General features: G+C 50.9%; 45 protein-coding genes (1 of these 45 running past the window's edge). 19 read left to right on the forward strand and 26 right to left on the reverse strand.

Annotation, left to right across the window (positions count from 1 at the left end; genetic code table 11):
• Positions 1–187: 187 nt before the first annotated feature.
• On the forward strand, positions 188–1243 hold the full coding sequence (locus JWG39_RS07505; RefSeq protein WP_338032190.1) for a radical SAM protein: 1056 nt from the start codon (positions 188–190) through the stop codon (positions 1241–1243).
• A 98-nt stretch (positions 1244–1341) separates the two neighbouring features.
• On the opposite strand, the gene JWG39_RS07510 is transcribed toward JWG39_RS07505, so the two are convergent.
• The 3 genes from JWG39_RS07510 to JWG39_RS07520 all read right to left on the reverse strand — a co-directional run bounded on the left by JWG39_RS07510 (position 1342) and on the right by JWG39_RS07520 (position 5392).
• Entirely contained in the window at positions 1342–2196 is an 855-nt protein-coding gene (locus JWG39_RS07510) for a DnaJ domain-containing protein (protein ID WP_205218772.1), read from the reverse strand.
• A 286-nt stretch (positions 2197–2482) separates the two neighbouring features.
• Complete coding sequence (locus JWG39_RS07515) at positions 2483–3856, reverse strand: sigma-54-dependent transcriptional regulator (RefSeq protein ID WP_205218773.1); 1374 nt, start codon at positions 3854–3856, stop codon at positions 2483–2485.
• 6 nt (positions 3857–3862) lie between these two features.
• Positions 3863–5392, reverse strand: coding sequence for an ATP-binding protein (locus tag JWG39_RS07520; protein ID WP_205218774.1), 1530 nt, complete (start codon positions 5390–5392; stop codon positions 3863–3865).
• 193 nt (positions 5393–5585) lie between these two features.
• Between JWG39_RS07520 and JWG39_RS07525 the strand changes: the two genes are divergently transcribed.
• From JWG39_RS07525 to JWG39_RS07535, 3 genes are all read left to right on the forward strand, one after another.
• A complete protein-coding gene (locus tag JWG39_RS07525) occupies positions 5586–7460 on the forward strand; it encodes a tetratricopeptide repeat protein (protein WP_205218775.1) in 1875 nt (624 codons plus the stop codon).
• Between the two features lie 83 nt (positions 7461–7543).
• Positions 7544–8302, forward strand: a complete 759-nt coding sequence (locus tag JWG39_RS07530) for a SanA/YdcF family protein (protein ID WP_205218776.1) — start codon at positions 7544–7546, stop codon at positions 8300–8302.
• 405 nt (positions 8303–8707) lie between these two features.
• The gene (locus JWG39_RS07535) at positions 8708–9187 is read left to right on the forward strand and encodes a universal stress protein (protein WP_205218777.1); all 480 of its coding nucleotides are present in this window, start codon (positions 8708–8710) and stop codon (positions 9185–9187) included.
• A gap of 333 nt (positions 9188–9520) precedes the next feature.
• Here the strand turns inward: JWG39_RS07535 and glyQ are convergent, their stop codons facing one another.
• Positions 9521–10399, reverse strand: coding sequence for a glycine--tRNA ligase subunit alpha (gene glyQ / locus JWG39_RS07540; protein WP_205218778.1), 879 nt, complete (start codon positions 10397–10399; stop codon positions 9521–9523).
• A gap of 125 nt (positions 10400–10524) precedes the next feature.
• Between glyQ and JWG39_RS07545 the strand changes: the two genes are divergently transcribed.
• The 3 genes from JWG39_RS07545 (at position 10525) to secB (ending at position 14439) form a co-directional block, all read left to right on the forward strand.
• Positions 10525–10965, forward strand: coding sequence for a CoA-binding protein (locus JWG39_RS07545; protein ID WP_205218779.1), 441 nt, complete (start codon positions 10525–10527; stop codon positions 10963–10965).
• Positions 10966–10974: 9 nt separating this feature from the next.
• Positions 10975–13803, forward strand: coding sequence for an excinuclease ABC subunit UvrA (gene uvrA, locus JWG39_RS07550; protein WP_205218780.1), 2829 nt, complete (start codon positions 10975–10977; stop codon positions 13801–13803).
• A gap of 165 nt (positions 13804–13968) precedes the next feature.
• Positions 13969–14439: a protein-export chaperone SecB gene (gene secB, locus JWG39_RS07555; RefSeq protein ID WP_205218781.1), complete on the forward strand. Its 471-nt coding sequence runs from the start codon at positions 13969–13971 to the stop codon at positions 14437–14439.
• 105 nt (positions 14440–14544) lie between these two features.
• Here secB and JWG39_RS07560 read toward each other — a convergent pair whose 3' ends face one another.
• From JWG39_RS07560 to pilM, 7 genes are all read right to left on the reverse strand, one after another.
• Positions 14545–15561, reverse strand: coding sequence for a hypothetical protein (locus JWG39_RS07560; RefSeq protein ID WP_205218782.1), 1017 nt, complete (start codon positions 15559–15561; stop codon positions 14545–14547).
• Positions 15562–15623: 62 nt separating this feature from the next.
• On the reverse strand, positions 15624–17405 hold the full coding sequence (gene mshL, locus JWG39_RS07565) for a pilus (MSHA type) biogenesis protein MshL (RefSeq protein ID WP_205218783.1): 1782 nt from the start codon (positions 17403–17405) through the stop codon (positions 15624–15626).
• A gap of 49 nt (positions 17406–17454) precedes the next feature.
• Complete coding sequence (locus JWG39_RS07570; RefSeq protein WP_205218784.1) at positions 17455–18966, reverse strand: tetratricopeptide repeat protein; 1512 nt, start codon at positions 18964–18966, stop codon at positions 17455–17457.
• Between the two features lie 2 nt (positions 18967–18968).
• Positions 18969–19481: a pilus assembly protein PilP gene (locus tag JWG39_RS07575; RefSeq protein ID WP_205218785.1), complete on the reverse strand. Its 513-nt coding sequence runs from the start codon at positions 19479–19481 to the stop codon at positions 18969–18971.
• 5 nt (positions 19482–19486) lie between these two features.
• Positions 19487–20113 carry a type IV pilus inner membrane component PilO gene (locus JWG39_RS07580; protein WP_205218786.1) on the reverse strand — a complete coding sequence of 209 codons (627 nt, stop codon included), beginning with the start codon at positions 20111–20113 and terminating at the stop codon, positions 19487–19489.
• A gap of 65 nt (positions 20114–20178) precedes the next feature.
• On the reverse strand, positions 20179–20775 hold the full coding sequence (locus tag JWG39_RS07585) for a PilN domain-containing protein (RefSeq protein WP_205218787.1): 597 nt from the start codon (positions 20773–20775) through the stop codon (positions 20179–20181).
• A 40-nt stretch (positions 20776–20815) separates the two neighbouring features.
• Positions 20816–21862 carry a type IV pilus assembly protein PilM gene (gene pilM / locus JWG39_RS07590; RefSeq protein ID WP_205218788.1) on the reverse strand — a complete coding sequence of 349 codons (1047 nt, stop codon included), beginning with the start codon at positions 21860–21862 and terminating at the stop codon, positions 20816–20818.
• A gap of 360 nt (positions 21863–22222) precedes the next feature.
• Here pilM and lepB point away from each other — a divergent pair, with 360 nt between their 5' ends.
• From lepB to JWG39_RS07605, 3 genes are read left to right on the forward strand one after another with little or no spacing between them, the layout of a single operon-like run.
• Positions 22223–22888, forward strand: coding sequence for a signal peptidase I (gene lepB, locus JWG39_RS07595; protein WP_338032191.1), 666 nt, complete (start codon positions 22223–22225; stop codon positions 22886–22888).
• A gap of 11 nt (positions 22889–22899) precedes the next feature.
• Complete coding sequence (locus tag JWG39_RS07600; RefSeq protein ID WP_205218790.1) at positions 22900–23889, forward strand: aspartate carbamoyltransferase catalytic subunit; 990 nt, start codon at positions 22900–22902, stop codon at positions 23887–23889.
• On the forward strand, positions 23886–25160 hold the full coding sequence (locus JWG39_RS07605; RefSeq protein ID WP_205218791.1) for a dihydroorotase: 1275 nt from the start codon (positions 23886–23888) through the stop codon (positions 25158–25160). The genes JWG39_RS07600 and JWG39_RS07605 overlap by 4 nt, the downstream gene beginning before the upstream one ends.
• 407 nt (positions 25161–25567) lie before the next feature.
• Here the strand turns inward: JWG39_RS07605 and JWG39_RS07610 are convergent, their stop codons facing one another.
• The 13 genes from JWG39_RS07610 to ilvD all read right to left on the reverse strand — a co-directional run bounded on the left by JWG39_RS07610 (position 25568) and on the right by ilvD (position 44306).
• Entirely contained in the window at positions 25568–28048 is a 2481-nt protein-coding gene (locus JWG39_RS07610) for a bifunctional aconitate hydratase 2/2-methylisocitrate dehydratase (protein WP_205218792.1), read from the reverse strand.
• A 976-nt stretch (positions 28049–29024) separates the two neighbouring features.
• Positions 29025–29873 (reverse strand): histidinol-phosphatase, encoded by an 849-nt coding sequence (locus JWG39_RS07615; protein WP_205218793.1) that lies wholly within the window; start codon positions 29871–29873, stop codon positions 29025–29027.
• Positions 29870–31291 (reverse strand): MFS transporter, encoded by a 1422-nt coding sequence (locus JWG39_RS07620; protein ID WP_205218794.1) that lies wholly within the window; start codon positions 31289–31291, stop codon positions 29870–29872. Before JWG39_RS07620 ends, JWG39_RS07615 begins: the two co-directional genes overlap by 4 nt.
• An 18-nt stretch (positions 31292–31309) precedes the next feature.
• Positions 31310–32197 (reverse strand): amino acid ABC transporter permease, encoded by an 888-nt coding sequence (locus tag JWG39_RS07625; RefSeq protein ID WP_205218795.1) that lies wholly within the window; start codon positions 32195–32197, stop codon positions 31310–31312.
• A 399-nt stretch (positions 32198–32596) separates the two neighbouring features.
• Positions 32597–33406 carry a transporter substrate-binding domain-containing protein gene (locus JWG39_RS07630; RefSeq protein WP_205218796.1) on the reverse strand — a complete coding sequence of 270 codons (810 nt, stop codon included), beginning with the start codon at positions 33404–33406 and terminating at the stop codon, positions 32597–32599.
• 53 nt (positions 33407–33459) lie between these two features.
• Complete coding sequence (locus JWG39_RS07635; protein WP_205218797.1) at positions 33460–34287, reverse strand: amino acid ABC transporter permease; 828 nt, start codon at positions 34285–34287, stop codon at positions 33460–33462.
• Positions 34288–34293: 6 nt separating this feature from the next.
• Entirely contained in the window at positions 34294–35805 is a 1512-nt protein-coding gene (locus tag JWG39_RS07640; protein WP_205218798.1) for an AMP-binding protein, read from the reverse strand.
• 75 nt (positions 35806–35880) lie between these two features.
• Positions 35881–37194, reverse strand: coding sequence for a DNA recombination protein RmuC (locus tag JWG39_RS07645; RefSeq protein WP_205218799.1), 1314 nt, complete (start codon positions 37192–37194; stop codon positions 35881–35883).
• Between the two features lie 64 nt (positions 37195–37258).
• Complete coding sequence (locus JWG39_RS07650) at positions 37259–37597, reverse strand: histidine triad nucleotide-binding protein (RefSeq protein WP_205218800.1); 339 nt, start codon at positions 37595–37597, stop codon at positions 37259–37261.
• Entirely contained in the window at positions 37594–39924 is a 2331-nt protein-coding gene (gene clpA / locus JWG39_RS07655) for an ATP-dependent Clp protease ATP-binding subunit ClpA (RefSeq protein ID WP_205218801.1), read from the reverse strand. The genes JWG39_RS07650 and clpA overlap by 4 nt, the downstream gene beginning before the upstream one ends.
• 19 nt (positions 39925–39943) lie before the next feature.
• Positions 39944–40258, reverse strand: a complete 315-nt coding sequence (locus JWG39_RS07660; RefSeq protein ID WP_205218802.1) for an ATP-dependent Clp protease adaptor ClpS — start codon at positions 40256–40258, stop codon at positions 39944–39946.
• Positions 40259–40393: 135 nt separating this feature from the next.
• Positions 40394–41782, reverse strand: coding sequence for a DNA polymerase III subunit delta (holA, locus tag JWG39_RS07665; protein WP_205218803.1), 1389 nt, complete (start codon positions 41780–41782; stop codon positions 40394–40396).
• A gap of 682 nt (positions 41783–42464) precedes the next feature.
• Complete coding sequence (gene ilvD, locus JWG39_RS07670) at positions 42465–44306, reverse strand: dihydroxy-acid dehydratase (protein WP_240192041.1); 1842 nt, start codon at positions 44304–44306, stop codon at positions 42465–42467.
• 155 nt (positions 44307–44461) lie between these two features.
• Between ilvD and JWG39_RS07675 the strand changes: the two genes are divergently transcribed.
• The 5 genes from JWG39_RS07675 (at position 44462) to JWG39_RS07695 (ending at position 50457) form a co-directional block, all read left to right on the forward strand.
• Positions 44462–45655 carry a type IV pilus twitching motility protein PilT gene (locus JWG39_RS07675; protein ID WP_205218804.1) on the forward strand — a complete coding sequence of 398 codons (1194 nt, stop codon included), beginning with the start codon at positions 44462–44464 and terminating at the stop codon, positions 45653–45655.
• Positions 45655–46362: a zinc ribbon domain-containing protein gene (locus JWG39_RS07680; protein ID WP_205218805.1), complete on the forward strand. Its 708-nt coding sequence runs from the start codon at positions 45655–45657 to the stop codon at positions 46360–46362. The genes JWG39_RS07675 and JWG39_RS07680 overlap by 1 nt, the downstream gene beginning before the upstream one ends.
• 235 nt (positions 46363–46597) lie before the next feature.
• A complete protein-coding gene (locus tag JWG39_RS07685) occupies positions 46598–48148 on the forward strand; it encodes a DEAD/DEAH box helicase (RefSeq protein WP_205218806.1) in 1551 nt (516 codons plus the stop codon).
• 179 nt (positions 48149–48327) lie between these two features.
• Complete coding sequence (locus JWG39_RS07690; RefSeq protein WP_205218807.1) at positions 48328–50058, forward strand: 30S ribosomal protein S1; 1731 nt, start codon at positions 48328–48330, stop codon at positions 50056–50058.
• A 114-nt stretch (positions 50059–50172) separates the two neighbouring features.
• Positions 50173–50457: an HU family DNA-binding protein gene (locus JWG39_RS07695; protein ID WP_205218808.1), complete on the forward strand. Its 285-nt coding sequence runs from the start codon at positions 50173–50175 to the stop codon at positions 50455–50457.
• Here JWG39_RS07695 and JWG39_RS07700 read toward each other — a convergent pair.
• On the reverse strand, positions 50441–51052 hold the full coding sequence (locus tag JWG39_RS07700; protein ID WP_205218809.1) for an L-threonylcarbamoyladenylate synthase: 612 nt from the start codon (positions 51050–51052) through the stop codon (positions 50441–50443). The two genes, JWG39_RS07695 and JWG39_RS07700, sit on opposite strands and share 17 nt — an antisense overlap.
• Before the next feature lie 240 nt (positions 51053–51292).
• On the opposite strand from JWG39_RS07700, the gene guaB reads away from it, so the two are divergent.
• From guaB to JWG39_RS07720, 4 genes are all read left to right on the forward strand, one after another.
• Positions 51293–52762 (forward strand): IMP dehydrogenase, encoded by a 1470-nt coding sequence (gene guaB, locus JWG39_RS07705; protein ID WP_205218810.1) that lies wholly within the window; start codon positions 51293–51295, stop codon positions 52760–52762.
• 10 nt (positions 52763–52772) lie between these two features.
• Positions 52773–54317, forward strand: a complete 1545-nt coding sequence (guaA, locus tag JWG39_RS07710) for a glutamine-hydrolyzing GMP synthase (RefSeq protein ID WP_205218811.1) — start codon at positions 52773–52775, stop codon at positions 54315–54317.
• Between the two features lie 116 nt (positions 54318–54433).
• Positions 54434–55234: a LabA-like NYN domain-containing protein gene (locus tag JWG39_RS07715; RefSeq protein ID WP_240192042.1), complete on the forward strand. Its 801-nt coding sequence runs from the start codon at positions 54434–54436 to the stop codon at positions 55232–55234.
• 73 nt (positions 55235–55307) lie between these two features.
• Complete coding sequence (locus JWG39_RS07720) at positions 55308–56120, forward strand: mechanosensitive ion channel family protein (RefSeq protein WP_205218812.1); 813 nt, start codon at positions 55308–55310, stop codon at positions 56118–56120.
• Between the two features lie 532 nt (positions 56121–56652).
• Here JWG39_RS07720 and JWG39_RS07725 read toward each other — a convergent pair.
• A protein-coding gene (locus tag JWG39_RS07725) for a flagellar brake domain-containing protein (RefSeq protein WP_205218813.1) crosses the window boundary here: on the reverse strand, positions 56653–57671 show its 3' portion. The gene runs 523 nt beyond the window's last position; the window shows 1019 of its 1542 coding nt (coding positions 524–1542); its start codon lies beyond the right edge, outside the window; it ends in the stop codon at positions 56653–56655.

Raw genomic sequence — 57671 nt, forward strand, 5'->3', positions numbered from 1 at the left:
GCGTAACATTGGACATCATCCATCAGGGTCTGTATGTTTACCTTCATAGTGCTGGCCTCTTTTCAGTAGTTGGTAAAAGGAAAGCGTTATTTTACCAAATCACGACCCCGAAACGCAACATGAGCCTTGTGGTTTTGAAACCGGTCCCATTCGGCCTCCGAGTGAGGCGGAGAGTCTGCTGGTTCGGGTGACCCGCAACTGCCCGTGGAACCAGTGTACCTTCTGCTCTCTGTATAAGGGAGAGACGTTCAGTCGTCGACCGATAGAGGATGTGCTGCGCGACGTGGATACGGTGAAGTATTATATTGATGAGCTGCAGCATGCGAAAAATGAGGGACGCCCGCCCTCCTCCATTGTCCTGCGTACCCCGGAAGAGGAACAGGCGTGGTGTGCCGCAGCAAATTTTTATAGTGGTGGCATGCGTTCCATCTTCCTTCAGGATGCCAACAGTCTGATAATCAAGCCAGAGGATATGATCCGCCTGCTGCGCCACCTGCGGGCACTCTTTCCCAATGTGGAGAGGGTAACCACGTACGGTCGCTCGAATACCATTGCCCGAATTTCCGATGAGGATATGGTGGCCATGGCTGAGGCCGGGTTGAATCGCGTGCATATTGGTATGGAGTCTGCCTGTGATGCTGTACTGGCACGGGTGAAAAAGGGGGCTGACAAGGCGGCCCATATCGCTGCCGGTCTGAAGGTGAAAGGTGCCGGTATTCAGCTCTCGGAGTATTATATTCCCGGTCTTGGCGGCCGACGTCTCTCGCGGGAGCATGCCCTTGATACGGCAGAGGCGATGAGTCGGATCAACCCTGATTATATTCGCCTGCGGACTCTTGGTCTTCCTGCCGGTGCACCACTTTCGGAGGAATATCGCAGGGGAGAGTTCGATAAAATGGGTGAGGTCGAGACTGCGGCCGAGCTGTTGCTCTTTCTTGAGAACCTGGAGGGTGTTACCAGCCATATTCCCTATGATCATGTGCTCAATCTTTTTCAAGAAGTGGATGGGCAACTGCCAGAGGACCGTAAAAAAATTCTTACACCAATACGCTCCTTTCTACATCTTCCTGCCCATGAACAGATGCTCTTTGCCCTTGGCCGCCGTACTCATCGAATGGCCCGGCTGGCAGACCTCGACAACCCTGCTCTACGCGAACCTGTGGAGCGCTGGTGTCGTGAGACGGGGGCAACTCCGGAAAACATGGACGGATTGATCGACGGAATCATGCAGCAGTTTATCTGATACTGTGGTGGTATACTTTGCCCTGCCTCTTTCTTGCGGGGACTGTACGCCTCCCAAATGGCTGAGGGGCGCAGTGAAGCGGAAACCTTGTGCAGGTTTTACTCTTTTTCAAGGTAAAGATAGATGTGACCACGCTGCTGACCATTTTTACCACCCACATGCCCCTTGCCGCGAAGCCGGAGTCTCTTGCCTGCGGAGCTGCCAGGGGGGATGTGCACCCGCAGAGTCTCCGCTTTTCTTCCTCCTTCTTCACTGGCAACCTGTACCTGAATGGTTTTTCCCTCACGCAACTCCTCTGCTGAAAGGGGTGTGTAATACACAACATCAAGTTCACTGGGGCCCGGCTGGTTGTCACCGCCATGAGAATCGTCAGCCAGTCCCTTGAGCTGAGGGAATTTTTTTCCAAGGCTGCGTCGAAGGCGTTTTCCGAAGGATTTAAGTTTTTCAGTATTTGATTTCAGACTGCTGCGGGCTGCACTTTTGATCGCCGGGACGGCGAGAGCTGCCACGAGGGTGGCGCCGTTGCGCAGCAATCCGCCTTTATTGGAAAAGAAGCTCTTTTTGACAAAAGTCTGGCTGGAGCGGTATCCGGCACGCTGAAAATCGTTCAGGATGCTGGAAAACATGTTTACAAACTGCGGATCACGAAAGAGATCGCGGAGAATATCTTCCTCGCTGTAACGAAATCCATTGGCACTTTCGCCCTGGCTCCCTTTCTCTGCATTTCTGAATTCCCCAAAACCTCCCTGTCGTGAAGTATCGTACTGCGCGCGTTTTTTTGGGTCAGTCAGTACACCGTAGGCCTCGGCGATCTCCTTGAACTTCTCTTCTGCCCGCGGATCATCGGGATTTCGATCGGGGTGCCAGCGCATGGCCAGCCTGCGGTATTGATGGCGAATTTCATCTTCAGTGCAACTGGTAGAGAGTTCAAGAATGGTATAGTAATCTTTCATGCGGAGTCCGGGTAAAAGAGAGGCCGCGCCGAGCCTGAGAATGTATCAATGGTTGAAGGGAATATCGAATAATCGCCCCTCTTCTTCGTTACAGTAAAAAATTTATCCTCGGAGGTAAGCGCCAGACTCCGATGTCAAAGTTATGGGCGGGTAAATTTCCTTCTGGACCTTGAATATGAACGAAATACTTGATTCTTCAAGGTCCCCTGAAGATAAGGCTTTTTAGAACATTGACCAGAGAAGAAAAGGTCAGACCAGACCTTTTTCAACACATTTTCCTCAGACCTTACTTCTCATCCATCTTATCAAGGCGATAACGCAGGGTGGCGCGGGACAGGTTGAGCAGACGGGCGGCCCGGGAGACATTATGGCCGGACTCTTCCATGGCAAACTGGATGTAGCGCTTCTCGAGTTCTTCAAGTCCGACACGGTGACGGCGCACCAGCTGCTCCACCATCTGCTGTGCCCCCATATTATCGACCGGTTTTGCCACCGGGCCGCCGCTGAGAATGACATGGGCGGTGGTGATACGGTCGCCTTTGCTGAGGATCATTGCCCGTTCCAGTACGTTGCGCAGTTCCCGGATGTTGCCGTTCCACGGGTGACTCTGGAAGAGCTCCAGCACCTTGTCTGAGAAAACGGGTGGCCGACGGCCGAAGGCCTCGCTGAACTCTTTGATAAAATAGTTGCAGAGCGGTTCAATGTCGTCACGGCGTTCGCGCAGCGGCGGAATGTGGATGGGGAAGACGCTGAGACGGTAGTAGAGGTCTTCACGAAAGCTGCCCTCGGTAACCATTGCTTCGAGGTCTTTGTTGGTGGCGGCGATAATGCGAACATCAGTGGGGATGATGCGTGTGCCGCCGAGACGTTCGATATTCTTCGACTCCAGCACCCGCAGAAACTTGGACTGTACGTCCAGCTCCATGTCACCGATCTCATCAAGAAACAACGTTCCGCCAGAGGCGATCTCAAACTTGCCTTTCTTTTGCTGGGCAGCCCCGGTGAAGGCTCCTTTTTCATAGCCGAAGAGTTCCGCTTCAAGCAGGGTGGCGGGGATGGCGGCGCAGTTGACCGGGAGAAAGGGCAGGGCTGCCCGCGGGCTGTTGAGATGGGTTGCCCGGCTGAGGAGTTCTTTGCCGGTGCCGGATTCGCCGCGCAGTAGAACCGTGGTGTCGGTTTTGCTTACCTCACCGGCAAGGCGGAGAATTTCGCAAATCTCCCCGGAGTTGCCGATAATATTGTCAAAAGTGTATTTGCCGGCGATTTCCTTGCGCAGATACCGTACCTCGGAGGTAAGGCGCGAGACCTGAAGCGCTTTCTCGACACAGGAGCGCAGCTTGTCTTCAGTGAAAGGTTTGGTAACATAGTCGTAGGCACCTTCGTGGATAGCCTCGACAGCGTTGTCGATGGAACCGAAGGCGGTCACGACCACTACCGGTACGTCCGGCCGCTGCTCTTTGATTGTTTTCAGTACCTGCATGCCGCCAATCTTCGGCAATTTGAGGTCGGTAATCACCATTTGCACTGTCTCCGAGGAAAAAATCTCCAGTGCCTCCTGGCCGTCACCGGCCTCGAAAATGGTGAGAGGAAGATCTGAGAGGAGCATTTTGATCACCTCTCGCATGCGGGGTTCGTCTTCCACAAGGAGTAATTTAGACATGGTTCCTCAAGTGTTGATTATCTGTTCCGTTTCTTTGAGGATGCACGGAAAATAGAGGGTGAAGGTGGTTCCACTGCCGGGCTCACTGTCAATTTTCATCTGGCCGCGATGCAACTTGACGAGCTGAGACACGATAGAGAGTCCGAGTCCGATGCCGTCGTCGGAAAAGGAGACGAAGGGATCGAGTATTTTTCCCATCATCTCCGGTTTCATACCGCAGCCGACGTCACTAATATTGATGATCAGCCAGTCGCGTGCTACAGTGAAGGGATTGCGGGTGGAGATAAAGCGCTTGTCGCCGTGGCGACCGCTGTCGCCGAGGCCCATCTCCGGTTCCTTCTCCGATCGAATGGTGATGGTTACTGCGCCACCGTCCGGCATGGCGTTGAAGGCGTTGAGGAGAATATTCATCAGAATCTGCCGCATCTGGCCGGGATCGGCCTCCATCAGGGGAAGATCGCGCTGAAAGTTGCGGTGGATGGTATACCTTTCCTCTTGATAACGCTCCTCAATGGCGGTCAGTGTCTCCTCAAAGACCTCGCCGAGATTGATCACGGTGAGGATCGGGGTGGCGGGGCGTGCGAAATCCAGGAATGCCTTGAGGGTGTTGTCGAGCCGTACGACCTCATCCATAATGAAACTGGCAGCTTTTTCCCGCATCGGCCACGGGCGCTTTGTGTCAAGCACGACCTGAGTGGAACCGAGGATGATGCCGAGGGGATTCTTGATCTCGTGGGCAATTCCGGCGGTCATCTTGCCGACGGCGGCGAGCTTTTCTTTCTCCTGCAGCTCGGCATGGGTATTTTTCACCTCAATGAGACTTTTCTCGAGAGAGTCCGCCATCTTGTTGAAGGAGAGGGCAAGGTCACGGGCGATATCCGGTTGATGGATATTAACCCTGTAGGAGAGATCGCCGATGCCGATGCGGTCAATTCCCTTGCGCAGGGTGAGCAGTGGTTTCATGATACTGCGGGCGAGCAGCATGCTGAGCAGAGCGGTGAGGAGAAGGACGGCGAGAATGAAACTGATGGTTATCTTCTGAATTACCAGGAGCTGATCGAACCACTTTTCGGCAGGAAAGACGGCGATGAGGAGTCGGCCATCGGAGAGGGGCCGCCGGAAGGCGAACCATTTACGGTGGGCAAAGGTTATGACGTTCTGGTTACGTCCAGAGGTCTCAAGTCGGGTGAAAGCGATAAGCAGCAGGTCTTCTGCGGGTTGTTTGGGGGAATTCTGCATGTTGATGAGGGTTGTGGCTTTCCTCTCCCTGCTGAGGACAGCAGCAACAATCTTTTCTTCCTCGGGGAAAAGATGATCCGGTCCTGTGGAGGGCGGAGCTTCAACAGTTGCAGTGAGTCTTGTACCGACATCTGCGGCATGCATTCCAAGTTGTGCCATGACCACCCGGTGCGCCTGGTGGTACCCCACCCAGCCGGCAGCAGTAACGAAAATCGTTGAAATGAGGGTTATGGCGATGAAGATGCGAAATTGAAATGAAAAGAGATGACTGATGAATTTGTTCATGGCAGAGAGCATACACTATCCCGAATTGCTTGAACAGAAAACATACTGCAAAAAACGTGTTAAAATGGTTGATATCTGTACTATTTTCTGTTGAAGTATTGACAAATTTTGGCCGTTATTTTAATCAGAAGGGTGATGGAAATGAAGGGCCGTTCATTTGTTCCGGACGGCGGCGAGCAGTTTAATTCGATAACGAGGTAGCAAGATGGCCACGAAAGAAGAACTTGAAGAACTGTATGATGACTGTCAGGAAACTCCGGATTACGTAAAGGTCGCTCTTGGAGCCTTTGAGATCGGTGAAAAAGAGTGGGCGGAAGAAGTGTATGAAGAGGGTGCTGACTGGGCTGGTTCTGCGCAGGATTTTCTTGCAATGTCAATTGGAGCAAAGAAGATTCTTGGCGACGATGCCAGAGCCTCAGAATATTTCGAACAGGCCAAAGGGGCCTGCAGCTCTGCTGATGACATGGTTGCCCTGGCTGATGCCTGCGCTGCGGATGGTGACAAAGAGACTGCCCGCGAGCTTTTTACAGGTGCAGCCGACAAGGTGCAGAAGGCTGCTCAGTTTCTCGCTCTTGCCCAGAAAATTAATGATTCTCTTGGCGACAAGGAGCTTGCCGCACAAATTTCTGCCAGAGGCAAAGAACAGTGCAAGACTCCGGCCGACTTCGCTGAACTGGCGAAAGGGCTTGCCAAAGATTTTGGAGATGAAGCCGGGGCTCAGGATGTCCTTTCCTCTGCAGTAGATGCATGTAAGACAGGAGATGATTTCGCTGCCATCGCGGCAGCTGCTGCGGAGCTCTTTCCGAAAAGTGATCTTGGTATTCAACTTTTCAAAGAGGCTGAAGAGAAGATCCCCTCCGGTCTTGATATGGGTGGCCTGGCCAAAGCTGCTGCCACTACTCTTGGGGATAAAGAGTACGCAAAAGTTCTCTTCAACAAGGCTCAGGAGATGCTCACTTCTGGTGATGATCTCACCAAACTTGCTGGTTTGGTGCAGGAGAGCCTCGACGACAAAGCGATGGTGGCTTCTATTTATCAAAAAGCAGTCAGCTATGAAAGTGATGCTGGCAAGATTGTCACCGTCGCCACTAAAATGGCCGATGAACTTGGTGATATCGATGGGGCTGTAGCAGTGCTCAGGCAGGCTGAAAATGCGGTGAAGAGCAACGCTGAATTTGAGAAGGTTGCGGATGCAATTCTCAAATACGCCTCCGACCCGCAGTGGAAAGAAGATATCGCTGTGCAGAAAGAGAAACGGGCTGCCAACGGTCCGCTTTATGAAGAGCTTATCAAGAAAGAGGGTGAAGCGGAAAGTGCCGCTGCCCTGCGTAAACTGGCAAAAGAGGTGATGACTGCCACCGGCGACAAACCCTATACCCGTAAATTGCTGGCCAATTCAGCGAAAACCACTCACTTCTTTGGTGAAGGGATGGAACTGGCTGGAATCATTGTCGATGACCTTGGTGATCGTGAGTGGGGTGAGAAGGTCTATGAAGATCTGTTGCAGAAGGCTGATGATTTTGTCAGCAAAAAAAATATTGCTGCCGCGCTTAAAGAAAAAGTTGGAGATGAGGTGAAAACCAGGGAAATTTTCACCAGCCTTGAAGAAGAGGCGACTGATGCTGCAGGGTATCTCAAAGTCGGAGCTGCGGTATGCAGCGTGCTTGATGATAAAGATTGGGTTCGCTCTCTGTATAAAGAGGCGCAGGCCTGCTGTAAGGATGATCTCACAAAACTGACAGTGGCAGGCAATGTCCTGCGGGATCTTCACGATACCTCATGGGCTGCAGAGATCTACAGCGAGATTGCTGCCAACTGCAGCGATCAGTTCTGTGCGGAAAACCTCTTCACCGTGGTCTTACGGCAACTGGGAGATTCTCCGGTCCTCAAACAGCTTTACCAGACGGTGGAAAAACAGATGACGAGTGCTTCCGACCTGTTTTATCTCGGGGAGAGCGTTATCGAACGTTTTCAGGATACAGCCTGGAGCGGTAAGATTTTTTCCCGCGCAGAGCAGGGAAAAGGATATGATGCGGTGCGCTTCAAAATGGCCTCAGCCCGTCGGGAACAGGTTGCCTGAACCCTTATTTACAACATGATGTAACACCAGAGGGGAGCGGCTGCGGTCGTTCCCCTTTTGTGTCTTCTGGCGGGAAAGTGATCATGCGAAAAGTACTCTACATACTCCTTTTTCTGCTTGTGCTGACCGGTGTTGGAATATTTGTACTCAACTGTTATGTGGCCGGTTTCAGCAGGTACAGTACCGGCGAACTTGAGGAACTGCAGCCGGAGCATGCCGCGCTGCTGCTCGGGACTGCCAAATGGAGGGTGGGAGGAGGGGAGAACCTTTACTACCGCTACCGTATTGATGCTGCGGAGCAACTCTACCGGGCAGGAAAGGTGGAGAAGATTATTGTCTCCGGTGCCAATCGCACCATTCACTACAATGAACCACGGGAGATGAAGGCGGACCTCATCGCCAGGGGGGTTCCGGCGGAGGATATCATTTCTGATTACGCGGGGTTGCGCACCCTTGATTCGGTAGTGCGTTTTCAACAGATTTTTGGTCAGACCCGGGGAATCATCATTTCTCAACCTTTTCACAACGCTCGTGCTCTCTATATTGGTCGTATGAAGGGGATTAACCTGCAGGGTTATAATGCTCAGTGCGTGCCGGGGAACTACAGTGTGAAGACCCGTCTGCGGGAAATATTCGCCAAGGTGGTCAGTGTGTTCGATGTTGAACTGCTCGCCACTGCGCCGCACCATCTCGGGCCGTCGATTGATATAGATGCTGTCCGGAAACCCCTTGTGCCGAATGACGGTGAAGGGGTGGAAATTGCCCCGGAAGAGAAGATTGAGAGCCCTGGAGTGAATGAAGAGACACAACGGGATAAAAAAAGGGCAGGGAACATCGAATAATCGCCCCTCTTCTTCGTTGCAGTCAAAAAATTATCCCCGGGTAAGCGCCAGACTCCGATATCAACGTGATACCGGTGATGAACGGTAAGCCGGTATAAGTACCTTCACGAAATTCTTTTCAAAAAAACACGGAAATAATTTCTAAGGTACTAATAGACCTGCGGTACATTTCCTTCTGAACCTCGAACAGGAACGAGTGGTTTCCTCTATGCGGAAGGAACTTTTTTTATGGAAAGTGCAAAAATACCGTAAAAATATTATGCTGGTATTTGACAGGAGGAGTGTCCGTTCACATTTTATCAGCGGCAGCCCGCGTTGACAGTTCTGTGTCAGAGAGTAAAGAGAGAGGATCTCTCAGCTGGTTATATTCCACGTAATTTAAACAAAAAAAGAGAGGGTGGTAAAATGGCTCAAATTAAGAATGTTATGGCAAGTTTGGATATGTCTGGTTATGCAGATCTGGTTATGGATTATATCGCTGAACTGCTGAAAGACAGGACGGATGCTGAAGTGGTTATCTATTCTGTTATCAATCAGCGGGATATTGACCATATTGAAGATGTGCGCAATTATTTCGTCGGGCTGGGTAATCAGGGGGTGACCACTCAAAAATATATTGATAAAGAGACGGCAGCACGCACTGAGCATATGAATATGCTTGGGGAAAAATATCTTGGCAGCAAGGGAATAAAGTACAGTGTGAAAATTGCTACAGGCCATCCTGCAGAGATGATCATCAAAAAAGCCAAAGAGGGGCCGTTTGACCTTATCGTCATGGCCAATAAAGGGAAAAGCAATATTGCCAAGGCCCTCTTTGGTTCCATTGCCCTGCGGGTGTTGCGTCATTCTCCTGTGCCGGTGCTCAGCGTGCGAAAATTCGACTGAGGGGCCTCTTGACGCAGCCTGCATTCGTTCCTGTTCGAGGTTCAGAAGGGAATGTACCGCAGGTCTATTAGTACCTTAGAAATTATTTCCGTGTTTTTTTGAAAAGAATTTCGTGAAGGTACTTATACCGGCTTACCGTTCATCACCGGTATCACGTTGATATCGGAGTCTGGCGTTTACCTCCGAGGATATTTTTTTGACTGCAACGAAGAAGAGGGGCGATTATTCGATGTTCCCTGATTTCTGTTCTGGAGATGTTTATGTGCGCCGTACTCCTCATTTGAGGAGCACGGCTTTTTTTGCCTTTGCAGGGCAGCCATGCCGGTGGAAGAATCAGGCGAGTTCTTTTTTCAGCAGGGGGAACCCCATCTCTTCGCGTTGTTTGACATAGCCCTCGGCTACCCGGCGGGCAATGTTGCGGATACGTCCGATGTAGCGGGTGCGCTCGTTCACCGAGATCGCCTTGCGTGCATCAAGCAGGTTGAAGGTGTGGGAGCACTTCAGACAGTAATCGTAGGCGGGGAGGATAAGGCCGAGTTCGGCCAGTTTCAGCCCTTCTGCTTCAAAGGTATTGAAGAAGTCGAGGAGTTTCTCGACGTTGGCATGTTCAAAGTTGAAGGTGGAAAATTCCACCTCTGCCTGATGGAAGATCTCACCGTAGGTGATGTTGTCGTTCCACTTGATATCATACACGCTTTCCACTCCCTGCAGATACATGGCGATGCGTTCAAGTCCGTAGGTGATCTCTACAGTCGTGGGGTAGAGTTCGATGGAACCGGCGTGTTGAAAATAGGTAAACTGAGTGATCTCCATGCCGTCGAGCCATACCTCCCAGCCCAGTCCGGAGGCCCCGAGGGTAGGGGATTCCCAGTCATCCTCAACGAAGCGGATATCATGGTCGAGAAGGTCAAGCCCGAAGCGTTTAAGGCTGCCAAGATAGAGCTCCTGCACATTGGCTGGCGAGGGTTTCATCACTACCTGATATTGATAATAATGCTGCAGACGGTTGGGGTTATTGCCGTAACGACCGTCGGTGGGGCGCCGGGAAGGCTGGGGATAGGCGGCACGCCACGGCTCGGGGCCGAGGGCGCGAAGCAGGGTGGAGGGGTGGAAGGTGCCTGCACCGACCTCCATGTCGTAAGGCTGCTGTATGGCGCAGCCCTGTTCTGCCCAGTATCTGCCGAGTTCAAAAATGATATCCTGGAAGTTCATGGGGATCCTTTTATTTGATTTTCGTGGGAAATTTACTGTTTTTCAAAAGGCCCTCAATATAGCGGAGAACTTGACTTTTGTCTATGGGGAGCTACCTGTATGAGGGTTAAAACAAGGAGAAAATAATGAATGATCAACAGATGAAAACACTCCTGAAAGAGACAAAGAGCATCGCCATTGTCGGTCTGTCGCCGAAGGAAAATCGGCCCAGTAACGAGGTGGCCCGTTATCTGATGGCGGCCGGGTATCGCGTTATTCCGGTCAACCCTGGACAGAGCGAGATCCTCGGACAGCCCTGCTTCCCGGATATGGCCTCCATTGGTGAGCCGGTGGATATTGTCGATATCTTTCGCAGGAGCGGGGATACCCCGCCGATTGTGGCAGAGGCTTTGAAGCTGTCGCCGAAACCGAAGGCGGTGTGGCTGCAGCTCGGTATTGAGAACAGTGAGGCTGCGGCCATGGCGGAAAAGGCCGGAGTGCCGATAGTGATGAACCTTTGCACCAAAATTGAACATGAACGCCTGCTGGGGGAAAGTCACGGGGGGAGTTTCTTTGCGAAGTTGTAACAGGTAACTATGGAACCACAGAAATTGAGTATTCGCGGTGCGCGAATGCACAACTTGAAAAATATCAATGTTGATTTGCCCCGGAATGAACTTGTCCTTTTCACCGGGCTTTCGGGATCGGGGAAGTCAACACTGGCTTTTGATATCCTCTATGCCGAGGGACAGCGGCGCTATGTGGAGTCTCTTTCTACCTATGCCCGGCAGTTTCTCGGGCAGATGGAGAAGCCTGATGTGGATGCTGTCGAGGGGCTGAGTCCGGCGGTTTCCATTGAACAGAAGACAACCAGTAAAAATCCCCGCTCCACTGTTGGTACGGTAACGGAGATTTACGATCACCTGCGGCTGCTCTTTGCCCGCTGCGGTCACCCTCACTGCTATATCTGCGGTGAGGAGATCCACGCTCAGACGATACAGGACATGGTGGAGAGCCTGCTGCAGCTGCCGGAGGGGACGAAGATCATCTTGCTGGCACCGATGGTGGACGGTCGCAAGGGACGACATGAACAGCTGCTGGCGCGTATTTGCCGGGAGGGATTTGTTCGGGTGCGGATTGACGGCGAGATAGTGGATGCAGACGATGTAGAGGCATTGGAAAAGAACAAAAAGCACACCATTGAGATCGTTGTGGATCGACTGGTGGTAAAACCCTCAATTCGCCCCCGGCTGTGGGATTCGGTGGAGACCATTGTAAACCTGACAGATGGTTTTATGCGTGTTTATTTTCCGGATGAGGATCGGGTGCGGCTCTTTTCTGAGCATGCAGCCTGCCCAAAATGCGGAATTTCTCTTCCCCCCGTTACCACTCAGCTCTTTTCTTTCAATAATCCACAGGGAGCCTGTGAGGAGTGCGGCGGGCTGGGCGTGAAACAGTTCTTCGATTCGTCGCTTGTCATTCCTGATGAGAGCAAAGCCCTTTGTGAGGGGGCCATTGCCCCGTGGCGCGGCTGGCGGTCTGGCTCCTATTACAGTCAGATGCTGGAGTCGCTGGCGAAGTATTACAGATTCTCTCTGGAGACCCCTTTCAGCAGGCTGCCGAAGGGAGTGCGTGACGTGGTCCTCTATGGCTCTGGTGACAGGGAAATAGAATTTATCCATCAGCACGGGGGACGGATGGTTTCGCAGGTAAAACCGTTTGCAGGGGTTATTCCCCAGCTTGACCGCCGTTTTCATGAGACCAGTTCGGCTCCGGTGCGTGAGGAGTTGATGAAGTTCATGAACGAGCAGATTTGTCCCAAATGTCACGGCGCACGACTTAAACCCGAGGCACTGGCGGTCAAGATGGGGCAGTGGTCGATCTATGAAATTACGCAGATGTCAATTACCAGCCTGCTGGAACGGGTGCCGCTGCTGCCCATGTCGGACAGGGAACGACAAATCGGCGAACCAATCCTCAAAGAGGTGGTGGACCGCATCTCTTTTCTTGAGGATGTAGGGCTCGGTTATCTCAGTCTCGATCGGCGTTCCGGAACCCTTTCCGGAGGAGAGGCACAGCGTATCAGGCTGGCTTCACAGATCGGCTCGCGTCTGGCGGGGGTGCTCTATGTACTTGATGAACCGAGCATCGGTCTGCATCAGAGGGACAATATGAAGCTGATTGGTACCCTGAAGGAGTTGCGTGACCTGGGCAACACCGTCATCGTCGTAGAGCATGACACCGATACTATCCTTGCTGCGGATTATATTGTGGATATTGGTCCGGGGGCGGGTATTCATGGAGGCAGCATTGTCTACAGCGGTGATGTGGAGGGGTTGATTGGCTGCGAGGGTTCGGCTACCGGCGATTTCCTTTCCGGCAGACGTAGTATTGAGGTGCCGCAGAAGAGACGCCGGGTCTATAAAACGAAAAATCGGCTGCAGCTTGAACATTGTTCAGTGAATAACCTGAAAGATATCAGTGTCAGGTTTCCCCTCGGCGTGTTCACCTGTGTGACCGGGGTTTCAGGTTCTGGCAAGAGCTCGCTGGTGATTGAAACGCTTTTTCCTGCGATGAAATCGGCAGTTGCAAAACGACTTGGACGTGTTACCCTGCGTGGGGCTGAGTTACGCGGGGCGGCTGCTGTCGACAAAGTTATCGACATCAACCAGAGTCCCATCGGCCGCACACCGCGCTCCAATCCGGCGACTTACAGCGGGGTCTTTTCGCCGATTCGGGAGCTCTTTGCGCAGCTGAGCGATTCCCGTGTGCGGGGCTATAAGCCGGGCCGTTTCAGTTTCAACGTGAAAGGGGGGCGCTGTGAGGCCTGTGAAGGCGACGGGGTGAAGAAGATCGCCATGCACTTCCTGCCCGATATTTATGTCGAGTGTGAAAAATGTAAAGGGACACGGTATAATCCCGAAACCCTGGAGATTCGCTGCAAGGGAAAGAATATTTACGAAGTATTGAAGATGACGGTAGAAGAGGCGCTGGCGTTTTTTGAGAACGTCCCGCCGATCAAAAATCGTCTGCAGACTCTGTTTGATGTAGGACTTGGGTATATCAGTCTCGGGCAGTCGTCGATCACCCTTTCCGGCGGAGAGGCCCAGCGGGTTAAACTTGCCAAAGAGCTGAGTGGTCGTGCCAGCGGTCAGACTCTGTATATTCTTGATGAACCGACTACCGGGCTTCATCCTGCCGATATTGTTCATCTGCTGAAGGTATTGAACCGTCTGGTGGATGCTGGTAATACCGTGGTTGTGATTGAGCATAACCTTGATGTTATCAAGACTGCGGACTGGCTTATTGATGTTGGCCCGGAAGGTGGTGATAACGGCGGGAGTGTTATCGGTGAGGGTACACCGGAAGAGATTGCGGCGATGAAGGATTCCTCTACCGGTCAGTTTTTACAGCAGTTATTCTGAGAAAACTGATTCCTTCTGGTGGCTGTCAGAGATCGTGTTGAACCATCAGGTACCTTGAATAACCAGTCTTTCGTCCATCTTCTTCGTTACAGTAAAAAATTTATCCTCGGAATATCCAGAGATCGTGTTGAACCATAAAATAAAAAAAACTATTGGAGAAAAAACATGGCAGATGAAGCGCAACAACCCCGCCCCGAATTTCGCATGCAGAAGATGTACATCAAAGATCTCTCCTTTGAGAATCCCCACGCTCCCGAAGTCTTTTCCGCTCAGGGGCAGGAACCTTCTGTAGAGGTCAACCTTCAGCTGAACAACAAGAAGATTGATGATGAGAACTGGGAAGTTGCTCTGCAGATCAACGCTAAAGTAGTCAACAAGAGTGATAAGAAAGTGCTCTTCATCCTGGAGATTGAGCATGCCGCCGTTTTCCTGATGAAGAACATCCCCGAGGAACATATTGCCCCTCTCCTCGGTGTTGACTGCCCGACCCTCCTCTTTCCTTTTACCCGGCAGATCGTCAGCCAGGCCTCCATTGACGGCGGTTACGTGCCCTTCATGATGGAACCGGTAAACTTCGTGGCATTGTATCAGAATGCACAGAAGAAAAAGCAGGAAGAGGCCGAAAAAAAAGACTGATTTTTTCAGGTCGTCAGGAGTTGGAAAAAGACAATCCCCGTGGAACACATTCCACGGGGATTTTTGCTGTTCATCAGGTGTGTATTGATATCAGGGTACCCCTGATTACATACCGTAGGAGACAAAGTTATACATCAGGCTGTTGACACCTTTCTGGATTGCCTTGTTGAACAGGTTGTCATACTGCTTGTCAGCCATAACTGTTTCAGGAGCGACTTGAACACGGATACGGTTGGTCCATACAACATTGCCTGTGTCGGCATCCTGCACCCATACACGGAATTGTACTACGGCCTGATCAACACCGGTGTTATGGGCAACTTCACTGCCGACACCGTAACCAATTCCCATCCAGGTGATGGTGTCGGCGGAGCCGTCAACCATGCCAAGAAAAGAGTCTCCATCATCGAAAGGCCAGGTTGCATTCTGGTGGGCGATGATCCCTCCGAAAAGGGCACCGGTCAGACCTTCATTGCGGGCATCATAGGCATCAGAAGAGGCAAAACCATTGAGGATACGATTACTGCCCTGGTAGATGAAGGGCAGAATCCCTTTTTTCCATGGTTCCCAGCTGGCTTCGTCGCGGGTTTTAAATTCGAGAATACGACCACGGACGATGTAGTCGGCTTTGAAGTGACGACCGATCTGAGCCACTTTTTGCTGTGTTAATGCGTGAACTCCTGGAGAAGCTGCCTTTGCAGAAGCCACATCCGTCTGGACTTTGGTCCTGTAGATTGTCAACTGTTTCCGCATGGTATCGGTCCAGTCGGGATTAGCAATCTCATCATCAAGACTGGTGGTGTTGGCGGCATTGTAATCAGCAAGCTGGATAACGTTTTCTTTCACCAGCCAGGCGTACACATCTTCTTCAACTGGCATGCTGAAACCATAACCGTTCAGACTGTCAGTGAAGGCTTCACTGACCATCATGGAGCGGCGTTGAGCTGATTCCATGTTTCCCTTTGAGTAGTCGGCAAAAGGCATGACCACAATGCTGCGGCCATAACCGGGGCCGTTTGTATTTGCTCCGAGAGGGTTGTTGAGTGTCTCAATGACCGTTTGTCCACATCCAGATACTGCGAGTGACATAATCCCGAGTGCGAGGATTTTCAATTTGTTCATTTTCTTCTCCCGTTGTTTGTAAGAGTCATTTGTTTATCAGGTTATGGTGCCTGTCGCCTGGATCAGATGATTTTCGGGCGAAGCAGAATGATAAGCTCACGTTTTGTCCGTTTCTTCGTTTCATAACCAAAGAGATACCTGATTACCGGAATGTCACCGAGAATGGGCAGAAACTCACCTTCGGTACTTTTTGAGTCGGAGATCAGGCCACCGATGACCAGCATTTCACCATCGCCGACTCTTACAGTGGTACTCATCTCCCGAATATTTATCACGGGGAGACCGACGACCTGTCCTTCGGTCCCGATATACTCTTCGGTAATCTCACCTCCAACCAGTTCGGAGGTGATGGGAGTGAGGTTCATGATAATATCGTGATCATCAAGGATTGTTGCCGTAAGTGACAGGGCGACTCCGGCAAGCAGACGGTCTGTGTCAACGCTGTATTCATTCGTGTCGGTATCACTGTCTACTGTAACGGTAACTTCTTTTATGTAGGTATAGTTGGTCCCAACTGTAATCATGGCGGGTTGACCGTTCATGACACTGATCTTCGGGTTGGAGAGAATCTTCGTTTGTCCTTCTTCTTTCAACGCATTGAGAAAGACGTCAAAGCTGGCTGCTCCGAGAGCAATTTTGGAGATGAATTGTCCGGGGTCGATTGCGTCGTAGTATCCTGTACCTGTAGAAACCGTGTACGCGACGCCATCTGAATCTGTAGTACTTCCGCTCCGGTCGGTATACACTCTGCCATCCGAAGTGGATGTAGAATTATCTCGTATGTAAGGATAAACCTGCCCATCAGCTCCAAACGTCAATGTTCCGGAAACACTGAAATTTTTCAGAACACTGCTCCAGTTGATACCATAGTTGGATTCGTTATCAATTTGAACTTCAATGATTTTGGCCTCAATGGAGATCTGCTTGTAGAGCGTTCTTTTGAGATTGCTAATATAGGCATCGACCTTTTCAAGGACTGGGCGTGGAGCCGTTACAGTTATTAAACCAACAGGTTTATCAATAACATAATATCCCTGTGACTCATTGTTCTTTACTTTGTCTTTCGTTACCTTTGCTGTTACTTCCTTTTCTTTTTGTTCACCTTGCTTTTGGCTTTGGGCTTGTGTTGTTGTTGTGTTTTTCGCTTCCTGCTGTACGTTTTTAAGCTCCCAGACATCTAAGATGGTATCCAGATTTTTTTCAATATTTGCCCATACATCAAATTGGTTATCAGAACTGTTTAAAGAAACTGTCCCGTTGATTTGATTACTTGACTTGCCGTCAGAACCACTGGATCCGAGGAGATTGCCACCTACCTGTGTGGCATATTGCTGCTTCACGAATGGCATCGCTATCTGAAATCGCTTGGTATCACGAAACTTAATAACAATGGTATTTCCCTGCACTTCGCCGAAGTAGTCAACCTGACGCAGCATATCGTCAAGAGCCTTGTAGAAATCGTCCTCAGGATTGATGTCAACATCGACGAGGACGTTTTTATCAACATCGGAGGCCCAGGAGACACTCATCCCCTTGAGAGCAACAAGACGTTTGACAATATCCCAGAGAGGGAGAGGACCACTGGTCGTCGTAATGCGGGCACCAACCTTGAGTACGGTTTCGTCGTCAAGATTCTCGCTCCGATCCATGGCCTGGTCTACGACGTAGGATGCGGTCTGATATCGAACGGGAAGAGAAGCCGGGGCGGCCTTTGACGCTGGCGGAGGTGTCATTGCCTTTTTCTCGTCTGTTTTTTTCGTCCCGGTGCTGCTTACGCAGGAGCTGAGCAGCAGTGCTGCGACGAGTACTCCCCCGACAGTAAATGTTTTTTTCATCGACTTCATCTGCATCCTCTTGCTTTGGTTATAAGGACTGTTTTTCCTGTATAAGTTATTACTTTTCACTCAACCTTGCCTGAATGTAATGTCGTAGATCAGGTGGAAAATGATAACCTGATGCGAGAATGGAGCGATACTCTGCACTGGCTTCTGTCGTTTTTCCCTGTTTGTCGAGAATCCGTGCACTGGCGATCATTGTGCTGAGATTTTCACCGTAGTACTTTTTGTACTTTTTCAGCAGTTTCAAAGCGGCCTCATTCATGCCGTTATTTTCACTGAAGGCGGCGTAGCTGAGAAGTGCTTCTTTCATCGGCGGATTACCGCTGATGCTGCGAATGAAGTATTCATTTGCCAGCGAGAGTCGTTTCATATTTGCATTGGCAATGGCAGCGTAAAGTGCAGCGCTGTAGTTCCTGGGGTTCTGCTTCAGACTGATATCTGCATAATGGGCGGCCTGTGCATTCTGGTGGAGAGAGACAAGACAGATTGCTGCAAGGCGATCAGTGATCTTCGTGTTTGTCGGCCACAGTCTGGCTGCTTCGTCAAGAAGAACGATCGCATCTTCAATATTGTCCTGTGTCTCAAGAAGCTGAACCTGTTGAAGGAGCTGTTTGGCCTTAAGAATTCCAGCGGACTGCTGGTTGTTGTCCTCAATGATCAGTTTATTTTCCTGTTCCATTATTATATCAAGATCAGGTTTAATGCTGAGTGTATTCGCCGTTGATGAGCTCGTTCCCGGCCAGGTGAAGGTGTTGGCTGCCGGGTAGATAACGATGGTGTTGAAGCGTTCCTCTTTTTTCAAGTCCATCAGATTGAGGATGATATCAAGAGCAAAGTCCCAGGGGACATCGTTAAGAGCCAGTGTCAATGAGCCCTGTACGTGTTCGTCAACAATAATATTAAAATCAGTGATTGTGCGAAGGAGTCGGAAAACGTTATGAATATCCACTTTGTAAAAATCTACGGTTATTCTTTGTGCTTCATATCCGGCGTTTCCAAAACCGTCTCCGCCAAGAGCAGCAACGCGGGCACTGGTGCGCTCAGCAAGAACAGCGCTCGGGGAACCTGACACTTTTTTCTCCGAAGAGCTGATGAGTTTGTCGAGCTTGCTGTCCTTTTTGTTTTGTGGTGCTGCAGAAACTGCGTCATTTTTTACTGGCTTGAAGACAATCTTCACATCGTTTCTCTGGGAGATTACCTCGTAATTGTGACTGGCTTTAAGGGTGAAAATAAAGCGTTTACCGGGGGCGTTGTCTCCCTTGAGCTCTTCTACCGCCATTTTTACAAAGTCGTTTGCAGGCAGTGGTGCCGGGACAAAGGTAAAATCTGCTTTGTTGATATCCATGACAACTCTGAAGGGAGAAAATCTCTCCGCAACAAATTCAGATATTGGCGCCGAAGCACTGAGCACGTAGGTCAAAATACCATTGGTCAGAGTTGCGTCCTCACCGTTGACCTGATACGTTGCACCTGTATCTGCAGCCTTCGCGGAAACAGTGTGAAATGTGAACAGGACACAAAGTGCGAGGAAAACAGCAATGTGTAATTTTTCAATACCGTTACGCATCTTTAGTCCTCTCCCTCTTCTTTCTTGAGTGTCATCACCTTTTCAGTGACAATTTTTTTGCCGGCTCGTGTCCGGGCTGTTTCTTCTATGACGACGCTGTTGGTTTTAATCTGGCTGACCACTCCCCGTCTTCCTATCAACATACCTTCGGTAAGAACATAACCCTTGCCGCTGAAATCTTGAACCATGGCTATATTTCCCTCGCCTGACTGCATAAGTGCTACAAGGGTGAGCTGGCCAGGTTCGAAGAGCTGCATGCCGGTGAGGGGGCCCTCCTCGTCAACAATTTCATTCATGTTGGTAACTGAAGTTGCCTTTTCTGTGATGAAGGGCTCAAACGGGTCCGCACGGTTTTCGATCTGGTAGTGAAATTCAGGAGGGGCAATTCCCTCAGGAACGACGGAAGCTTCACGGGGAGGAGCTGTTGCCAGCAGCATTGCCAGGACAATTCCTGGAACTGCCAGCCTGATCATCCTGCCGGTTGCTGTTCCCGTTTGTCTGTCAGTATTTTTCATAACGGTCACTTTTTCTTCTTCTTTTTATCATCTTCGAGGGCCTTGTTGGTGAACTGATACGTCACCAGCTGGCAGTTGGATTTCAGCAGCATTTCCCCGTCCTCTTTCTGCGGAGAAACCATCTTGATATTGTTTACAGAGACAATTCGCTCCAGCTTACTTACCTGATCGAAGAAATATCCCATGTTATGATAGGGACCGCGCACATTGATCGTGATCGGAATCTCCTGGTAAAAATCTTTGGGACTTTCTTTTTCGGGTTTGAAGGTATTGAAATCAAGTCCTGCATTACGTCCAAGCGAGGAGATATCTTTGAGCAGCTGAGGAATCTCTTTTTCCCTCGGTAAAAGAGCCGAAATTTTTTCAAAGGCCTGCCTGATCTCCGCGACCTTTTTTTTCCTGTCAGGGAGCATCGCGACCTGTTTTCTGTAGTCGTTAATCTCCGTCTGAATCTTGCTGTTGCCCTCTTTGAGTTTGTGAATCATTTCTCTTCTGGAGCCATAAAAAGTAAAGTAAAATACAAGAACAGGCAGGATAACAATGACGAGGCACAATCCTGCTTTAGCCCTGTTCGAGAGAGGGATGAATTTTTCATCCAGGAACGTTGTAAATGCTGAGTTACCCGTGTTCATGCTCTTGTATGTTTGTAAAGGTTCTGTTTCTTGGCCGTGGATTTCAATTCTGATATTATACAGAATTACTGAAGGACCTCACTGCCGCCGGTCTGCATTGATTTCTTTTTGTACTTTTCGGGATATGTGACAATGCAGTTGATGACAAAACTCTTCAGATTACGGCCCGAAATAACCTTCATGGATGAATTTGCAAGAGATACATCCACGACAAAATCTGAATCCAACAGTGCATCCATGAACTGGGCAACAGTCTGGTTGTCGAGTGCAATGCCTGTGATCGTCAGATTGGTGTTACTCTGCTGCAGAGATGTAAGCCACATCCGCTGAGAATCCACCCGGTTGGCAACCTCATTCATGACACGGACAGTCAGTGAGGCTTCACTGCGAAGTTTCTTGATGATGTTGGTCTTGCGCTCGAGTTCTTTCATCTCAGCTTTGAGGGCCTTGAGTCTGGCGATCTGGGGTTCAAGGGCGGTTCGCTCGACAGTCAGCGATTTCTTGTCGGATTCAAGATTGGAAATGGAGTGAAGCAGCCACATGGCGACAAAAAAAAGCAGGACAAGAGTGGTAAGAAAGAGGAACCCCAATCCTAACAATTCTTTTTGAGCCCTTGCTCGTTTCTTCAGCTGGCGGACAGGGAGAAGGTTGATTCGTAACATTTTTAACCTTTGGTCTCTTTTTTGCAAAAATGAACCTGGCTTAAATTATGGAGGTCCTCAAGGCAATGCCTGTTGCGATTGCCATTTCAGGTCCGATACTTTTCAAATAGGCAGGATCAATTTTTTTCCTGCTGTAGAGCATATTGATAAAAGGATTGAAGAGATTGACGGGTACTCCTGTTTCACTGGCAAGAAAGTCGGTGAGTCCAACCACTTTAGAGCCGCCGCCACTGAGAACAATGTGATTAAGGGGAAATTTGGGATTGTTTGCCTGATAGAGGTCGATGGCTTTTGTGATCTCCAGTACCCAGCGGGTGCAGATTTTGTTGAAGACCTGGACGATGGTCTGCTGCATGTCTGGAGCCTGACGGATGCCAAGCTTGATCGCCTCGGCTTCGTCAATATCAACACCGAGGGCGTCCGCCAGTTCGTCGGTGAGCTGGTTACTGCCGAGAAGAATATCGCGGGCGACCGCTGAAACCCCGTGGGCAAGAATGTTGATGTTCATCTTTGATGCCCCGATATCAATCAGGGCAACGTTTTCATTCTCTGAATAATTGTATTCATAGCTGTTTTCAAAGGCAAAACCGTCGATGTCAACAAGCACAGGGTTAAGCTTGAGGCTGGTGAACATATTGAGGTAACCGTCAACAACATCCTTTTTCGCCGCAACCAGCATGACATCGGTGCGGTCATCAGATTGCGTGTTGGTGTGCAGATCCTGAAAATCAATATAGACATCGTCGATATCGAAGGGGATATACTGCTCAGCTTCTGCCATGATATGCTCTTCCAGCTCGGCTGGCTTCATGATTGTGAGGCTGATTTTTTTAACAATGACGGAGTAGCCGGAGATGGAAAATCCTATTTTCTTATTCTTAATTTTTAAATTTTTAAGGAGTTTTTCCAGAATTTCACTGACCTCTCCCGAACTCTCAAGATTCCCATCATTAATTGATCCTTCCGGAAGCATTGCACTGCCGAGAGCGATGATAGTATTTTTCCCACCACTCGAGGGTTTGAGTTGACAGACCTTTACGGAATGAGAACCTATATCGATACCAAGGACCAGGTTGTTCTTCGCCATGTTCTTGCGCTGTATAATTGGTGTTTCACCGGGTTCTTCCGGCGGTCACGGAGACCTTCTAATTTTTTCCTTAAGTTTTACTTATTAAGGCACATCTCCTTTGGGCTGTCAAGCAAAAGAATACCAATTTTCGGTGAAGACTTATATTTATTGATGTCTCACTTTTGCACGTATGATAATGTTTTGTGCAAGGTTGTCTTCCCTTCAAGAATATTATCAATTCTAATTGCATCTTTACTCTTCATAAGAAAAAAAACTCGCCAAACGAATCATTCTTGTAAATTCCCCGCTATTCCTGTAGGATACGGCCAATTTTCCGGCTGATTGTCCGTAACATATTTTGAAAAAATGAGGTTTCCTGTGGCAAAAAGTGAAAAAAAGAGAAAATCCGTAATTCGAGAGTACGTTGAGGCCATCACCATCGCGGTTTTACTGGCACTCTTTATCCGCTATTTCGTAGTGCAGGCCTTCAAAATTCCTTCCGGCTCCATGAAACCCACATTGCTGGTTGGTGACTACCTTATGGCAAATAAATTTATCTATGGGATAAAAAACCCTTTTACCGGGAAGGTTGTTATTCCAATTTCTTCACCCAAAAGGGGCGATATCGTTGTTTTTCCCAACCCGCGTGAGCCGCAAATTGACTTCATCAAACGAATCATTGGCGTAGCAGGAGATATTATCGAAATTCGGGATAAAAAGCTGTATAGAAATAATCAGCTGGCAAAAGATTCCCATGCCTGTTTTACTGCCCCCGACGAAATTATACCCAATTGGGGTGTGGGTGCGAGCCCGCGTGATAATCTTGCACCGATCGTTGTCCCCGAGGGGAAAGTCTTTGTAATGGGGGATAATCGTGATAACAGTTACGATAGTCGATTCTGGGGGTTTGTTGATGTTGATACCATTCAGGGCAAAGCCTTTATCCTCTACTGGTCGTGGGAGATGAATCCCGATCAGTTCTGGCTCGCGCCAGCCAGGTTTGAGACCATCCGCTGGGGCCGCATCGGTGAAATTATTCATTGACAGGAGGAATCATGAATGCAGGGAAGGAAGAGACTTTGAAACAGAAGTCTTACTCATTTTCCCATCACAGTATCTTTGGTATTGAACAACTCAGTGCTGAAGATATCCGGCACATACTTGCCACTGCAGCGTCCTTTCGCGAGATTGCAGCGCGACCGGTAAAAAAAGTCCCGACGTTGCGTGGTAAAACTGTTATCAATCTTTTTTTTGAACCCTCAACGCGAACCCGGACTTCTTTCGAGATTGCCGCCAAGCGGATGAGTGCGGATACTTTTAATATCAATGCGTCCACCAGCTCCACCAGCAAGGGGGAGACGCTGATTGATACAACCCGCAATCTGCAGGCAATGGCTCCGGATATCATCATTGTACGTCACTCCGCTGCTGGTGTTCCTGAACTGCTTGGGCGTCATGTAAGGGCCAGTATTATCAATGCCGGTGACGGTGCCCATGAGCATCCCAGCCAGGCTCTGCTTGATATGATGACCGTCATGGAGAACAAAGGGCATATTGACGGGCTGAAAATTGCCATCATCGGCGATATCTCCCACAGTCGTGTCGCTATCTCCGACTTTATTGGTTTTACCCGCATGGGTGCAAAAATCTCTGTTGCAGCTCCGCAGACCTATCTTCCCACAGGAGTTGAACAGTTTGGCGTAGACGTTTGCAGCTCAGTGGCCGATGCGGTGAAAGATGCCGATGTCGTTATCACCCTGCGGATTCAGCTGGAGCGTCAGAACGATTCCCTCATCCCTTCCCTGCGCGAATACTCACGTTTCTACGGTATCAACAGTGAAATCCTCAAGGGTGCAAAAGATGATGTAATTGTCATGCATCCGGGACCGGTGAACCGCGGCGTCGAGTTGAATCCCGATGTTGCTGACGGAAGGCGCTCCGTCATTCTGGATCAGGTTGCCAATGGAGTGGCGGTGCGCATGGCGCTGCTTTATCTGGTGCATGGCGGGAAACGGAAGAAAAAAGTGCAGGGGGAACAGCCATGAAGAGACAAAACAGGGTCTTGATAAACGGGCGGGTGATTGATCCCCTCTCCGGTGTTGATGAAATTCGTGAGATTTATATCAGAGACGGTCGTATCGCTGCCGGTCACTCCAGTGGAGAGGAGATTATTGATCTTGCCGGAAAATGGGTTGTACCCGGTTTGATTGATATGCACGTTCATCTTCGCGAGCCCGGGGAGGAGTATAAGGAAACCATCGCCAGTGGTTGCCGTGCTGCCGCTGCGGGGGGCTTTACCGCCGTGGCCTGTATGCCCAACACCCATCCGGTGAACGATAATGCCATCACCACCCGCTTTATCGTTTCGCGGGCGGCAGGATGTGCCGCCCGTGTATGGCCGATAGGTGCGATTTCTACAGGTCTTGCGGGGGAAAAACTCGCTGAGATGGGCGAGATGAAGCGCGAAGGGGCCGTTGCCGTCAGCGATGACGGCAGGCCGGTGGTCAACTCACAGTTGATGCGGCGGGCGATGGAATATGCCGCCAGCCATACCCTGCCCGTAATCTCCCACTCTGAAGATCTTGCTCTGAGTCGGGGCGGCTGCATGAACGAGGGTGCGCTCTCCACGCGTATGGGCCTGCAGGGAATTCCTGCCGCAGCCGAAGCGGTGATGGTTGAGCGGGAGATCCTGCTTGCCGAACTGACCGGTGCCCGTGTGCATATTGCCCACGTCAGTACCTGCCAGTCTGTGGCACTTCTCCGTCTGGCAAAAGAACAGGGGCTGGCAGTGACGGGGGAGAGTGCACCGCACTATTTTACTCTCACTGAAGATGCCGTGCGGGGATACAATACAAACGCCAAAATGAGTCCACCTCTGCGCAGCGAGGCCGACCGGGAGGCAATTATTGCCGCTCTCGCCGATGGTGTCCTCGATGTTATCGCCACCGACCACGCTCCACACTCCATTCTTGAAAAAGAGAATGAATTTGCTTCCGCCGCCAACGGTATTACCGGCCTCGAGACCTCACTTCCGCTCACTCTCCGACTGGTACGCAGCGGGGCTCTTTCCGTGAAAAGAATGGTGGAGCTGATGTCGTGCAATCCTGCACAGATTCTCGGTGTTCCCGGCGGATCTCTCGCTGTCGGTGAGGTGGCTGATATCACGGTGATTGATCCAGATGTACGGTGGACTTTTCGTGCTGCAGAGAGTTTCTCCAAAGGAAAAAACTCTCCCTTTGACGGTGTGGAAATGGAAGGCAGGGCGGTAATGACTTTTCTTGAAGGAGAGCGAGTTTCTTCAGGGGATATCGAATAATACGTTTCCTTGTCTCGGATTGGAGGAAATTGATACGGTCTGAGATTGCCGGAGAGTTTATAACTGCCGGGAAAAAGTGGACACATGACAGCGACCGGCGGGGGAAAACCCCGCCGGTCGCTTTTTTTTATAATACGCAGGGCTAAAAGATAAAAAGGGAGAAAGGAGGCAGGAGAAAGGGAAAAGCAAACAGCGGGAAAGCAGTTTTTACCGCGAAGGACACGAAGAACGCGAAGAGTAAAGATATAACAACAGCAAAGCCCTGTTTAGTTTTAAAATCTTTTCGCTGTTCCGTCTTTTGCTTTTCCCTTTCTCCCTTTCTCCCGTCTCCTGTCTCCCTGCCTTTACATTCGCCAATAGAAAGTGAAAATGGCATTTAGTACGGTCATAACTTAATAGGAATGGTATTACTCCATGAATCCGTGTTGGCGAAGGAAATCGAAATACTCCTCTGGCTGTGGTAATCGGCCGAGAACTGCTGCGATGGTCGTAAGTTCCGTGGAACCCAGGTAGACCTGAGAATTATCGCCGAGACGGTTGTCGAAGTTGCGGGTGGAAGTAGAAATTACCGTTGCTCCCGGGTGTACCCGCGCCTGGTTCCCCATGCAGAGGCTGCAGCCGGGAGTCTCCACGCGTCCTCCTGCTCCAGCGAAGACCGCCAGCCCTCCTTCAGCTCTGATGGCGTCGCGGTCCATCCGGGTAGAAGGGGCAATCCACAGCCTTGCTTCGGCATAGGGGCCGCCCTCAAGCAGTTTTCTGGCCCGCTGCAGATGGCTCAGATGAGTCATGCAGGAACCGACAAAGGCCTCATCAATCTTCACTCCGGCGACAGCGCTGAGAGGTTTGACGTCATCGGGATCATTTGGGCAGGCGAGGAGGGGTTCGCGAATTTCTTCGAGATTAATGTCAATCTCGGCGAGGTATTGTGCATTCCCGTCGGCTCGCAAAAGTTCCGGTTTTTCCAGCCATGTCTCCATGGCTGCGATGCGTCGTTGAAGCGCCTCCTTATCTTCATAGCCGTCCGCAACAAGTGTTTTGAGAAACTCTGCATTTTCTTTGACCTTTTTCGCCACAGTGGCAACCGGCAGTTTCAGAGTGCAGGCTGCGGCCGAGCGCTCGGCGGAGGAATCACTGAGTTCAAAGGCCTCCTCGACGCTGAGGTCATCAACTCCCTCAATCTCAATAATAGTACCGGCAAAAGAGTTCTTTTTTCCTTTCTTGGAGACCGTAAGCAGCCCCTCTTTAACGGCTGCAAGTGGAATGGCGTTGACCATGTCGCGCACGGTGATTCCCGGCAGCCTCTGACCATGGAAGCGTACCAGTATCGACTGTGGCATCTCCAGGGGCATGAAGCCGAGAGCGGCGGCAAAGGCGACCAGTCCGGAACCTGCGGGAAAGGATATGCCGAGCGGGAAGCGGGTATGGGAATCTCCGCCGGTGCCCACCGTATCGGGAAGTATCATCTTATTGATCCACGAATGTACAACGCCGTCTCCTGGATAGAGGACAACTCCGCCACAGGCCACAGTCGTCTCCCGCATGATTTTCCAGCGGTCGAAGTCACCCGCTTTGGGATAGGCTGCAGTGTGGCAGAAGGACTGCATGAAGAGGTCGGTCTTGAAGCGCAGGCATGCCAGTTCGGTGATTTCCTGCATGGTCATCGGCCCCGTGGTGTCCTGGGAGGCAACGGTGGTCATTTTCGGCTGGCAGGCTGTTCCTGGAAGAACGCCCGGTGTTCCGCAGGCGCGGCCAATTATTTTCTGTGCGAGGGTGTAGGGCTGGTTTTCCGCAGGCTGCGGCTGTGCCACTTCCTTGAAAATATCTGGAAAGGGTTCGCCAAGGAAATCGCAGGCAGTACGGGTAAGCTGCCTGCCGATAATCAGGTTGAGACGGCCGCCGGCGCGGAATTCATCGAGTAGAGTAACGGGGGCCGGTGAGAGGGGGACAGAGGTGTTATCCGAGACCTTTGTCATTGTCCATTTTTTCAGATTAAAAATGACCAGATCTCCGGTCTGCAGATCCTCCATGGGGCACTCAACCGGCAACACTCCCGCATCGCGGGCTGTGGCATAGAAAATGGGGGCGATAATTTCGCCGAATACTACGCCTCCACTGCGCTTATTGGGTACACCGGGAATGTTATCCCCGATGTGCCAGAGCAGGGAGTTGATCGCCGACTTGCGCGAAGAGCCGGTTCCTACTACGTCCCCGGCGAAGGCGACCTGTTTCCCGGCAAGGCGAAGGTTGGTAATGGTGTTCATGCCGTCTGGAAAGCGTGTTTTACCAAAAAAAGAAGCGTGGAGAGGGATATCGGCCCGGCTCTGAGCCTCGTTTCCGGGGGAGAAATCGTCAGTATTGATTTCTCCATCCACTTTGTAGAGGGCAAGAGGCAGCTCTACGGGCAGTGGTTTGCTTTTCGTAAACCACTCCGCCTTCGCCCAGGATTCAATGGTTTCCCGGGCGGCTGGAATCTTCTTCGAAAGTTCTGCAATTTTCTCGAAGGCCTCATAAATTTTTGTGAGTCCCTTGAGAGCCTCACCACTGAAAGGAGCCAGTTCCGGAACCTCCAGCAGTTCAGTGAGAACCTCCACATTGCAGCCGCCACCCATTTCACCGAGCATGGTAATAGAGAGTTCACGGGGGATAACAGTGCAGATTGTTTCACCGAGTGCCACTTTACGGAGCCATTCTGCCTTGATCTTCGCTGATCTGCTTACTCCTGGTTCTACTCTCTCTCGCAGCAACATGAGTAAAAAGGCGGAATCTTCTCCGTCCGTTTCGAGCCGTTTGATTACCTCTTCGGTCAACTCTTCAGAGAGGGGTTGCGGAGGGATGGGAGGATTTATGAGAGCGCGCTTTTCAGTTTCTTTACGGTAGAGGTTGAGCATGGTGATCTCCTCGATGAATGATGAACATGGCAGCCATATCGACTTTTTTTTATCTTCAAAAGGGTCCCTTGAATAATCTTGTATTTCGTTCATATTCAAGGCACAGGAGAAAATTTACCGGAGCTATATGTTTGATATTGCGAGGATAAATTTTCGACTGTAACGAAGAAGATGGGCGAAAGACTGATTATTCAAGGTTCCCAAAAAATATTTTGATGTTTCACAATTGCCTGCCGCAGATATCTTTTCCGGCAGTATTTTACTGCCGGGTACTTTGAAACAGCCTGCATTCGTTTATATTCGAAGTACAGCAGGAAATGTACCGCAGGCATATCAGCACTATCTCGACGTCTCGTTCCTCGCTTTGTCGGAGAATACTTTTTTGACTGCAGCAAAGCAGATGGGCGATTATTTGATATTCCCTGATCTTGGAACAATTCTGTAAAGCCACCCTTAATGTACCTGAAGCGGGGGGAAAAAGGGAGAAAGAAAAAGGGAGACGGGAGACAGGAGACGGGAGACAGGAAAAAGCAAAAAATCTCCGTAGAGACGACCAATGTTGGCGTTTCCTGTACAACGGGCGTTTCTACAATGAGATCAATTTTATACCATTCCTGTTAGGTTATACCCCGTTTTGTATTCTGTTTATCCATTCGTGGTTGCTTTTGTAGTGTGTAACCACGAATGGACACGAATTTTCACTAATGGCAATTACATTTTGTATTGACCAGAGAGCGCGACTGCGTGGACATCTTTTTTTGTGATTGCGAATGAATAAACAGGATGTAAAAAGAGCATAACTTCATAGAAATGGTCTAATCATGCGAAAAAGGGCATTTTTTATAAAAGCGTAACTTCTTAAAGTTTTTTGCCTTTATTCGCATAATTAGAGCTTTTATTCGTTGGTAAAAAGTTTTTCGCTGTTCCGCCTTTTGCTTTTCCCTGTCTCCCGTCTCCTTTCTCCCTTCTCCCGCTTTTACGTTCCTCCTCCTGTCTCCCTTTTTCCATGCCAGTCTGGAGAAAATCCCATCTTTCTGAGGGTTTCTTGTGCTTCTACGATGAAATTTCCCACCGAATTGACGCCATGGCTGTCGTCGCCGGGAAGAACGGTAATTCCCATATCTCGTGCACGCTGAAGAATTGGTTGGGAGATATAGGGTTCTTCTGCACCTTTCAACAGGGCCCGCTGGTTGAAGTCGAGGGTGAGACCCAGCCGGGCAATACATTGGAGATTACGTTCAATGCGCTGCCAGACAACCGGCTCTTTAAGGCGCGCCGGGTAGTGTGTATCAAAGAGGCGAATGAGGTCAAAATGGCCAACGACAGCAGGCTTGAGTGTCTCCAGCATCTCGAATTGCTCATCGAAGTAATGGAGATAAAGCCCGGTGATTCCACCCGCCTTTTCTGCGGCCAGAGCGTAGTGCTGCGGGGAGTAGTCAAAATTGATATCCCCGACGTGGTGGACGGAGCCGACAATATAATCGGGAGAGAAGGCAGCGAGCAGTTTCGGTACAAACTCTCTGTAGCCGCTGCAGGTCTCAGTTTCCATCGCGGTAAAAAGGGTAATCTCTTCGGCGAAGAATTGCTGCAGTCGTCTGCACTCCTTTATGTAGCGGGAAAAGCGCTGCCACTGCTTCTCTGCAGTCAGTCCCGCTTCACGGTCATCATCGTAGCTGAGGGCATCGCTGATCGCCGGCTGGTGCTCAGTGATACCGACGTGGGTAAAACCTTTGGCAATATAGGCACGCACGACCTCCTCAAGGGTGTTTGAGGCGTGGTTGCAGAATTCGCCGCTGTGGCCGCCGTGAACGGATATGAGATTCATTTTTTCGCCTCAGAATGGGGAATGGGAATGTTAAGATGATCGGTGCTGTCCCGCAACATGCGGTTACTGATAAAGAGCAGCACAATCAGCGCAAGAAGAGTGAACCAGGGGAGCCAGGTGATACCTTCCACGAAGGCTGCATCCGCGATCTGCTCAGTTGCCCACAGGGGATGTTCATCGGTGAGGTTACTGCGCAGCCGGGTGAGCAGGATTGCAAAGAAGAAACTGATTGAACCATAGGCAATATTAAAGGCCATCCCTTTGAAACTCAAGACCGTTGCCCGTCTTCTGGAATCAGTGATGATGTTAAGATAGTTGCTGACCATGAAACTGACGAAGGTCAGGGTGATGGTGGTGGTGGCGACAAAGAAAAGTCCCCCCATGAGGGAAAATTGTGTAAGGCCGAAGAGACTGAGCAGGGTGAGTATCGCCAGGATAATCATGTTGGTGCGCGGGCTGCGCTTTTCGCAGAGGACCTCGGCTATCTTTGGTGTTACCATCGCGAGCAGAGAGAGGGTTGCTCCGATGGCACCAAAGCTGGCGTCGGGCAGGTCGATGCAGCGGTAGTATTGACTCGTAAAAGTGACAACGAGCCGCAGGACATGATCGAAACACATGCCGAAGAGAATGATGGCGAGGGCGAAGGGGGTTCGCAGTATCCATTGTCCGGCATCAAGGGTTTTGAAGAAAGCACTGACGATTGTTGTCTTCTTCCCTGACGTATCGTCAGGATTCTCAATGGTAACCTCCTTCATCTTTATGGCGGTGAAAAAGGAGAGTACCGCAAAGATCAGAGTGCCATAGATGGGGAAGCGCATGGTGGTCTGCTGGGTGAGGGTGACGTTAATACCGAGGAAGGCGAGTACGCTGTTGACGGATGACGGCGCATAGATCAGCGACCCGAGAGTGAGTGAAAAGATTGCCGTGAGAGCCTTGACACGATACGTGGTGGTGAGAACTTTCGCCCACTGGTGCTGCATCCCCTCCTGGACGAGACTGTCATAGGCGATGGCTTCGTCGGCACCGCTTGCCATTGATTCTGCAAGTCCGCTGAGAATGCGGTTGATGAGAAAGGCCTGGAAGATAATATTGCTGTTGCCGATGGGAACAACGGCGAGGATGGTCATTTCGAGAATCATCAGAACAGCGGTGGTGATCAGCAGGTATTTACGGCCGAGGACATCGGCCAGTGCGCCCGAGGGGACCTCGGCGCAAACGATGGTGATTGCCCAGATGGTGTTGAGCAGGGAAAACTGTTCAATAGTCAGGCCATAATCGAGGAAAAGAATTGTAAAAACAGGGTAGTAGAAGCGCGCGGTGAAACAACAGCGGAAGAGAATGAAAAGCCGGATATTGGGTATGCTGTACGGAGAGTTCAGTATCGACGGGGTATATTTCGGCAGCTTTCTGTGTTGCATTATGATGTTTCTTCCGCTTCAGCGGGCCTTCCCGGTGTTGCCGGCGTAGTGTTTTTCCAGACGCCGGACCCCAAGGGAGAGTAACAGGCAGACTGCAAGATACATCAGAGCGACCACCGTCCAGACCTCAATGGTGGCATTGGTTGAGGCGATGATCTGAGTTCCATCATAGGTCAGCTCCTGGATGGAAATAAAGGAGACGATGGAAGACCACTTGACCGTATTAATAAATTCATTGGCAAGCTGCGGCAGCATAATTTTCATCGCCTGTGGCATGATTATGCGTCGAAACTGCTGATGGCGGCTCAGGCCAAGAGAGGCTCCTGCCTCCCACTGGCCTGGCTCGATACTCTGGATGCCCCCGCGGACAATTTCGGCGATGTAGGCACCCTCAAAGAGGGCGAGGGCAAGGACACCGGAGAGAAATTGGGTGATCAGACTGGGGCGGGCGAAAAGGGTAATGATAATCCGCTGGATTTCCTCACTGGTGGCAAGCACACGTTCTTCCAGGCCGAGCAGTGAAAGCAGCTGACCGCTGATAAAATAATAGAAGATGAAGAGAAGTACAAGGGCTGGCATGTTGCGAATTGTCTCCACATAACTGCGTCCGAGAAGGCGGCAGAAAAGGCGTGGAGAGACTCGCAGTCGGCCGATGAAAAAACCGATAAAAAGTGCAAAAATCATGCTGTAAAGAGAAACACGAAGGGTGATAAAAAGCCCTTCGAGCAACAGGCCGGGGCGGAGACCTCCGGTGACGGGGCTGGTCTGGAACATGTAGGGAAGGATGACGTGCCAGTTCCAGTGGTAGTTAAGGGACCAGGTCATGCGCAGAGCGATGACCAGCAGGAGGGCTGTGGTCGCGACAAGAAGAATTATATCAAGGAGCTTCAGCTTTTTGAGAAACATTGTGTCATCGCTCGGAAGTGAGGTTAAAGGCTCAGATGTTGCGTCAGAGTGCGGAGCCCCGGAGGAGAAAGGCCCGGGATTTCGGAGTGGCGTGAAATCCCGGGCTTTCATCCCCTCTTATACCATTTACATTTTGTATTGACCAGAGAACGCAACTGCGTGGAAATTTTTTTGGGCTATTACAAATGGATAAACAGGATGTAAAACGAGCATAACTTAATTGCCTTTATTCGCATGATTAGAGCTTTTATTCGTTGGCAAAAAGTTTTTCGCTGTTCCGTCTTTTGCTTTTCCCTGTCTCCCGTCTCCTTTCTCCTGTCTCCCATCCCCCTGCCTTTGAATTCGCCAATAGAAAGTGAAAATGGCATTTAGTGTGGTCACAACTTAATAGAAATGGTATTACCTGAGTTCGTCAGTGACCCAGTCGCGGGTTTCGAACCAGTAGTGATGACGCTCTTTAAGCCACTGCCCATTGGTTGTGATCCAGCTGTTGAGGAAGGCGAGTGAGATGCTGTCACCTTTTCGCAGGGCCATGCCGATGGGCTCCTGCGTAAAAGTTCCTTCAACAGGGGTGAAAAGGATGTCGCTGTAGTCGATGGCCTCAAAGGCCGGTTTTGGTGCCTGACTGACCACGGCGGCGACCTTGCCGTTACGCAGTTCCTGATAGGCGGCCGGTTCGGTATCGAAGTAGCGCAGGGTGGCTTTGGGGAAGGTCTTTTTCGCGGCATCGGCGGCGGTGGTGCCGAGTTTGACGGCGATTTCCACGCCGGGAGTATTGAAGGCTTCAAGAGTGTTCATTCCCTCTGCCTTTTCTTTATTGGCGACGATGGCCTGTCCACCGTTATCGTAGGGGATGGTGAAATCGACTTTGCGCCGACGTTTCTCAGTGATGCCCATTCCTCCGATGACGACATCAAAACGTCTGGTCAGCAGGGCGGGGATAATGCCGTCCCAGGCGGTGGGCATAAATTCTACCTTCACTCCCATATCGCTGCCGAGTTTACGTGCCACATCAATTTCAAACCCCACCAGTTCTCCCGTGGAATCTTTCATTGCCCATGGCTTGAAGATATCCATGCCTACCCGCAGTACTCCCCGTTTCTGAATGGTGTCGATCAGTTTCCCTTCTTCCTCTGCGGCAAAACAGGTTCCGGCGATCAGGGTGAGTGTCACAAGCAGTAACGCAGTAACAACTTTTTGAAGTTTCATAGCATTTTCCTCTTGTAAAATGAATGGTGACCATCGGTCATTTTACTGACCATTTACGGGAGTCGTACTCGGGACTCTATCACGCTGACAGTGAGGGAGAGAACAGCGGTGACTGCAATATATATGGCGCCGACCACCAGCCATATCTCGAAGGTGAGATAGGTGTCGGCAATAATCATCTTTCCCTGCTGAGTGAGGTCAAAGATCGCGATGGCTCCCACCAGCGCCGAATCTTTAACGAGGGAGATCGACTGGCTGGCGAGGGGGGGGAGGATATTGCGCAGCGCCAGCGGGATAATTACTTTTTGCCAGGTGATCCACGGGGAGAGACCAAGGCTTTTTGCGGCCTCAAACTGACCGCGGCCCACCGATTCAATTCCACTGCGGAAGATCTCTGCAGCATAGGCCCCGTCAAAACAGCTCAGGGAAAGGACCGCAGCCCAAAAACGGTTGATTCCCAGCACCGGGCCGAGGACAAAATAAATGAAGAAAATCTGGATAAGCAGCGGTGTGTTACGGCTTACTTCCAGGTAGAGTGTGGCAAGAAAGCGGGCTGCCGGAGCGTCACTTCTGCGCAGCAGTGCAGTGACAAGTCCAACGAAAAAGGCCCCCACCAGGCTGACTGCAGCAATTTGCAGGGTGATACCCAGTCCCTGCAGCAACAGCCCGGCCTGCCAGTGGCCGTCGGCATGGCTGATAATATATTGGGGCACGGTTTCCCAGTCCCAGGGATACTGGGCCTCTCCACTGTCCATCAAAAGATGGAAAACCAGGCCGGAGAGGAGAAGTACGACGATGAACAGCAGAATGTCAAAACGTGCACTGCGGAAAAAAGGGATCCGTTTTTCAGGGGGCAGAAGAGGGCAGGTTGGCGGTATCATGGCTTCTCAGTGCAGTTCTTCCTGCGTCATCTCGGTTATCTTGCGAAAGTCGATCTTGCCGCTTCCCATTTTGGGCAGACTTTCCCAGACGAGGAAAATTTTGGGCAGGGCAATCTTTGGCAACTCTTTTGACATCGCTTTGAGGGTTATCTTCTCATCAATCTTTGTGGTAACTACGGCGACAATTTTTGCACCCTTGCGCGGGTCTGGCGTTTCCACTACACAACAGTCCGCATCCTCGGGGAGGAGGCTCTCCAGCACGCTCTCAATCTTGACAAGGCTGATCATCTCTCCGCCGATCTTGACGAAACGCTTGAGCCGTCCGATATGCCACAGGTAGCCGTCGGCGTCGATATTACCCATGTCACCGGTGTCGTACCAGCCGTTACGGATATGGAGAGAGGTCTGCTCAAAGTTATTAAAGTAACCTTTCATCACCGAATTCCCGCGTACGAGGATACGGCCGTCCTCCCCTGCCTGACACTCAACACCAGTTTCATAGTGCTCGATTCGTATCTCAATGCCGGGAATCGGTTTCCCTACCGAACCGGGGCGGTTGTATTCAAGGGTGTTCGTGGAGATGACCGGAGAACACTCGGTTGCCCCGTAGCCTTCAAGGAGGATGACGTTGTGTTTTTCTTTCCAGCCGTTGCGCAGAGAATCCGGGCACTTGTCAGCACCAACAATGGCGATGTGCAGGGACTTGAAATCGTTTTCTTTCGATTTGCGCAGGTAGCCCCAGAAAAAAGAGGGAGTGCCGATGAGAAAGGTGGCATTGTGGTCACGCATCACTGTGCAGACCTTTGCGAAATCCAGCGGGTCAGCTACCGTGAGCATCTTCATGCCGTAGATCAACGGCAGCCAGAAGGTAACAGTGAGACCATAGACGTGGAAATAGGGAAGACTGCACATGAAAACATCGTCGGGCGAAAAGGTGAAGATGGAGATCATGCTGGCGATGTTGGACTCAATGTTTCTGTGAGAGAGTTGTACCGCCTTGGGATCTTTTTCGCTGCCGCTGGTGAAAAGGATAACGGCGGTGTCATTCGGGTCGCCACCGTAGACCATTTTTTTGATGAGCGATGCCGGCAGGGCGGCGATGAGGGCGGCAGTAATCTTCTCCCACTTGCTGAGGGAGGCAAAAATGTCTTCAATATAGACCATCCCCTCAACCTCAGGACACTTGATTTTTGCCAGCAGGGCGCGGGAGGCGATGATGGTTTTGAAAGCGCAGGTGCGCTGGGCATAGCGGGCGTTATGCTCAGCGCCTGTCGAGTAGTTGATCATCACCGGGGTTCGGCCACTCATGAGGATGGCAATCTTGGTTAGAATGCAACCTGCAGTGACGGGAATCATGATTCCGATACAGCCGTGACTCATGCGACGGAATCGACGGGTGAGAATGAGAGCGGCGATGAGCATTTCACTCCGGGTGAGAACACGCTCTGTGGTGAAGTCGTGAAGGGCCGGAGTCGAACCTGACTGTTTTGCCCTGTCGATAAACTGTTTGTGCAGCATTCTTTCTACTCCTCGCCGGGGTGAATTTTGAACCTCTGTAAAACAGTCAATATTACTGTAATTTGCCTTGCGGCGCTACATTTCTGCCCGTTCGATGATACTCTGTGGCAGTTCTTTTGAGGGTTGCACGCCGAGTCCACGCAACTGTTCTGCCTGGGATATGAGATTGCCCCGTCCACGGGCGAGTTTGTTGAGGGCACTGTCGCAGCAGTTGCGGGCACTGTCGAGCTGACGGGTGAGCTTTTCCATATCCTCAATGAAGCCGCAGAACTTGTCGTAGAGCAGTGAAGCCCGGCCGGCGATTTCCCGGGCATTTTTTTCCTGCTGCTCAAATTTCCACAGGTTCTGTACCGTGCGCAGGGTGGTGAGCAGGGTACAGGGGCTGATCATGATCACATTCAGGCGAAGAGCACTCTCCATCAGGGTCGGTTCATGGCTGCAGGCGGCGGCGAAAGCAGCCTCCACGGGGATGAACATCAGGACAAAGTCAAGAGAGTGCAGAGTTGTGGCTCCAGGATAATTCTTTTTACCGAGTCCTTCGGCGTGGCGGCGCAGGGAGATAATGAGTTCTCCAAGGGCGGCGTTGCGCTCTTTTTCTTCTGTTGCCGCGACGCAGCGACTCCAGGCCAGCAGGCTGGTCTTGGCATCAATGATGATATCCCGCCCCTCGGGCAGATGGATTATGACATCGGGGCGGATCAGGGAGCCGTCGGCGGCGCGGAAGCCGCCCTGGGTGGTAAATTCAATCTCGCGGCGCAGTCCGGCCACTTCCAGCAGTCGCTCCAGCACCATCTCTCCCCAGTTGCCGATGATCTTATTATCGCTGCGCAAGGCCCGGCTGAGAGTTGCGGCCTCTTTGCCGAGGTGAAGGTTGAGCTCTTTGAGCTGTCCGATCTCCTCTTTGAGGGCAAAACGTTCCCTGCTGTCAGCGTTGTAGATATTACCAATCTGCTGGTGCAGTTCGCCGAGTTTCTCGTTGAAGGGAGCGAGGATGCTCTGCATCCGTTCACGGTTCAGTTCGCTGAAACTCTCTGCTTTTTCGCTGAATATCTTTCCAGCGAGGTTTTCAAACTGAAGTTTAAGTTCGTCACGTGCCTCTTGAAGAAGATTGAGCTTTTCCATGAAGAGACGCTCGTCACTCTCCAGTTTTACACTCAGACGGGTGTTGCGGATCTCGTGCTCGTGCAGTTCTCCGCCGAGTCGGGCAATCTGTGTGTCAGCGTCTCTTCTCCGTTCTTGTTCGCGGTGCAGGCGCAGGCCAAACAGCAGGGTGAGGCAGGCAAAAAGCGAGGCACAAAAGAGACTGACTACGGCAAGAGCAGGCAGAGGAAAGGAGGGGGGAAGAATTTCATTGAGAGGGGAGGCCAGGAGTAAAAGGGTTCGGGTCATGGTGAGCGGGGCCCCATAAGAGAAAAACCTTCCGCAGAGCACAGAAGGTTTCTCGAGTCAAAGATCAGAGCGGTCGGGGTTCCGGCCTGCCCCCGAGGATGTGCATGTGTACATGGAATACTTCCTGGCCGGATTTGGCGCCGTTATTGAGCACTACCCGGTAGTTCTCCTCCACGCCTTCCTTCTTCGCCACTTCTGCGGCGATACGGAAAAGTTTGCCCATCACTGCTTCATCGGCGACGGCAATGTCTTTCGGCATTGGGATGTGCTTTTTAGGTACCAGCAGAAAATGTACCGGTGCCTGCGGGTTGATGTCGCGAAAAGCCAGGATATCATCATCCTCATAAAGTTTTTCGGCGGGGATTTCTCCAGCAATTATTTTACAAAAAATACAGTCGTTCATGATACTGCCTTCTCCTTTTTTCGGCTTTTCTTTTCCAGAGTCTCGTGTGAACAGGTGAACGTGAGTTTGCCTTTGCGGTCGCCTACGGTGACAGCCCCGCCATGGGTGAGCTTTCCAAAGAGAATTTCCTCGGTGAGCGGGTCACCGATCTCTTTCATGATCAGACGGCGCAGTGGACGTGCGCCAAAGATTGGATCGTAACCGCGTTTTGCCAGCGATTTACGGGCGGCAAAAGTAAGTTTGATAGCCACTTTTTTCTCGGCAAGCTGGCCTTCAAGTTCGCGGATGATCTTATCCACTACCTTCTCGGTGCTCTTTTGATCAAGGGGGGCGAAGCTGATGATTGCATCCAGCCGATTGCGGAACTCCGGAGCAAAAAGACGGTTGATGATCGTCTTGTCTTTGCCCTTGCTGCTGGAGACAAAGCCGATGGTGGTGGTGGAGAGTTCTCGCGCTCCGGCATTGGAGGTCATGATGAGAATTACATTACGGAAGTCGGCCTTGCGCCCGGAGTTGTCAGTCAGGGTACTGTTGTCCATTACCTGCAGCAGGATGGAGAATATATCCGGATGGGCCTTCTCAATCTCATCAAGCAGCAGCACCGTATATGGATGTTTGCGGATGGCTTCGGTCAGCTGTCCACCTTCTTCAAAGCCGACATAGCCTGGAGGGGCACCTATCAGCCGGGCAACAGCATGTTTCTCCATGTATTCACTCATGTCAAAACGTTCGAAATTGACATTGAGACAAGTTGCAAGTTGACGGGCCACCTCGGTCTTACCCACGCCGGTGGGACCGGTAAAGAGAAAACTGCCGGTGGGTGCATGGGGATGACCGAGACCGGCACGGGAACGCTTGACAGCGGTAATCACCGCGTTCAGGGCATTGTCCTGACCGAAAACCACTTTTTTCAGGTTCTTTTCAAGATTTTTCAGCTCACGGACCTCATTCCCGCTCGTCGTTTTCGCCGGAATATGAGCGATAAGAGAGATAACATTCTCCACATCGGGCACTGTGACTGTTGCCCCGTTGCGTCCGGCAAGACGAAAGAGTGCACCGACCTCATCCATAACGTCGATGGCCTTGTCGGGCAGAAATCGCTCGTTGATGTAACGGCTGGCCAGTTCTGCCATGGCGTCCACGGCAGCAGGGGCGTAGGTGATGTCGTGGTGTTTCTCATAGCGGGGCTGCAGCCCTTTGAGGATGCTGATGGTGTCTTCCACCGAGGGCTCTTCAATGTCGATCTTTTGGAAACGGCGGGAAAGGGCCCGATCTTTTTCAATCTGGTTCTTGTGCTCCTCGTAGGTGGTGGAACCGATTACCCGCAGGCTGCCGGACTGCAAAGCCGGTTTGAGCAGGTTGGAGGCATCCATTGAGCCACCACTGGTGGCTCCGGCACCGACGATAGTATGCATCTCATCAATGAAGAGTACGGAATTAGGGCGCTTCTGTACCGATTGAACCACTGATTTGAGGCGTTTTTCAAAGTCTCCGCGATATTTGGTGCCAGCAACGAGGCCGCCCATATCAAGCATGAGCACTTCCATATTTTCCAGCAGATCCGGGACGAGCGGTTTTTTCCCAATATCACGGGCGACACGGTCATCGTGGATACGCAGGGCGAGTCCTTCGGCCATGGAAGTCTTGCCCACACCCGGTTCGCCGACGAGCAATGGATTGTTTTTCTTCCGCCGACAAAGCACCTGCATAATGCGCTGCAACTCCTCGTTGCGACCAATCAGCGGGTCAAGTTTTCCCTGCGCCGCCTGTTCCGTGAGGTTGACGGTAAACTCCTCAAGGGTCTTTTCCTCCTTTTCCCGTTCTCGCTTCATCTCATGACGGTTACGTTCCATGACAGGTTCTTCCTCATCGGGGGAAGGTTCCTTCTGCAGGTTTTCGGCCGGTAACTCATGGGCGATAAAGTTGATTGTGGGGAGTTTCTCCAGTCCTTCAGAGGCGAGGAAATAGACCGCATACGAATCTTTTTCTTCAAAAAGAGCGGCCAGCACGTCACCGCTGTCCACTTTTGCTTTTTCACAGCTCTGCACATGGGCGACGGCCCGTTGCAGGACCCGTTTGAAGGCACGGGTTTGAATCGGTTCGCGGCGGGGGGGGGAGGAAATTTGCGGTATTTCCTCAGCCATGAAGTGTTCAATCATCTCTTTCAGAGAAGTGGTGGAGCCGCCACACTCGCTGATGATATAGGCTGCAAGATCGTCGTAGAGCAGTCCGTAGAGCATGTGTTCAAGGGTGACATATTCATGATGACGATTTTTCGCCTCGCGAATGGCGCGAATCAATGAGCTTTCAAGTGTTTTACTGAGCATTATTTTTTCTCCTCGGAATTCAGGCGGGTTCCATGGTGCAGAGCAGAGGAAATTCATTTTCCTCTGCAAGGTCGTGAACCTCGTCAATCTTACATTCGCAGATTTCCCGGGTATAAATCCCTGCGACTCCCGAGCCTTTATTGTGAACATTAAGCATTACAGCAGTAGCCTCATTTATATTCTTGTGAAAGATCTCGACAAGAATGAGGACAACGAAATCCATCGAGGTGAAATCGTCGTTGTGCAGCAGAACCTTGTAGAGCCGCGGTTTTTTTACGCGGACACGTTTTTCCAGGGCAACTTCATCATCGCTGTATGTATTGGGGAAGCTCATACTTTTCTGTTTGTATTTCCTTTTCGGGTCTCCAGCTGGAAACCCTTAACTTTTATCGAAACCAGTGACAACAATAAGCAGGCTTTTACCTTTGTGTCAAGATGTGCCTGCTGCGAGTACTGCGGAACCTCTCTGTTAATGGCTTCGAGTGGGAATCTTTAACAGGATGAAGAGGAGTTCATCAAGGAGAAGATGTGGTGGCAGACCGGATCCCTTGAGGCGGTATTCCGTCTTTAAAATAAGACCAAGGCGCTGTTTCAGCGAGGTTGGAGTAAATGTGGCCGCACGGGTGAAGTTGAGATAAAGAGGATATGGGTGGCCGCCGAGGTGCGGTTTAAACTTCTCAACCTCCTCAAGTGGTGGCAGATAATTCTGCTTGAATTCGCGAAAGGGGATCCCGTGGCGCCAGCCGCTGCTGTTGAGCTGAATAGTGCGCAGTATAAGGTGCCTGCGAATGTGGTTGCGCAGGGTGGAGAGGATGGCCAGACCGTGAACGCCCTGGTCAAGGAGGTGGTTGAGGATGGTAAAGGTCCCGGCGGCGTCGCGGTTGTCGAGGGCTCCGGTGAGCTCATAAATGGCATCTTCGCGATTACGGCTGACCATGATGTCAAGATCTTCCATCGTGATAGTCTGGCGGTCGCCGACATAATGCGCCAGCTTCTCTGTTTCCATCACTACTGCCACGGGATGGCTGCCGACGCGGTTGAAAAAAAGATCGATGGCATGGTTGTCGATCTTCTTGCCGAACGTACTGAGGGTGGAGAGCATCATCTCCCGCAGCACTTCTTTCTGAGATTCTTCTGCGGCCTTGCTGGCCCCGGGGGCAAGGGTACAGTCTATGGCGAAGGCATTCTTTTTGATCCAGGTGAAGAGCTTATGTCGTTTGTCAACTGTCTCTGCCGTAAGGATCAGCAGGGTTTCCGCCGGCAGACCTTTTTGGAAACTCTGCAGATAACGTTCTGCGGGGGAAGTCCCGCCGGTTTTCACCTCGTCCCGGCTTTGAAAAAGTGCGGAGTCTGCCCAGTTTAACTCTTCAGTCGGTTTGTCAAAGCCGAAGAGCTTTTTCCATCGGGGGCCGGTGAGTTCTGAGAGCGGTGTGGGGGTGTCGATGGGCAGCTCTGCTGTTTCGACAAGGGCACGCAGATTTTTCAGAGCAATACGGGGTTTGTTCCCTGCATTGGCAGATACCGCCTTCTCCCAGAGGGTATCAAGGATGGTTTTGGAGTGAAAAAGACGGCTGTCGGTGACGTAATAGAGCTGGCGGCCGGGCAGCAGGCTGTAGCTGTGCATGCGGGCGAGGGTGGTCGTCGGCTCTTCGTTATCCCCATCGACGGGATTGAGGTTGAGCAGGCCTGTTGAGGCAAGACTCTCCTGCAGTTGAGTTGCACTCTGGCGGCAGAGATAGCGTTCACCGAAAAAAAGAAAAATCCGGTACTGCCGCGGGTCGGGCATGGCTTTTTCATCTTTTCCTGCAGAGGAATTTTTCAGCAGCTGGAGGAATTCAGTACGGGTAATTTGCGGCATCTGTGATGTGAATAAATAAGGGAAGAGTTATTTTTTTAACAGCTTTAATGGACAATCCTCTTATGCGAATTGAAAAGCGGGACAAAAAACCGTCGGATGTCAATGCTTTGCAGGAGAAATGATATTGTTTTTACGTACATATTTTTTTCTTTGAAAGACGTTCTGCGGAGGAGAACTGTGCTGCTGATGATGAGGTCTTTCCGCAGGCCTCAAAAGGAACTGAATTCTAATATTTGGGAACCTTGAATATGAACGAAATACAAGATTATTCAAGGGACCAATTTGCTCTTTTCAGGGTGTTTTTGACAGCACACAGTTGTAGAGATTATTGAACTGAATGCGCGGAAATCCTGCCGTTCAGGACGAGGACAAGATGTCTCAAGCTATCCTGATGGCTGAATTCAGACTGAAGAAAGCTGTTTTCCGAGGAAATAATTTATCAAAAAATTGCTTCTATCGCCTGTCTGCGGGGTAATTTACAGGCTTTCAATCTTGTATACAGCTTTCCGATACCAGTGAGAGCATCTTCTCACGCTGCCCGGTGCAGATCAATGAATTTACCGAGTGTATTCATGTGACATTCCGCAGGGAACCGGCAGGGAGCATGTTGGAGAACATTACATCATCTCCGGCACCGTAACGGTGCCGGAGGTGGTTTTGTGGAAACCTTGAAGACGCGGAATTATTCTTCGCCAGGGAGTCTGCGTACCGCTCCGGTATCCGCAGAACTGGCGAAGAGGGCGTAGGCCTGGAGTGCCCGGCTGACCACCCTGTCGCGGCCGACGGGCGTCCATGCCTCTTTCCCTTTTGCTTCTTCAGCTTTGCGCCGTTTGGCAAGTTCAGCATCGCTGAGGTTAACGTTGATGCTGCGTTTTTCAATGTTAATATCAATGATATCTCCGTTGCGGAGCAGACCAATCGCGCCGCCCGCAGCAGCTTCAGGAGAAACATGACCAATGGAGAGGCCTGAGGTTCCACCAGAGAAACGCCCATCGGTGATCAGGGCACACTCCTTGCCGAGATGAATTGATTTCAGGTAGGAGGTCGGGTAGAGCATCTCCTGCATTCCTGGCCCGCCGCGAGGGCCTTCATAAAGGATGACAACCACGTCTCCTGCCTTCACTTTACCGCTGAGGATGGCATCACAGGCATCTTCCTGAGAGTTGCATACTACCGCAGATCCGGAGAAGGAGTAGATGGAAGGATCTACACCCGCTGTCTTGACGATGCAGCCTCTCTCGGCAATATTGCCAAAGAGGACGGCAATCCCACCCTCTTTGTCGTAACAGTGTTCCATATCCCGGATACAACCACCGGCGCGGTCAAGGTCAAGTTCTTTGAAGACGCTTGTCTGAGAGCCGAGGACCAGGTTGCGCGTGGAGTGTGCGGGAGCAGAGCTGGCGAGAGTTTCCGCGTCGGCACTGTGTCCTTCCCGGAGTAGATCCCATTTCTGCAGGGCTTCTTTGAGGGTGGTGCCGTCAGCACGATGTACCGACGTATCAAGCAGGTTGCCGCGATCAAGTTCCCCGAGAATGCCCATGACACCGCCGGCGCGGTTGACATCTTCCACGTGATAACTGGAGCTGGGGGCAACCTTGCAAAGGTTTGGTACCCGGCGGGAGAGGATGTCGATATCACTTATGGTGAAGTCAACTTCTGCCTCGCGGGCAACGGCAAGCAGATGGAGGACGGTATTGGTGGAGCCGCCCATGGCGATGTCGAGGGCCATGGCGTTGAGGAAGGCTGCCTTGCTGGCGATATTGCGGGGCAGTACCGAGGTATCTTCATGCTCATAATATGCGTCGGCCATTTCAACAATACGTTTTGCCGCGATTTCAAAGAGCTGCAGGCGGTTTTTGTGGGTGGCAACGATGGTTCCGTTGCCTGGCAGGGACATGCCGAGTGCCTCGGTGAGACAATTCATTGAATTGGCGGTAAACATCCCCGAGCAGGAACCACAGGTGGGGCAGGCACAGCGTTCAACCTTTTCAATCTCCTCTTCACTGACGTTATCGTCAGCGGCAAGGATGATGGCATCAATAAGGTCGTAGCGTTTGTCGCCGTCAACGCCAGCTTCCATCGGACCACCGGAGACGAAAATTGCTGGAATATTAAGGCGCATGGCGGCCATCAGCATGCCGGGGGTGATTTTGTCGCAGTTGCTGATGCAGATGATGGCATCCACGGTGTGGGCATTGCACATGTATTCCACACTGTCGGCAATAAGATCACGGGAGGGGAGAGAGTAGAGCATCCCGGAATGACCCATGGCGATGCCGTCATCAATGGCGATGGTGTCGAATTCGGCGGCAAAACACCCGAGTCCTTCAATGATCTGCTTTACCTGCTGGCCAATCTCATGCAGATGGACATGTCCGGGAACAAACTGGGTGAAGGAGTTCACAATCCCAATAATCGGTCTGTTAAAATGTTCTTCTTTTGCCCCATTTGCCCGCCAGAGACTGCGGGCACCTGCCATTTTTCGTCCCTGAGTTGTGGTGGCACTTCTACGTGGTATGGACATAATATTTCGCTCCCGAAAAAAAAGCTTTATGACATAAATAAAAGGAAAAAGTAGAAAAAAACAGGGAAAAAATGTATTTTCTACTAAGAAAAAGAAAGAAGAAGACAATATACAACTTTTACCCTCTGTATTGTACACTTTTTCAGGGAGAAGAGATGAAAAAGAATGAAATTGACTACTGGATTGCACGAATGCTTGAGGCATATAAAAATGTCTCGGATCTGAATATCACTGTGGGGAAAACCCTGCAGGTAGAGTCAGACGGAGTGCTTATGCCTGTGGATATTGAACCGCCCGTAAGAGAGCTTACCCCATTTCAAACTGAGGTGTTTGCCCTCAATCTTATCGGCAATAACCGGCGGATGCTCAAAAATCTTGTCAGCACCGGTTCCTGTGACCTCTCTTATCATCTCGGCGACCAGGCCCGTTTCCGGGTTAATATTTTCACCCAGAAAGGCTATTTGACCACCGTTCTGCGGAAGCTTCAAACAGCGATCCCGACCATCACCGGAATGCAGTTCCCCGAGTCTTTTGTGACAATGGCGAATGAGATCAACGGACTTGTCCTCTTCACGGGTGCCACCGGTTCAGGAAAGACTACTTCGCTGGCTGCCCTGCTCAATCAAATCAACGAAAAAAGGGCAGTGCATGTTGTCACCCTCGAAGACCCGATAGAGTATGTCCACAAGCAGAAAAAGGCGACCTTCAATCAGCGTGAACTGGGCAGTGACTTTGACTCTTTTGCCGCCGGTCTGCGGGCTGCTCTCCGCCAGGCCCCGAAAGTTATCCTGGTTGGTGAGATGCGTGATCGGGAAAGCATGGAAATCGCTTTGACCGCTGCTGAAACGGGGCACCTTGTTCTCTCCACCCTGCATACCATCGACGCAGGCCAAACCATGAACCGGATTATCTCCATGTTCGACCAGGACGAGCAGAACCAGGTCCGCAGTCGTCTTGTGGATACCATTAAGTGGGTTGCCAGTCAGCGTCTGCTGCCACGGGTTGGTGGAGGACGGATTGCCGCCATGGAGATTATGCGAATCAGTTTGCGGATAAAAAACCTGATTCTCAATGGGGAGACCGAAGACAAGACCTACTACAGCATTATTGAGGAAGGAAGTGCCCTGCAGATGTGGACCTTCGATCAACATCTGCTCGAACTTTATTCTCAGGGGCTTATTACCGAAGAAAATGCTGTCACCTACTGTTCTCAGCGGTCCTTGCTCAATCGTGGTCTCGACCAGATCAAGTCTGGACGTGGGGAATTGACCTTTTCTCTTAACGATTTGAGCATGGAAGAAGAGGAACAGGCAGGCAAACGCAGGCGTAAGAAAGGAGAAATAAGATAATGATTGTCAAGTGCCCGCACTGCTCAACGCAGTTGAAATTGAATGAAGGGATTATCAAGAATCTCAAGAACCTGCCTGCCGGGAAGACCCTTAAAGTGCAATGTGTCAACTGTAAAAAAACTTTTTCCCTGAGTGGAACACTTGTCGCTGGCGGAGAGCGGGAAGTTTTCGAAAAGAATGCCCGTCGGCAGGCTTCGCAGGTTGCTGTTCGGCCTCCGGCGGCTCCCTCCCTTGACTGGCTTGCCCGGGGGGAGGTCGATGAGGACAAAAAAATCGACGGAGTACCGCGAGCCATGGTCCTTTTCTCCGATATCAAGGGAAAGAAAGAGCTGATCAAGGCTGTAGAGGATCTCGGTTATCAGGTGGAAGAGGCTGTCAGTGTGGAAAAGGCACTCTCTCTCATGTATTTTACATCCTATTCACTGGTGTTTATGCACACTGATTATGAAAAAGGAGACCTTGAAAATTCTCAATTCCATAATTACATGTGTAGTTTGCCGATGTCTCGACGTCGGAATATTTTCTATGTGCTGGTCGGTGATGATCGCACAACAATGTATGATCTTGAAGCTCTCACCCTGTCCGTCAACCTGACGGTGAACAGCAGAGATGTGAAGTATATCTCAATTTTGCTGCGCAAGGCCATTCCTGAGTATGAAGAACTGTTCGGCGCATGGATGGAAGAGTTGCGGCTGGCAGGAAAATAAGCAGTAACGGGTACCTTGAAACAGTCTTCATTCGTTTATATTCGAGACACCGAAGGAAATTTATCGCAGGTCTCTGAGATTGATTTCGGAGTCTGGCGTTTACCTCCGAGGATATTTTTTTGACTGTAACGAAGAAAATGGGCGATTATTCAAGGTGCCCTGAAAGCTTCTCTTTGATATTTCTCTTCCGGGTCGTCTCAACAGGCGGTCCGGTTTCTTTTTTACAGGATAGTTCATGAAAAAAACACTGTTCGCCAACGGTCAAAGGCTCCAGCATCCCGCTGATTTTCAAGAGAAGGCCAGCCGGAAAGCGGAGGCGCAGGCCCCCGCAGCAGAGCAGGGCAGCCGTGAGGCCATACAGAGCGTGTCGGCAGAAAAGCCGGTGAAACGCCAAAGGGTGAAGAAAGCCCATCCGGCAAAAGAGGCGAAGCCGGTGTGGACTCGGGAATCCTTTGTCGTTCCTCCAGAAAAAGGGAGGTGCCGATTCCATGACTTTGATATCCCGGATGAGGTAATGCATGCTGTTGCCGATCTTGGGTTTCAACACTGTACTCCGGTGCAGGAACAGTCCCTGAGCAACTGTCTCGGAGGAAAAGACTTTGTTGGCAAGGCAAACACTGGAACTGGCAAGACCGCCGTTTTCCTCATTACCACTTTCACCCGTCTGCTTACTGAGAAGCTCAGTGAAAAAGGTCGTAATGGTGCTCCGCGGGCGCTGGTCATTGTACCTACCCGGGAGCTGGTTATTCAGATCGGCAAAGATGCCGGGGAACTCGGAAAATACTGTAATATAAATGTGCGGACGGTTTTTGGCGGGGTTGATTATCAGAAGCAGATGAGTCTTCTCCGGGAGAGTCCCTGCGATCTGCTCGTTGCTACTCCGGGGAGACTGCTCGACTTTATCGGCAAGGGTGTGGTTAATCTCAGCACCTGCGAAATTCTCATCCTCGATGAAGCTGATCGTATGCTCGACATGGGTTTTATTCCCGATGTGCGACGTATCGTCGGTCGCCTGCCACAGAAGGAAAAGCGGCAGACTCTGCTCTTTTCTGCCACCATTACTGAAGCTGTGCGGCGTCTTGCTTACCAATGGTGTGTTGATCCTGTTATGGTGGATGCCGAGCCGGAGCACGCCACCTCAAATACGGTGGAAGAGGTTGTTTATCTTGCAAGTAAAGAAGAGAAATACACCATTATCTATAATGTGCTCAAGGCTCATCCCGAGGACCGGACGATCATTTTCGCTAATATGAGAGGGGAGGCCCGGCGTGTTGCCGATCGCTTAAAGCGTAATGCAATAGACTGTGTGTTGCTCTCCGGCGAAGTGCCGCAGAATAAGCGGACGTCCCGCCTTGAGCGTTTTCGTGAGGGAAAAGTGAAAGTACTGGTGGCAACCGACGTTGCCGGGCGGGGAATTCACATCAACGATATTCGCCTGGTGATCAACCACAGCGTTCCTTTTGAGCCGGAAGACTACATTCATCGTATCGGGCGGACCGGCCGGGCGGGGGCGACAGGGCGGGCGATAAGCTTTGCCTGTGAAGAGGGCTCTTTCTACCTGCCGGCTATTGAAGATTTGATTGGGGAGAAGTTCAATTTTGTCGTTCCGGAAGAAGAATTACTGGAGATACCGCCTCCCCTTGCAAAAGCTCCTGCAAGAAAAGAGGGAGGGAGGCCAGGCGCTGGAACATTATCGAACAAAAGACGGCGGTCGCGTCAGTCAAGGGATGGCGGCGGTCGCTCATCTGGCTCCTTATCGAATAAAAAAAGAGGCGGAAAAGCGTGAAAAAACACTGCTCTCCCCTTGTTTTTTAACCCGATTCCTGGTATAAAATCTATCCTTTATTCATTGGGGAAGCAGTGTGCTCTCCCCGTATTCTTCCGCGAAGGTGCAACGCCTCGCGGGAAAACTTCAGACACCGGTCAGGGTCATCGTGACGGCTGATCGACAGGAATAACAATTTCATGACAGAACAAACCAGCCAATCAACCCCTGCGGGCGGCGAAGATCTCAGTTTTGCAGAGCTCTTTGAAATGGAAGAAAACAACAAGGTAGTCGCTGTCGGCGACGTTACCATGGGGACCATTATCGGTTCTGTGGACAACTTTTTCCTTGTTGACGTCGGTGACAAAGCCGAAAGTTATATTCCGCGCTCCGAGTTTCGTCTGGAAGAGGGCGAAGACGTTAATATCGGTGACCAGTTTGAAGTCTTTGTGGAACGTCGCAAAGATGAAGGTGGCCTGCTTCTCTCTCGTGAGAAAGCTATTGCCATCAAAGTCTGGGAGAAAATTGCTGAGATTCAGGAGGCTGACGAGACCATCAACGGTAAAATCGAAAGCCGCGTTAAAGGCGGTATGTCCGTTGATATCGGCGTTCCCGCTTTCCTGCCCTATTCACAAATTGATCTTCGTCCGGTCAAGGACCTTGACGGATTGATTGGTGAAACCATGGACTTCAAAGTGTTGAAGTTCAACAGGAAGAGAAATAACGTTGTCATCTCCCGCCGTGCCATCCTCGAAGAGGAACGCAATAAACTGCGTGAAGCAATGCGCAGCAAGCTGGAAGAGGGACAAATCATTAAAGGTGCTGTCACCAATATCACCGATTATGGTCTCTTCATTGATATGGGCGGTATGGATGGTCTCTGCCATATTACCGACCTCTCCTGGGGCCGTGTCTCTCATCCTGCGAAACTCTATAAGGTGGGCGAAGAACTTGAAGTTAAAGTCCTCAAGTATGATCGTGAGCATGATCGTGTATCCCTTGGTGTCAAGCAGCTTCGCGCTGATCCGTGGGAGACTGTTGTCGAACGTTACCCGGTCCACGAAAAGACAGCAGGCAAGGTTGTTTCCATCACTGATTACGGTGTCTTCGTTGAACTGGAAGAAGGCGTTGAGGGCCTGATCCATGTTTCCGAAATGACCTGGTCGAAAAAACCGCGTCACCCCTCCAAGATGGTTTCCGTAGGTGATGAGGTCGAAGTAATGGTGCTCAACATTGAGCCCGAGACCAAACGTATTTCCCTCGGTATGAAGCAGCTCCAGCCCAATCCCTGGGATCTGGTTACTGACAATTATCCGGTGGGCTCTGTTATTGAAGGCAAGATCAAGAATATCACTGACTTTGGTATCTTTATCGGTATCGAAGAGGGTATTGACGGTCTTATCCACGTCTCTGATCTTTCCTGGACTGAACGCATCAAGCATCCCAGCGAGAAATTCTCCAAGGGTGAGACCATTGAGGCTGTTGTCCTCAAAATCGACAAGGAGCACGAGCGCTTTTCCCTTGGGGTCAAACAGCTCGTTCCTGATCCGTGGCAGGTGGCTTACAACAACTATCCCTCAGGGACGGTTATTGAAGGTGAAATCACCAACGTTACCGACTTTGGGGTTTTTGTGAAACTCGAAGAAGGTATCGAGGGTCTTGTCCATGTCTCTGAACTGAGCAAGGACAAGGTGAAAACTCCGATCGGAATGTATCAGGTTGGCGATACCCTGAAGGCTATTGTTATCAATGTTTCCGCCAAGGATCGCAAGATTGGTCTCTCAGTGAAAACTCTTGAAGGAGAAGATGAAGAAGCTGCAGTAGAGAAGTTCAAGAAGGCAGAGCAGGCTGCACAGGATGCTGCTCCCTCAACCTTTGGTGATCTCCTTAAGGCCGCTGCCGCAGAGGGTAACGACTCTTCTGAAGAGTAATGTCCCGGGTACAGTAGAAAAAATTCCGCCCCGCAGAAATTTCTGCGGGGCGGATTCCCTGTTCTCCTGCCGGGGCTGGCTGCTGGCTGGTTCCTGCGGTATGAGGAAAAGATTATGTTGAAAAAAGATATTGTAGATAAAGTCAGTCATGAGCTCTCAATGCAGAAGCAGGATGTAGATCTTGCTGTCAACATTATGCTTGAGACGATGACTGAGGCGCTTATTGAAGAGCGGAGGATTGAGCTGCGCGGATTTGGCAGCTTCTCTGTACGCAAGAGAAAGCCGAGGTCAACAAAGAATCCGCGTACCGGTAAGATCATGGATATCCCGGCGCGTAAAACCCTTCACTTCACCATGAGTAAATCGCTGAAAGAAGCCCTTATCAGCGAAATGGAGTAAGGTCTCCTTTTCCTTCCCTTATTATTATGGGGGTGTCGGTGGTAAGGTCTATTACTGAAGAGGGTTCGGGATAGATAATGCCGCCGTCTATGACAAGTGTAATCTGCCTGCCGAGGTGTTCCTCAATCTGCCACGCCTCGGCAAGCGGATCCTCCTCTTTTGTCAGCTGCACACTGGTGTTGACAAGAGGATTGCCGAGGGTTTCGGTGAGCATGGCACTGATCGGCTGGTCTGCAACGCGGATACCGACAGTTTTCTGCTTTGTCACCATCATCTTTGGCAGCAGTTTCGTTCCAGGAAGAACCAGGGTGTATGGTCCCGGAAGATTTCGTTTCAACAGTCGGTACGCCGTATTGGAAACGTGGGCAAAGAGGGCTATATTACTCAGATCATGACAGATAATGGAGAAGGGCTTGTGTTTCGGCCGTTTCTTCAACAACATGAGTTTTTTAATGGCTCGAGCGTGAAACAGATCACAGCTCAGCCCGTATCCCGTACCAGTAGGGCAGGCTATTACCGCACCTGCCCGCAGCTCACTGACCACCTGGTCGATGAGGCGCTGTTGCGGGTTTTCTGTATTTATTTCAAGAAGCATGGCATTTCCCCTTGTCAAACAGCTGCATGGCAGCGACTGCAGATGACATTTCGTATGTCTCTTGTTGGTCACTCTTAATTTTTTTTACCTTCAAGAGGCGCAATGTCGCCGCAACAGATTATAATATAATCTCTGCGATAGAGATATAACAGGTGACGGAAATTCGAAAGAAATCCATCTGTATTCCGCGTCGCCTGTTTCTGAAAAAATTCCTGAAAATCAACATGTGAAGGAGGAAACATGTTACCAGATCACGTAGAAACTGCACTCACATTTGATGATTTGCTGCTGGTGCCACAAGTTTCAGAAGTTCTGCCGGACGGCGTAAATCTCGAGACCCGCCTCACCAGAGAAATCAATCTGAACGCTCCGCTGGTCAGTTCGGCCATGGATACCGTAACTGAGTCCCGCACCGCCGTCGCCATGGCGCGTGAAGGTGGCATCGGTATTATCCACAAAAACATGACTATTGAGGAGCAGGTCCGAGAGGTCGAACGGGTGAAAAAATCGGAATCTGGAATGATTACCGAGCCCGTGACCGTCACCGAGAACATGACCGTGGCGGAAGTGCAGGAGGTCATGAGTGAATACCATATCTCCGGCCTGCCGGTTCTGAAGGAGGGGAGACTGGTGGGGATCGTTACCAACCGTGACCTCCGTTTTGTTTCCGACAACGGTTTGCATGTCAGGGATGTGATGACCTCGAAAAATCTTGTCACTGCCAGACCGGGTATCACCATGGTGCAGTCCAAGGCTCTTCTGCATGAGCACCGCATTGAAAAGCTGCTGGTTGTTGATGATGAAGGGGCACTCAAAGGATTGATTACCATCAAGGACCTGGAAAAGACCCGTAAATATCCCAATTCCGCCAAAGACTCCAGGGGACGCCTGCTGGTTGGTGCTGCTCTCGGAGTAGGAGATCAAATTGAGAGCAATGCCGAGAAATTGATGCAGGCCGGGGTCGATGTGGTGGTCATTGACTCTGCCCATGGCCACAGCAGGGGGGTTCTCGACGCTATCCACAGGATAAAGAGTGCCTTCCCGCAATTACAGGTGATTGCCGGCAATGTGGCCACCGGCGAGGGAACAAAGGCTCTGATTGACGCCGGAGCCGATGGGGTGAAGGTTGGTATTGGTCCCGGCTCCATTTGTACCACACGAATCGTTGCAGGAGTTGGCGTTCCACAGATTACTGCCATCAAGAACAGTGTTGAGGTGGCGATGAAGTACGGTATTCCGATCATTGCGGATGGTGGAATCAAACATTCCGGAGAGATCGTCAAGGCTATCGGCGTGGGAGCCAGCTCGGTGATGATCGGTTCTCTGCTGGCAGGAACCGAGGAGACCCCGGGGACAACTTTCCTCTATCAGGGGCGGACCTACAAAAGCTATCGCGGTATGGGGTCCCTGGGAGCAATGAGCCAGACCAATGGTTCGGCGGATCGTTACTTTCAGTCTTCGGTAAAAGTTACTTCCAAGTTCGTCCCCGAAGGAATTGAAGGCAAGGTTCCCTATCGCGGACCGCTTTGTGATATGATCTATCAACTCCTCGGTGGCCTGCGTTCCGGTATGGGCTATGTGGGAGCAGAGAGTATTCCTGAACTGCAGAAACGGGCGAAATTTATTCGTATTTCTTCTGCCGGACTCCGTGAGTCTCATGTTCACGACGTAACTATTACCAAGGAAGCACCCAACTATCACAGCGCATAAGGAGCCGAACATGGCTGTCCACAACCAAACTATTGTCATTCTTGACTTCGGTTCTCAGACTACCCAGCTCATCGCCCGGCGTATTCGTGAACAGAAGGTGTACAGTGAAATACATCCCTTCAATACGAAGCTGGAGAAAATCAAGGCCCTGAAACCGGCGGGAATCATCCTCTCCGGAGGACCCTGCTCAGTCTATGATGAGGATGCCCCGTACAGTGATCCTGCAATCTTTGAACTTGGTATCCCCGTGCTGGGAATTTGCTATGGTGCCCAGTTGATGCTGCAGCAGCACGGTGGACGGGTGGAAAAGGCGCACAAGCGTGAATTTGGCAAAGCGGATCTTACCATTAAAAGGACCGGTGGCCTTTTTGGAAAACTGGAGGGAGGCGATCACCAGGTGTGGATGAGCCATGGTGACCGGGTGGAAGTTGTGCCCGAAGGTTTTGAGGCTACTGCCTTCAGTGATAATTCCCCTTACGCTGCCATGGCGCACCGGGAAAAGCCCTTCGTCGCTGTTCAATTTCACCCCGAAGTGGCGCACACCCTCATTGGTACTGATCTGCTGAAGAATTTTATCTTTGATATCTGTGGCTGTAAACCGGAATGGACAATGGCCTCTTTTATTGACCAGAATGTGCGCGAAATTCGTGAGCGGGTTGGGGATGACAAAGTGATCTGCGCCCTTTCCGGAGGAGTGGACAGCACGGTGGTGGCAGCAATGCTTGACAGGGCCATCGGTGATCAGTTGACCTGTATCTACGTCAACAACGGATTGATGCGTGAGGGGGAGAGCGAGTCGGTGCTCTCCTTTTTCCGCAGTCATACTGCTCTTCATCTTGTGAATGTAGATGCCAGTGAATTTTTCCTCGGCCAGCTGGACGGTATCGCAGATCCTGAGGAGAAGCGCAAGCGTATTGGCATTGGCTTTATCGATATTTTTGAAAAAGAAGCGAAGAAGATCGGTGCCGTAAAATATCTTGCGCAGGGAACACTGTACCCGGATGTCATTGAGTCCGTCTCCTTTCGCGGTGCTGCGCCGATCAAATCTCATCACAATGTCGGCGGTCTGCCGGATGTGATGAAGCTTGAGTTGATTGAGCCTCTGCGGGAGCTCTTTAAGGATGAGGTCCGACAGCTCGGGCTTGAGCTGGGTTTGCCGGAAGAGGCTGTCTTTCGCCAGCCGTTCCCCGGCCCCGGGCTTGCTATTCGTATCATGGGTGAGATCTCCGGAGAGCGTCTTGCGATCCTGCGCCAGGCTGATGTCATTGTTCTTGAAGAGATGCGCAGGGCGGGCTGGTACCGCAAGGTCTGGCAGAGTTTTGCTGTGCTGCTGCCTATTCAGACCGTTGGCGTTATGGGCGACGGACGCACGTACGAACATGTGATTGCGATCCGCGCTGTAGATTCCATCGATGCCATGACTGCCGACTGGAGCAGAATTCCTCCGGAAATCCTCGGGGAGATATCCAGCCGTATTATCAACGAGGTGCGCGGGGTTAACCGTGTGGTCTACGACATTTCTTCCAAACCTCCGGCCACTATAGAATGGGAATAAGGGAGAAAATCTCCCCCGGGTGTAATTTGTCGGCGAAAAGGGGATCAGCCCTTCCGTTACGTCGTTTTATTTAAGGTACCCTGAAGGTATCCTAAAGAAGTCTCTTCTTAATTTCTATGCCAATGCTTAAAACTGGAATTTTTGTTGATGCGGAGAACATCCGCATTTGTGGTGGATACGGCATGCGTTACAACGTACTTGCCAGTCTTGCCGGTTGCGGGCACTCCGTGCTCCTCCGTGCCAACTCTTATATTGCCGAAGACCGGGAACGGACCAAAGACCCGGAATATCGGACAAAACTATACCATTATCAAGATGTTATCCGTCAGTGCGGGTTTAAGGTAATCAAGAAATTTGTAAAACATTTCCTTGATGATGAAGGGATTTTGACGACAAAGGCCAATGCAGACATGGATCTGGCAATTGATGCCCTGCTTCAGGCACGCAATCTCGACAGAATCATCCTGCTCACCGGCGACGGCGACTTTGTCCGTCTCATTCTGGCGCTGCAGAATATGGGCTGCCGGGTAGAGGTCATTGGTTTCAAAAATGTCAGCAATGCGCTGCGTGAAACTGCAGATTCCTACACCTCCGGCTATCTCATTCCTGGTCTGCTTCCTGTTACCTCTTCGGAAAATGGTGAGGAGTTGAAAGGCCGATTGCGGGGAGTTGCAGTCAGCTATAAGGCCGATCGGGGCTTCGGCTTCATGCGCTATTATAGTCTCTCTGAGCAGGGGCTCAGTCCGGAGACGCTTTTTTTTCACTGTTCCCAGGCGGTAGATGTACACGACTCCATGTTTCTGGATTCGTCCAACATCTTTGAATTTTCACTGTATCGGAATCCTGGAAATGAGAATCGTCTTGAAGCACGCGAAATCCGCCATGTTACCGGCGATCGTCCCGAACATGTCTCCTGATACTAACTGCGGGGAGATTTTGCCCCCGCAACTCTGTGGCTGAGCTGCTTTATTCTGATGGAGAGGACATGAAATGCAGAATCTTTTAGACAAAATCAACTTGAAACAGTTTGACGTGGAGATACTCCAGCAGTTTGGTTTACTGGTACTTCCCTGGGTCTGGAAGGTGCTGGCTGCACTTCTCATTTTCTTTATCGGAAGATGGATCTCCCGGAAACTCTCGCAAATTTTCACCAAAATGATGGAGAAACAGGGGGTGGATGTTACCCTTATCGGTTTCCTCGAAGGTATTATCTACTACGCTTTGCTGGTCAGTGTGGTGCTGGCCGCTGCTTCTCAAATCGGCGTGAAAACGACCTCTTTCTTTGCCATTCTGGGTGCCGTATCTCTTGCTGTAGGCCTTGCTCTGAAGGATTCTCTGGCCAATTTCTCCGCTGGTGTGATGCTTATTTTCTTTCGTCCCTTCAAGGTGCGGGATTTCATCATTGTCGGGGGAGAATCCGGTGTAGTAGAGCATATCAATGTTTTTAATACCGTGCTCAATACCGCAGATAATCAACGCAAAATTATCCCCAATAACAATATCATCAAAGCCACCATTACCAACGTCACTGCCAACCCGCGGCGCCGCGTGGATATGGTAATTGGAATCGGCTATGATGACGATATCCGCCTCGCCAAAGAGACTCTCGAAGAGATTATCCGTGCTGATAAACGAGTGCTTGCTGAACCCGCACTGCAGATTGCCGTGTCGGAACTTGGTGCTTCAACAGTGAGCATTGTTGTCCGTCCGTGGGTGAAGACTGGCGATTACGGGAGCGTTCTTTTCGCTTTGACCGAAAAGATTAAACTGACCTTTGACGAGAAAGGCATCAGTTTGCGGTAGGTGTCAACGTACTTTTCACCTAAACGAGTTCTTTTATGAAAAAGGACTGGTGTTTTTATAACAGTTCACCACGCTGGGCCATGGATTATTGGAAAAACCATAAGAGAATGCCCTTGTGGTTGAATTCGGTCTGTTGCCTGCTTTGAGGTAATTGATGTTTTCCGTGTCCTTCCGTGTTTTCCGTGGTAGCCAATTTTATTCATAATAATCCTGGTGCACTGTACGGCTCAACTTCGGATGCAAACGTTTTCGTTTAATGCGTTGTCCCTGTTCGTGAAAATTCGTGTCCATTCGTGGTTACAAAATGCAAAAGGAATCACGAATAGACACGGATAAACACGAATTATTACTCATTCGTAATCGCCAAAAAAGATGTCCACGCAGTTGCGTTTTCTGGCCAGTAAAAAAAATGTGATTATTCAAGGCAGCCATAAATGATCAAATGACCTCACTGCTTTCAGCAGCTCCATTGCGGTGCTCCCTCCGGAGGCGCTCTGGTCCCTGCAGGACGGGCACGGGAAAGTGAGGGGGGTCACACCGGTTTTGGCTTGCTGGGAGAAATCAGGATCGGTTCCTCAGATGGACTCTGGGGGAGACGAGGCATATCAGTTATGAGGTTTTTCTCTGCGGTTTTGGTTTTATCCGAATTTTTGTTACTGAAGAGCTGGCTTTTGTCCCTCAGACGGCGGTATCGACAGCCATGCAGCGGGGGACGGGGAATCTGACACTGAAACCGGTTGGTGATACTTAAGAGACAGGTTGGCATTTTCTCAAACTCTACTCCGACATTGGTGGTCTCCTCTGTGACGTTGACGTTTCGCACCCGGCAGTTGATCATCTGCTCTTCTTTGATCCCAGGCAGCAGACAACGCAACAGCATTAGTGTTCCGGGCTTTATCACCGGCATGGGGCGCTCCGGGTGGTGTTTGATCTGACAGAGACTGCCTGCTGCGCTGATATTGATCAAGGCCCCGTAAAACTCTCTATTATTCTCAAAGTGGAAGGTAGAAGGGAGAAAGATTGAGGTCCGTTTTGCCTTGCGCAGTTCATAGCAGTGCAACACAGATGGATATTCGAAGATGAGCAGGGGGGTTGTGCCCCGAACCTGCTGAAGCAAACGTGTCTTGAACATCCACGTCCGTCCATTGTGGATAAATTTGATGAGGACACGATCCATTTTATCCATATCGCTGTCAAAATCTCGTTCCGGTTGCGGGGTGGTAACGATAAAATAGTTGTCCTGTAACATACCCGCAACGGTGGCGGAGAGAGGCGTTTGATTCCCCTGCAGCTGCAGTGTCACAGTTGTTCCAGAGTGCACCGAAACCGGAGTATCGAGAGTGAAGAAGTGTTTCCGGACAAGCTGATGCTTCCGGGCGTACCCGGTCCCTGAATCTCTTTTCTCCTGTTCGGAGCGCTTTTCGAAGGCCTCCATAATAAGTTCCAGCCCGGGTCGATGAATTCGCAAGCCGCGTTGATCGTTGAAAAAGCGCAGCCTGAGCTGGAGGTCCGGCCATCCCATGATCTCCAACGCGGCTTCTTCTCCAGTAA

This window comes from Desulforhopalus vacuolatus, from assembly GCF_016918505.1.
In the GTDB taxonomy this organism is placed as follows: Bacteria; Desulfobacterota; Desulfobulbia; order Desulfobulbales; family Desulfocapsaceae; genus Desulforhopalus; species Desulforhopalus vacuolatus.

Excerpts from the sequence above, each read along its gene's own strand:
- JWG39_RS07580 (WP_205218786.1), bottom strand. The coding sequence starts at position 20,113 with ATGAACACGGGTAACTCAGCATTTACAACGTTCCTGGATGAAAAATTC.
- ilvD (WP_240192041.1), bottom strand. The coding sequence starts at position 44,306 with ATGTCCATACCACGTAGAAGTGCCACCACAACTCAGGGACGAAAAATG.
- guaA (WP_205218811.1), top strand. The coding sequence starts at position 52,773 with ATGGCTGTCCACAACCAAACTATTGTCATTCTTGACTTCGGTTCTCAG.
- JWG39_RS07715 (WP_240192042.1), top strand. The coding sequence starts at position 54,434 with ATGCCAATGCTTAAAACTGGAATTTTTGTTGATGCGGAGAACATCCGC.
- JWG39_RS07625 (WP_205218795.1), bottom strand. The coding sequence starts at position 32,197 with ATGTTTCTCAAAAAGCTGAAGCTCCTTGATATAATTCTTCTTGTCGCG.
- JWG39_RS07645 (WP_205218799.1), bottom strand. The coding sequence starts at position 37,194 with ATGACCCGAACCCTTTTACTCCTGGCCTCCCCTCTCAATGAAATTCTT.
- JWG39_RS07585 (WP_205218787.1), bottom strand. The coding sequence starts at position 20,775 with ATGTTACGAATCAACCTTCTCCCTGTCCGCCAGCTGAAGAAACGAGCA.
- JWG39_RS07515 (WP_205218773.1), bottom strand. The coding sequence starts at position 3,856 with ATGTCTAAATTACTCCTTGTGGAAGACGAACCCCGCATGCGAGAGGTG.
- JWG39_RS07700 (WP_205218809.1), bottom strand. The coding sequence starts at position 51,052 with ATGCTTCTTGAAATAAATACAGAAAACCCGCAACAGCGCCTCATCGAC.
- pilM (WP_205218788.1), bottom strand. The coding sequence starts at position 21,862 with ATGGCGAAGAACAACCTGGTCCTTGGTATCGATATAGGTTCTCATTCC.
- JWG39_RS07545 (WP_205218779.1), top strand. The coding sequence starts at position 10,525 with ATGAATGATCAACAGATGAAAACACTCCTGAAAGAGACAAAGAGCATC.
- guaB (WP_205218810.1), top strand. The coding sequence starts at position 51,293 with ATGTTACCAGATCACGTAGAAACTGCACTCACATTTGATGATTTGCTG.
- JWG39_RS07630 (WP_205218796.1), bottom strand. The coding sequence starts at position 33,406 with ATGAAACTTCAAAAAGTTGTTACTGCGTTACTGCTTGTGACACTCACC.
- JWG39_RS07615 (WP_205218793.1), bottom strand. The coding sequence starts at position 29,873 with ATGAATCTCATATCCGTTCACGGCGGCCACAGCGGCGAATTCTGCAAC.
- glyQ (WP_205218778.1), bottom strand. The coding sequence starts at position 10,399 with ATGAACTTCCAGGATATCATTTTTGAACTCGGCAGATACTGGGCAGAA.
- JWG39_RS07635 (WP_205218797.1), bottom strand. The coding sequence starts at position 34,287 with ATGATACCGCCAACCTGCCCTCTTCTGCCCCCTGAAAAACGGATCCCT.
- JWG39_RS07650 (WP_205218800.1), bottom strand. The coding sequence starts at position 37,597 with ATGAACGACTGTATTTTTTGTAAAATAATTGCTGGAGAAATCCCCGCC.
- JWG39_RS07530 (WP_205218776.1), top strand. The coding sequence starts at position 7,544 with ATGCGAAAAGTACTCTACATACTCCTTTTTCTGCTTGTGCTGACCGGT.
- JWG39_RS07605 (WP_205218791.1), top strand. The coding sequence starts at position 23,886 with ATGAAGAGACAAAACAGGGTCTTGATAAACGGGCGGGTGATTGATCCC.
- JWG39_RS07600 (WP_205218790.1), top strand. The coding sequence starts at position 22,900 with ATGAATGCAGGGAAGGAAGAGACTTTGAAACAGAAGTCTTACTCATTT.
- JWG39_RS07610 (WP_205218792.1), bottom strand. The coding sequence starts at position 28,048 with ATGCTCAACCTCTACCGTAAAGAAACTGAAAAGCGCGCTCTCATAAAT.
- mshL (WP_205218783.1), bottom strand. The coding sequence starts at position 17,405 with ATGAAGTCGATGAAAAAAACATTTACTGTCGGGGGAGTACTCGTCGCA.
- uvrA (WP_205218780.1), top strand. The coding sequence starts at position 10,975 with ATGGAACCACAGAAATTGAGTATTCGCGGTGCGCGAATGCACAACTTG.
- JWG39_RS07675 (WP_205218804.1), top strand. The coding sequence starts at position 44,462 with ATGAAAAAGAATGAAATTGACTACTGGATTGCACGAATGCTTGAGGCA.
- JWG39_RS07640 (WP_205218798.1), bottom strand. The coding sequence starts at position 35,805 with ATGCTGCACAAACAGTTTATCGACAGGGCAAAACAGTCAGGTTCGACT.
- secB (WP_205218781.1), top strand. The coding sequence starts at position 13,969 with ATGGCAGATGAAGCGCAACAACCCCGCCCCGAATTTCGCATGCAGAAG.
- JWG39_RS07660 (WP_205218802.1), bottom strand. The coding sequence starts at position 40,258 with ATGAGCTTCCCCAATACATACAGCGATGATGAAGTTGCCCTGGAAAAA.
- JWG39_RS07570 (WP_205218784.1), bottom strand. The coding sequence starts at position 18,966 with ATGCGTAACGGTATTGAAAAATTACACATTGCTGTTTTCCTCGCACTT.
- JWG39_RS07560 (WP_205218782.1), bottom strand. The coding sequence starts at position 15,561 with ATGAACAAATTGAAAATCCTCGCACTCGGGATTATGTCACTCGCAGTA.
- JWG39_RS07525 (WP_205218775.1), top strand. The coding sequence starts at position 5,586 with ATGGCCACGAAAGAAGAACTTGAAGAACTGTATGATGACTGTCAGGAA.
- JWG39_RS07690 (WP_205218807.1), top strand. The coding sequence starts at position 48,328 with ATGACAGAACAAACCAGCCAATCAACCCCTGCGGGCGGCGAAGATCTC.
- JWG39_RS07520 (WP_205218774.1), bottom strand. The coding sequence starts at position 5,392 with ATGCTCTCTGCCATGAACAAATTCATCAGTCATCTCTTTTCATTTCAA.
- holA (WP_205218803.1), bottom strand. The coding sequence starts at position 41,782 with ATGCCGCAAATTACCCGTACTGAATTCCTCCAGCTGCTGAAAAATTCC.
- JWG39_RS07510 (WP_205218772.1), bottom strand. The coding sequence starts at position 2,196 with ATGAAAGATTACTATACCATTCTTGAACTCTCTACCAGTTGCACTGAA.
- JWG39_RS07620 (WP_205218794.1), bottom strand. The coding sequence starts at position 31,291 with ATGCAACACAGAAAGCTGCCGAAATATACCCCGTCGATACTGAACTCT.
- clpA (WP_205218801.1), bottom strand. The coding sequence starts at position 39,924 with ATGCTCAGTAAAACACTTGAAAGCTCATTGATTCGCGCCATTCGCGAG.
- JWG39_RS07720 (WP_205218812.1), top strand. The coding sequence starts at position 55,308 with ATGCAGAATCTTTTAGACAAAATCAACTTGAAACAGTTTGACGTGGAG.
- JWG39_RS07535 (WP_205218777.1), top strand. The coding sequence starts at position 8,708 with ATGGCTCAAATTAAGAATGTTATGGCAAGTTTGGATATGTCTGGTTAT.
- JWG39_RS07685 (WP_205218806.1), top strand. The coding sequence starts at position 46,598 with ATGAAAAAAACACTGTTCGCCAACGGTCAAAGGCTCCAGCATCCCGCT.
- JWG39_RS07575 (WP_205218785.1), bottom strand. The coding sequence starts at position 19,481 with ATGAAAAATACTGACAGACAAACGGGAACAGCAACCGGCAGGATGATC.
- JWG39_RS07680 (WP_205218805.1), top strand. The coding sequence starts at position 45,655 with ATGATTGTCAAGTGCCCGCACTGCTCAACGCAGTTGAAATTGAATGAA.
- JWG39_RS07695 (WP_205218808.1), top strand. The coding sequence starts at position 50,173 with ATGTTGAAAAAAGATATTGTAGATAAAGTCAGTCATGAGCTCTCAATG.